Origin of the sequence: Pseudomonas kielensis, assembly GCF_014236655.1 — a bacterium.
Lineage (GTDB): Bacteria > Pseudomonadota > Gammaproteobacteria > Pseudomonadales > Pseudomonadaceae > Aquipseudomonas > Aquipseudomonas kielensis.
In genome coordinates this window covers 1-53,276 of record NZ_JACMYG010000031.1, presented here as the reverse complement: position 1 = coordinate 53,276, position 53,276 = coordinate 1, and the positions used below count along the sequence as shown (strand labels likewise).

Below are 53,276 nucleotides of genomic sequence, written 5' to 3'. Positions count from 1 at the left end.
AAAAATCGGCCTACCACGTCTGCTGTCCAATCCCCGTTCGTTGCTGACCGTTGAAGCGAAGCAGCGACGCGAGACCCAGGCCCGGCACCAGCGGGCCGCCTGATCAACCAACTCTACCCGGGCCACCCTTCGGCCCAAAAACCTCTGAGGGTTTTCCATGTCCACTTCCTCCCGTGATGCCGAAAAATTCGTGGTCCGTTTGCCTGATGGCATGCGTGGCAAGATCAATGAAGTCGCTCGCACAAATCATCGAAGCATGAATTCTGAAATTATCGAACGCCTGGACCGCACGTTGATCGAGGATGCTACGGGCATCCTGAACGTGGACCTGATGGCCCAATTGAGCATTCGCTGCAAAGAGCTCGAGGCCCGGTTGGAAGAGTTGCAAGACCAGCCTACTGTTAACTTGCTCAAGCGGGCGCTTGAACAAGTCACTCGGCGCTGTGAAGAGCTTGAAGCTCGTGCTCCAGGAGCTCAACTGAAAATTGCTGCTCGCGGCTAACAGTCATCAGGAGGCCGATATGGGCGTGCAACCTCAACCCGTAAGCGCCATTCATGTCAGCTCTCAGGCTGATCTTGGAATGGCCTATCTCGCAGCTGCGCAGCGGTACTTTTGGCTTCGTGACCAGGCACTACGCTCCGGTCGTGCCAATGTTCCCATGGTTAGATTGGGCATGGGCGACCCGCTGGGTGGATTCGAGCTCGATGTCGAAGTCGACGATGCAATGTCCAAATGGCCCCTGCTGGCAATCCCCTTTGACTACGTGCCGCCGGCGGCCGCCCTCGATTACGAGCTGACTTCTGTCGAGGCCACGTTTTTGCTCAAAGTAGTGCAAGCCCCAACCCATGAGCGAGAAGGGCTGCTGTCACGCTACGCCAATTCGGCGGGGCTCGGTGATGCAATCCGGCTGCTTTCCCAGGTGATCGGGTGCGCCAATGCCGTGATCGAAAATTGCCGAGTAGGCGCGGTCGGCCTGCTCATCACCGAGGGCGGTCTACACCCCCATGTCGCCGAGGATATCAACCTACCTACTCTGGCCGGTGCGATGTCGGGTGTGATGCTTGCAGCGGGGGTTGATCCGCGGGGCACCTGCTCTGGTTGCGTCTACCGGCACGGCACCCACGCCAATCAGTCGCCGGTGACCACCGAGGACGCCTTGTATAGCGCGTGCGGGAGCCAGAAGTTCATGTGTCACGAGAACCTGGATCAGCGCGGCAGCCCCACTCAAGTCTGCATTGGCCACGCCAAAGCCCTCAAGGAGGCGAATGAGGTGGAAATAGGCTTACTCCTCGACACAGCCCAGATTGCCCACGAAATACCGCCTGTGGTGGTGGGCAAGCACGTCTGGACCCGCTCGCTGCCTGATCGTCCCGGGCATTACTGGAACTGGGGTGGGCAACCGGGCGTGGAAGCTGATCTTGTCCAGGTTCGCCGGGATACGGTTGCGGGTTGTTTCAGTGTCACCGAAGGGCAATTGGGCCTGGCCAAACCTGTGACCTGTGCTCAGTGGGGCGGCTGGTGGGCACATGTCCAAAAGCCTGACGCGTATTCCGAGATCGCGGCGGCCAACTCGTTGCCTTTGCTGGCGAGCAAAGCCGGATAGGAGGGGGCGCCTTCCAGCTCGCTTCAGCGATCAAACCAAAATTAAATTTCCATCCGACCACTCCCTGATGTCGGAATGGCGTTCCTCTCTGGAGAAAAAACGATATGTGGTTCAAAAATCTGTTGGTATACCGACTGACCCAGGACATTCCATTCGATCCCGCGGCGTTAGAGTTGGCGCTTAAGAGCAAGCCTGCTCGGGCCTGCGCATCGCAGGAAGTGACCACCTACGGCTTTATTGCCCCATTCGGTAAAGGCGAAGATGCACCCTTGATCCATCTGAGCGGTGAGTTTCTTCTGCTGGCCACCCGCAAGGAGGAGCGAATTCTCCCGGGTTCAGTCGTCCGCGATGCCGTGAAGGAAAAGATCGAAGAAATCGAGACCGAACAGAGTCGCAAGGTCTACAAGAAAGAACGCGATCAGATCAAAGATGAAATCATCCAGGCGTTTCTCCCGCGGGCTTTTATCCGGCGCAGTTCAACCTTTGCCGCGATCGCACCCAAGCTCGGGTTGATCCTGGTGAACGGCGCGAGCCCGAAGCGAGCTGAAGACCTGTTGTCGACGCTGCGCGAGGTCATGGGGTCGCTGCCAATCCGACCGCTCACAGTAAAGGTCTCACCGAGCGCAACGATGACCGAATGGTTGAAAACGCAGAAGGCCGCCGAGGGCTTCTTCGTCCTGGACGAATGCGAACTGCGGGACACTCACGAAGATGGCGGTATCGTGCGTTGCAAGCGCCAGGACCTGACAACGGAAGAGATCGCGACCCACTTGGGCATTGGCAAGGTTGCAACGCAGCTGTCTTTGGCGTGGCAAGACAAGCTGTCGTTCGTACTCGACGACAAAATGATCATCAAGCGGCTGCGATTCGAAAGTCTCTTGGAGGATCAGGCGGCAGCTGATGGTGGGGAAGAGGCCCTTGGCCAACTGGACGCAAGCTTCACCCTGATGATGCTCACGCTCAAAGAGTTCCTGCCTCAACTCTTCTCAGCATTGGGTGGTGAAGACCAGCCGCAAGGAATTTGACGCGAGGATTTGCCAGCGGCGCTCGCCAGGTGAAGCCCCAATAGGGCCGGTAGACAGACCGTTCAGGCTTGAATCCACACCGCTGTGAAGCATCCCTCTCGTAATCAACGGTCCGTGTGGCCATTCAAATCCCCACCCTAAGCCACCATTAGGGTGGCGGTACGAGAGGTTCTCCATGTACGCATACTTTCCAAAATCGAACACTTACTGGGCTTACGATGAAAACCTCCAGCTACAAGCGATCGCCTACGTCGAACTCGATGAACTTCGATCCTGTTCGGTCTCAGATATCAACGCTCTCTTAGCTGAATCCTGCTGTGGCCTACAGAGCATTCCAAGCCTTCGTTATGAGGTTCTCGGCACGGACAATGGCCGTTGTCTGTGCATGGTCACCGGTGACATCTCGGACCTGCTGGATGAAGGCACAGCGCAGTCTTGTAGCTTCGAAATCAGTCGCAATGAAATTCTCATGTCTTTCGCCAGGTTGCTCGGCTGGAGCGACGCACAAACTGCTCATGCAGCCGATAACTTGTTGGCTGAGGTAGGCGACGAAAGCATCGTGGTGTTGAGCAACGGTAAATGCCTGCGCATGCCGGCGACCCCAAGCGCAGTCGAGTATGTACGTCTAACCCAACTGCAATTTGAACTTGGGCGTTGGTACGCGAGCGACTTCCGTACGACTGGACCAGAGCTATTGTTCCAGGTGCTCACAGCCGCCGGGGCGAGCCCTAATCTGATTTAACTTCTACATCGAGCCTCCGCATGTCGGAGGCTTTTTTTCGTCTGGCGAAAGTATCAGCTCCTGTTCGGCATACCCAGGCACGAAGCAAACCAAATTTCATTTCCCCGACTGGGCACAGGCCCCGTCAGGGGAGCTGTGTCGTCAAATAGGAGCAATACCATGACGACAATTATCAACGCGAAAATCGGCGAATCGAAAGGTCTACCGCGTGTCTGGATGGAAGGCCAAAAATTACACCATGGTGGTGTCCAGATCGGGAAGAAGTACTCAATCAAAGCTGATATTCCGGCCAAGCGGCTGGAGCTGATCGAAGTCCCTTTTGACTTCCAAGGTAAGCACGTCACCGTTTCAAAGCGGGAGCGCAACGGGGTAGTTCACCCGCTGATTGAAATACGTAGTGAGCAAATCCGTGAAGTGTTTGCAGAAGACGACAAGGTGCGGATTGCATTGCGCCGCGGCCGTATCGTCATTACGGCACTTCAGATCCAAACCAAGATTCGCGAACGCCTCAAACGTATCAAGGAAAAGCTCGATCGTGGCGAGAAGCTTGATGTTGTCAGCCTTTTTCACGGTGGCGGCGTGCTCGACCGTGCAATTCACTCAGGCATGCTGCGATCGGGCGTTGGCTCGTTCGTTCAAGTCGGTGTTGAGCTTGAAAGCGAATACCTCGATGCATCGCTCCGCAACAACCCCCAAATGTGGACAAGTGAATCAATTGCGATATGCTCAGATATACGAGATGTGCACTTAGGTGATGCAACACCGCACGCATCAATATTAATCGGAGGTATTCCATGTACGGGCGCCAGTAGAAGTGGTCGCTCTAAGAACTCACTTGAGTTTGCTGAAGATCATGATGAAGCAGGCGCTTTGTACATTGATTATCTCAATTGGCTTCGTGCAACTAACCCAGCAATTGCGATAATAGAAAATGTTGGCGAATATGCTAAAACGGCTTCAATGTCTGCGATTCGCAGCGTATTTAAGCATTTGGGCTACGACGTACACGAAACAGTCCTGGATGGATGGGACTTCGGGTCGCTCGAACGACGTAAGCGCATGGTGGTTGTCGCAATAACCCAGGGACTAGGCGACACCTTTTCGTTTGACAACCTCAAGGTTAACAAGGTCCGGGAATCGTGCATTAACGATATCCTTGATCCTGTAGCGCTCGATGATGAAAGTTGGAAATGCTACGACTATTTGGCCGTAAAGGAGGAGCGTGACAAGGCTGCGGGTAAAGGATTTGGTCGACAACTTTTGACCGGGTCTGAAGACGGATGCGGTGTACTTGGAAAGGGCTACAAAAAGGGACGTTCAACTGAACCGTTCCTAATTCACCCAATTGACCCGACACTAAGCAGGCTCTTCACTAAAGCTGAACATGGCCGGATTAAAGGTATTCCACAGGTTATGCTTGAAGGCGTATCTGAAACGACGGGGCATGAAATTGCAGGACAATCTGTTTGCTACCATCAATTTGATTCTGTTGGTGAGGAAATCGGCAGTTTCTTGATGAGGTCCCGAAACAATATTCTGAAATTCCAAAAGCGCCGTGCTGCTCCTGAACAAGTGATTATTGTTGCAGCTCCTGAGCCCATTGTTGCTCAAACCGGGACTATGTCCCTTTTTAACTAACCTAACATACCGTTTTGACGGTTAAAGCTACACCCACCCGGTGCGCACTGCGCATCGGGTTTTTATTGACTTGGGAATCACTCTTGAGGGTTTTTCTTGCCGGTTGCGATTGAGTTTGCTATACATAAATTAGATTTTCGGTTTCAGGTAACAAAGGAGTTACTTAAATGAAAACCACCTTTTTTTCAGAATTTCTGAGCGCTGCGAAAGAAGCCCCACGGCTCTATTTTGCACCGCTGATTGGGGCGGCCAGAGCGATCAAGGCTGAATTTCTCCGAGTGGAGGAGGAGTCCGACGGTAAAGCGCCGTTGACTCCCACCGCGAAGCACTAAATTTTTTGCCCATACCTAGACCCGCCATCCGGCGGGTTTTTTTGTCTCTCTGCGCTCTACGCCAGATTACAAACCAAAGTCTTACATCACCTGAGGCAAGCACAACCTTCAGGAGAATGAACATGGCATTGGCCCTTAATGACCCAGCTGTGCAATCTGCTTTGATCCAAGCTGGTGCGGCCTTTTTCAGCACCATGCTGGCTGCGGTAAGCGCGGCGTTAATTGGAAAGCGATTCTCAGATCGCAAGAAGCTCGAGAGTAAACTTGAGATGAGCCAAAAAGACATTGAATTTCTGCTGAAAGTTGAAGCGGAGCATGTGGCGCTGCACAAGGAAAATGGCTCGACACCGAACAAGATCAAGGTGCGTGAACTTGTTCGAGAGAAGGGCTTCACCTTCTCTGGGCAATTCACCCCTGGACGAGTTCGTCACCCACGTCCGAAGTGATTCGGTTCGAAATGCAAATCAGCCAGGCTTCGGTCTGGCTTTTTTCTGCCTGAGATTACACGAGCACGTTAAGCATCCCCAATCGCTAGGACAACTCGCAAGTTTGCCCTATGCATTCACTTAACGACCGCTCAGGTCCTTTCAGGAGTAACAGATGTCAAAAACCGTAAAAAAACCTTGGTGGAGCCCCATCGCTCACTTTGCTGCACACTGCTTTGTCGGCTCCATCATCTTTATCATCATCGGTCTCCCGGCCGTAGGTCTCTCGTTTCTCGTGCATAAGTTAGAAGCGTTCGGTGTGAACTCCTTAACAATTGGAGTTCTCACTTTCCTTGAGACTGCTTTAACCATAACTGATGCATTCTTGTTCTTAACGTTTCTTAGTCTCGGTATCTATCGAGCTATGAAGGAGATGGCTGCAAATGAATAATACGTTTGGATCCGAGTTCGTAAATGCGGCAAAACAAGCACCTCGCTTATTTTTTGCCCCCTTGGTGGGTGCAATTAACGCCGTAAAAAGTGAGTTCCAACGCATACAGCATGGAGCAAGCCGAAACATCGAGCAGGTACAAACAAAATAAAAGCTCTACTTAAAAGAGCCGCTTATAGCTAACGCTACATCTGACCCACCATCACTTTCAGTGCTGGTGGGTTTTTTTGTTGGTAGACGACTCAGCAGCCCTGGGTGAGAGGGTAGGTGCACAGTGGTGTGTCACTGCGAAAACTGGTCGGTGACTGGTGGTATCCAAAAAAAACCCTGTTAAATATACCTACGTGTTATGTATTATTAAGCAGCACCGGCAAAGGGCCGGTATTTCCTTCTGGAGAAATTCATGAACATGACTGAGCTTGAAGTCGGGGCGGGGTACGAGGTGTCCAACCCACCGATCCTCGAAATGAAGCCTGGTGAACCTCATCACCAGCTCGGCCGATTCTTCACTGTGGTGGCCCTGGAGAATGGCGGCGCTCGGGTTTACGACGGCGCGTATGACAGTGGGGTATCCACCGTAGACATTCCGGCCGAAATTCTGTCCCAGTTGAGTATTCAAAAGCTCGAAAAGACTGCCGAAACGCGGTTCGCAGACCTGATGACCGCCCTGGCTTCCTCGACAGCAGCGGCAAATGAGCAGCGAGTGTTGGTAGCTGACCACAACAGCACTGATGATGCTGTCGATGCATCGCATCGTTTTTTTGCTCAATTCCTCTCGGGGCAAATTAAAGGGCTGGCGGCAAAGGGCGTAATCAACCCCAACCTGGCAGTCGTTATGACTGTCCTCGCGACGGGGGTGGAGCTTGGGTAGAGCCGGGTTCCCCCGTCTGTTGAATTCCCGTTTGATTGCGGGACTGGCCACATTGTCCGTCAGTGCATTGGCTGTTGGAGCAGGATTTCTATTACCGCTGCCCAAAGTTGCACCACAGTTCACAGGCCAAGATGTCAAAGTGGTCGGCCGCTATTGCTTGATCAAGCCCGGTGAGCGGAGACCACACTGCGAAGGGGAGGACGGAGCCCTGAGGGACCCCATGCTGTCGGCGATCAAGCAGATGAATGACTCGGTCAGCATCGACAAAATGGATCGATCGCCTCCGTAACTTGCGTATGCGTACGCGATATGCATCATAAAATCACTTTTTACACAAGGATTACGCTATGACACTTACCCCGGATATTGTTGCTCGCATCTTTGTTGTTGTCCTTGCCATCATCTTTTCGATCGCATACAAGCGCCGCAAGGCCCTTTTCACTGTGAAAAATACCTCGGGAGACTCCCAGGCCGCACTTCTCGATGGCTTCGTATCCCGTGAGATCCGGGACACCAACCTTCAGCTGTGGCTCTGTGGCGGGCTTGGTTCGTTCGCTTTGGCCTACTGCATTTACTCAATCATGGCTGCGGCCTGACACATTCCGCGCTGACCAGTTGGGCCCCCTAGCTGATGAGCTGGGGCTCTTTTCTAAAATCTTCTTTGTTACTGAGTGGTTTGAATCACGCCCCGACGAGCATTCTCTGCATACGTGTCGTGGATCGAATCACTGGAGGAATCGATAGTGAACCTATTTAATTGGGCGAACCGTACGTTGTGGCTGATCGGGCAGCCATCTGCCGGATTTGCTTTGGCTGCGTTTGTATTTGTGTGGTTGAAAATTGGCTACATCGGCCTGTTCGCTGCTGTGTCATGCATTGTGCTGCTGTTGGTGACGATCGTTTATTGCCAGGTGTTGAAGCACTTCCATCGGAAGGTCTCCAAGGCGAAACAGCCAGGCCGTGCTGGTTCTGGATTGAACTGAGGAGCCGGCATGGTGAAGCCCCAAGCGCTGCGCGGGTTCCTGCGCAGAGACCGAGATGAAAGCGGGTTCTTTAACGGCATACCATTGCTTCACGGCGCCGTTCAGTCAGTCTCTGTTGGTGAAGGGTTTATCGCTCGATTCTGCTTGTCAGAAGACGTTTTTTGCGGTGGTTCCGTCTGCGAAGGCCGAGCGCTTTCTGCGTTGCTCTGTAGGCCTGGCGATGCTGTCCCTGTCGCCGTTTTGGATGCCACAGTGCTCTCGAGAGGCACCGGTCGCGGTATGGGGATTTCTGACTCATGCGACCTCCTAAGTGAATCCCTTAATAAAATTGTTAGCGACTTGTCTAGTACGAGCGTGGATGATTTGTTTTGTGCCGTATATAACGGAGGAATACTTTTTCTGAACCGTTTGGAAGTCAGGTCAGACTGCAATCACCTCGGAATAAGCCACAGATTTTTTAATGCTCTCACTGAATCCGTTAGTCAGTGTGTAGACCTTTCACTCTACGCCCTTCAACCATTCCCTTTGCAGTATGGGTATTGCGAGCCAGATACGGAAAGCCCGGAATATGAAGCATTCTGGGAGTCGTACAGCTCTGATGTAGAAAAGTTATCGAATTTCTACTGTTACGAGTTTGGTTGCAAGAGCGCGTCACCTGGCACAGGGTTGCTCATCAATGCTTTTCCTGGCTGGAAACTCAATATTGATCGTTTTGGCTGGTCAGTCGTACGTTCGGAGTGAATATGCTTACAGGTCAAACACCGATTAAAGGTGTCAGATACAAGGTGCAGTTGCTCTTAAATGGCTGGGTATTGGCGGCTTTGTTGTGGTGTATTGGCGCTGGCATTAAATCTGTTGATGATAATATTTTAAATGGTTGGATATCCCGTGTTGGCACCTATTTTGTTTACGCTGGCTGGGCGTGCGGTCTGATTTCGCTAGTAATTTTTCTGGTGTTAATGGGAGTTCATATTCACGCACTGCGTACAGGGAGAATCCTGTGAGCCTGTTTCTATCAGGACTGGGTCTTACGGCTATCGCCCCTGTTCTGTGTCGTAAGTCATGTATGGCTCGCGGACCTCAGTGGGTATACACGTTGGGATGCATGGCGGCAGTCCTGGGGCCCTATTTCCTACTGTGTACCTTCGTCGATATGCACACAATCCTCCTTCTGTGCATAACAGTTGGAGCTCCCTTTTGGGTTGTCGAGCGTGTTCGAGCCGCCCGCGGCAAGATCCGGTTTACCCAGGGGGTTATCGCATTCGCGGTGGAGCTTGTGCCGATTGCCGTGCTGCTCTTTGTGGTTAGGTCATTCGTGGCAGAGGGCTATGTTGTGCCGTCCTCTTCAATGCGTCCTAATCTCGCCGTTGGAAACCTTGTTTTGGTCGACAAGATCACCTACGGACTACGATATCCGCTATCCAACAAGTTGTTTCTTGAAGTTTCCTCGCCGCAGCGGGCCGATGTTCTCGTATTCCGCTTTCCTCTGGATAGAAGTAAGCCGTACATTAAGCGAGTGATCGGGATTCCGGGTGACCTAATTGAATATAGAGAAGGGGAACTGTACGTCAATAGTGTGAGAATCCTTGAGGAGGACGTCGAACGGTACGAGTATGTCGATGAAACATCAGGGGCGCCAAAGTTAGTCATGTCAGCGACTGAAGAATTGGCAGGTAATCGATTTAAAATATTGCGTGACACCCATGCACGTGAGCTTGGACGCGGCACCGATTTTCCGAATATCCCGGGCTGTGAGCGGAATGAAGTGGGGTTGAAGTGCCTAGTTCCGAACGACTCCTTTTTTGTTCTCGGCGATAACCGTGGAAATAGCCTAGATAGTCGATATTGGGGGTTTGTTTCAGGACGCGACATAATTGGTAGAGCACTATATTCCGTATCACTCAACAAAATGAATTTCAAGTTTGTACGAATCTCTAACTGACAGCAGCGCATCAAGGAAGGTGGAGTGATGGAAAACGAAAAAATATATATTCATGTGGCTCATTACCCTGTTGCAAGGCTTACGCAAGAGTCTTGCATCCATCTTTCAGGAGAATGAATATGAGCTTTCATGAATTGGCATTGCTGTACGCACAAGCCGCATCCGCACCGGTTGACGCACGCGGCTGTTTGTTGAGCGGGGTCGGAGATTTTACGGCCGGTTCCGTGCGAGACGAGGTGTTGGTTACAATCGAAGAGATGAATCGCTCGGCTGTTATCACGGACCTCATTGTTGTCCAGGGCACGCCGCTGACCGCGTATGTTGTCGTCGGTCTTGAGGACGGTGCAGCAGGTACTGAGGTGATCGTGAAGGGTGTGTGTTTCGACGCGGTATCCGCGATGGCATTGGCTGAGTCCACTGCGGGTGAAATGTGCGACTCGATTAATCGTGATCTCAAGCGGGAAATGGGTCAGGATTTTCACCCAGTAGGATTAACGCACCTGAAGCAGCGCTCAATTGCCATCGCCAGCCCGGAAACCGGCTGTCTGGCATCAGTAGAAATTCAAACGACGACAAGCCTTACCAGCGAAAATGGCTCAGGCAGCTTCTTCATTGGAACTCAACTCGGGACTCAAGCCCGCCCAGCAATCCTGTAACTGCGACCACGGCCACCCTTGCATCGCGAGGGTGGTTTTTTTCGTTTGGCTTCCAGGGACTTTCTCGCGAAGCGTCCTTTCAGCCAACGCCAGCGATCCTAAACCGTACAAATCCTGTGGGCGGGCCGAAATGATAAAGATACTGGAAGGTTTGGTTTTTCCTCTGATTGGTTGGGTGTATATTGGTACACGTTACGAATCATAAAAGGGCTTATCCGATGGATAGCAATGCTACTCGCCGTTTGATCATGAAAGTTGTGACTGCCCTTGTGGTGCTTGTCGTGGCCCTCATCTCTCTGATGGCCACTCGCGCAGGACTACTCGATCTCTCTCCGAGAAACATTTTCATGGGGATGTTTGTGTTGATCGTCGGCGGTGCCTTGTTGAATATGTTGCAGGCCTTCATCTCGAGCGACAGTTCAGCCAAGCAGGACGAACCTATGGCGGCTGAACCAGACCGGGGGAATTGATATGTTTGGCGTTTCTGAAATCGCATCGGTTGCTGACGAGCCGGTTCGCAACCTTACCTCCAGGAGCAAGTTTTTCGCTACAGCCCCGGCCGGTTTAAGCAACGCCCAGTGGGCTGAGGTGATGGATTTGTTCCGCCTGGAACAGGGCTGGTCCGATACCCAATTGAGCAAGCGTATCGGTATCAGTATTTCCATGATTCGGCAGTGCCGAATCCTTATGCGTCCGTTACCCCCAGCTGCCAGAGTACGTATCCTTTCTGCAATGGGTGTTGAGATGAATCTCTCATCCCTCATCGCAGCGCTGCCATCCGCTGTCAAAGAGGCCGTCGTCGCAGCTGACGGCCAATCTTCCTTTGTTCGCAGAACGCTTATTTACGGCTTCTTTGATCGCCTCGATGCGGGTGAGACGACTGAAGTCCTTGCTGGGTTTTTTGATGGCCTGGCAGCGATTGCCGGCGTTGAACTGGCCGGGCTTGCAGAGCGTTTAGGGTTGTCACTGAGCGAACTGACTGATCTTCGCGAAGGGCAGAGGCCAATTCCATTTCTGGTGAAGGTGGCCATCACCGAATCGTTCACCGCACAAGACATGGGACCTTTGATTCTGTCCCTTCTCCCAACTGCTTGAATTCGCTTTGCCGATTGACTTCTTTCGATCATAGATTAAGTATACGTGTTATGAATCCTTGCGATGCAAGGCGCGTATCTAACCATGAGCACTCTGGTGCGAAAGGAGATCTTGATGAGCAACGCCCATATTTCTTCTATGACCAAAAGGCTGTGCGGTCACATCGACATGTACAGCTTTAGCAGCAAGGGCCGCAGTGGGCGCCGTAGTGACACCTTGTACGCAACCGCCACTGTTTGTGGTGAGTGTCGAGCAAGGCTTGGGCGATTGGTCGAGCATCCTGATACTGGCTTCTTCCCGGTAGCCCTTCCAGCACTCGCCGGGCGTGAAAACGCGGTTAGCTGGGCGAAGGACATCCGGCTCAAGACTTTGAGGAAATTAGGGCCAGTAATGGCTCAACTCAAGAAGAGTCAGGACCCGCTGGCGACGGCGGCTTTTGCGGCCTACGAAATGCTCTTCAAAATTCCAACCGCCCTTTTTTGGATTGAAAACCGCGAACTTCCGTTCGATTCCGCATGGGTTGTATTTGAAGTGGAGCACCTGATGCGGACTCGCCCGACGAGTACCGTGCGGCTGAGCGGCAGCTCCGCGTTTGTTTACTGGTCCCAGGCTGATTGCTCGGTTATTGCCGCCGCCAAGGTAGCGGCTAGCGCAGTAATAGGCATTGACGTCGTACCAGAAGCGCAAACTGTTTTTGAAACTCAGCCCCCCTCGCCGCCATCGACCTCTCAATCCATTTTTCTATAGCACTCTCCCTCACTCAGGAGGTTCACCATGCAGGTTGAGGCATCAACGATCCAAAAACTCGAGATTACAGGCGCGGATGCGCTCGATCCTGTGACGTGTATCTTGCAAGATTTAGGGCGGTACCGCGGTAGCCTTACAGTTACCTGCTTTGGGCGAAGCTGGAGCCATCAGTGGAACAACACCGGTGCCAACTCAATCGCTGAATTCGTTGCCTGGCAGAACGCTGAATATTTGGCATCAGCACTGGCACCGATGATGAGGCAGACGGTATACGACGAGTCTCTGCTTGTGGCCTATGCCAAACGTGTCGTCGTGGAGCGGCGTCTCGGCATCAGTCTCGATTACGATTCTCTCGAGAAGGATGAAGCTCGCCGGCTCTACAACGCTTGCGAAAGCTTACGTGGTTATATGGCTTTTGAATCGCTGCCCTCAATTCTCATGACTGATCTGTTCGGTGACGAGTGGTTTTACGCGGCGGGGCATGCGGAAGGACAGAATCCAGACTTCGTGTACCTCACGCGAATCAGTCAGGCCGTAATCGATGGATTAGCTCAAGTCCGCCCGGCCTGCGCGGGAAAGAATCGGTTTGGCCTCGATATGGATTACCTCAAGCGGAGGCTCAATCGTTTGATTCGTGATCTTGCCGACTTCCCACCAGATGAAGCAGCCCGCGAACTCGCCCGCATAGCACGGACGGCGGATGCCACTGTCCTGGCAGAAGATGAATTCAACCTGGGCGAGTCCGCGGCTCAAAATCACCCGTGCCGATATCACGACGGTGTGCGGCAATGCGACGGCAGTGGATTCCTTGCTGATCCGAAATTAACGTTGATATCCCCTGAACATGCGAAGCCATGCCCGTCCTGCAATACGATGTTGTGGTTGATGGATGCCAAAAATGAGGCAGGCTCCCTCGCGAAGGCCGGTACCGACGGCCTAGCGATCGAGCGCGTTTGGCTTGACGCACTGAGCACTGCATATCGAGCGAATCCAGAAGTGGTACCACGCGCCCTGAATGCGTTAGGCGCAGTCGACGTGTTGATTCCGGTGAAAGGTGAGGGGGATTCGCTTATTCGCCGTTATAACGCGCCCGAGGCCGCTGCTGAGTCCGAAAAGGACGAGGAAGCCATTAACGAGTTTTCGGTGCAGCTGAAGGTCAAGATGGCCAAGTCTCGCGCAAAGGGGCGTGATGGGTGGCACCGTAAGGATCAATGCTCAGCCATAACACTGAGCCGCATGCTGCGGGAGCACGTGGACAAGGGAGATCCGATCGATACCGGCATTTTTAGCATGATGCTTCAACAGCGCGGGGAGTGCATTGAGCTCGCCCCGGTTGCCTGTGAAGCCTAACTTCAATTGTAGAGATTTCATGATGATTAAACAGCTTCAGTGGTCGGCCATCCTATGCGGTTGCCTGTTCTGGGCGAACGCTCAAGCGGTTGAAATGACCTTGTCGTCGAACGCGACCGACATTCCCCAAGGCCAGATCAAGGACACGATCGTTTCAAACCTTCCTACGGCCGTTTCCCAGCTTGGGAGCGACTACCAGTTGTTCGCGATCGTCGAGACCGGCGACTACATGCCTGGCCAGCGGCTCTACAGCTACTCGGTGACCCTTCACCGGAAAGTGATTGAGTCAGGTACAGGAAAAACCTACTGGGTGCCTACTGGAGGGATTCGTGGCCACGGTGTCGCCCAGGAGAGCGAGACGGTGCTGACCAATTTGAAATCAGACGTTATCGCCGGTGCCAAGGCAGGGTCCTTCAAATTGGACCAGATGTAGTTATTGATCCGGATGAAATCTGATGGAAAGCTCTTGGGGAAGCTTATACCTGTGACTTCGAACGGATCTTGGCTGTGATACCCGGTGGCGATCGGGCCAGGTGCTTTTTCGAACTCGCAGAACGAAGGGGACGAATTAATAACTGACGGCATTGCCCCCCAGAGGTTTGCTGGCGAGGCAGACCCTGTTCTTCAGCGTCAGATTCTCTGGACTAAACCACGAGTGCATCGAGTTGAGTTCTTCTTTCAGCGTGACAAGAACGTCTTGAAAGGGTGTAATGCATTAGGCGTACGTTTACGCGTTATGTATCTTAAACATCATTCTAACAAGCAAGCTTGGCGTTGGAGCTCATATGTACAAACCAATGGTCTTGGCAGTGGTAACAGGGGTGCTGACGGGGCCCCTTTTGGTGTCGACATCCTACGGTTTTTCTCTGTTTCCGGAGAGCCCTCATTCAGGTACATCACCGGTGATTGCATCGGGCATGGCCATTGCCCTGGTTGCGGGGGGGTATTACTGGCTTCAACGCGTCCGCCGTTTCTCCAAAACTCAGGAACAGCGTGAACAGCGGCAGCTGAGGGCGATGGAAAAACTTGCAGTCCGCATAGAGGAGGCTGAACGCACGTTGTTCAAGAGCAACTACTTGACCCACGCGACCAGGACAGAACTTCGACATGCTCTGGACGCGATATCTACAGATACCGTTCGCGCCATCGGCAATCTTCGCCGGCATCAGGACCTCACAGACTCAGTTTTCCGAAAATTGATGTCCCGGTCTGATGAACTGTTCGACACCCTTGAAAGCTCAATGACAACCGTACTACCGGAGAGTGAGGAGGGGAGTGAGCCGTTACTGATGCCCCGGCGGTCCAATCCGTTGCCGCTCCCGAAACCTCAATCACGGCCACAGAACGCATTGAGCTCATTGGAGCCAATCCCTCTTCAAGCAGCAACCATCCCCATGCCGGCAAAGGTGCAGCCCAAAGGCGCAAATGCCGATGACGCATCGAAACTGACCTTGCCCGATATGGGCATGACTACCATGTTGCTGGGGGGCGGTAGGTTTTACGCAGCCGATGACCAGGTCAACGAGCTCGCGGGCAGTGCTGTTGATGGCAGTGCGGATTGATCGACCTTACTTGGACGATTTATGTCGACTGATATCCCGTTGAAAATAGGGCCTCGACCAAACCCGCTACCGGTACGAGCCGTACGTCGTCACTCCGATCCCGAGATGCAGGGAATCACCCGGGATCACCGGGTCGCCACTCCATCAGATGCTGGTTGGCGTGTTCGGTTGATGAAGGATGGCCAATTCGTCGCCGATCGCCATTTCCGCGACCAGGCTTACGGCGGTCCACAGCGTGCCAAGAAGGCTGCACGCTGCTACCGCGACGATATGGTCAAGGAGCACGGTATCGTCCTAACCGTCGCAAGCGAGGGCGATCTGGCAGTATTGCGCCGGGTTGCTGGTCTAACCCAGCGTGAACTTGCCCAAGTCCTACGGGTGTCCAGTGCCCAAGTTGCTAAATGGGAGCGTGGGGCTGTGCCTGCCGCCGTATTGTCGTTAACCGGCGCCTTGCTGTCGCGACAAGTCTCTTCCCCCTCAACCGACATTTCAGGGGATGATATTCGTCGTATTCGAACCCAGGTCCTGAAGTGGACTCAGCAACAACTGGCCGCAGAGCTTGATCGCGCTTACGCGGCCGTCGGGCATTGGGAGCGAGGAGGGCGGCAAGCACCAGGTTGGGTGCTGGTCTATCTACAGGCGGTCAACGATGGGTGGAACAGAGAGCACAGTACGGAGAGCAACAGTGCCTGACGAAGTGGTAATCAAGGCTGTAACGCAATGGTATTCAGAAAAACCCATGAAGATGCTGTTGCCCCTTTTCTTTGCCGATGGCACACGTCTCGATCAATTAGAAATCGATTGCGCCCAATGCGCCCGGGTTCTGCGTGCACAGCATCAACGAGGTATGGTCTGCATGGTCATGGCAGATACCTACAGGCTCAAAGGCCTGGCAGCGTGCGATCAGTGCCGCAGCTTCACTCGTTTTTCGTTTTTGTGTTCGGGTGCCGATGGAGTGGTCACTGTGGAATGGAAGAAGGGTGAAAGCGTAGTACGGACACAGGTCAGGGCTACCTGGTTGATGAGACTGGCTACCTGGCTTTCCAGGCGGACATGAAAAAGCCCCTACAGTGGATACTGTAGGGGCTGCAACAACACTTATACCTCTGCTTGCTTGAGGTTTAGCTCAGGTTCATCCGTAGGATTATCTGCGTTCAACTGGGCCTCAGCTTCTTCCGCTTTCTTGAATTGCTCCAAGATCGCTTCTAGTTTCTGTTGGTTCTCAGGGGACAGCTGGCTGAACGCCTTGTCTTTTTTGATATCGTCGATCGCCGCTTTCATCGCCGGCGCCGCAGCAGTAACAGCCTTCTTGATCACCTTCCCCGGAACAAAGCGTGGCATTAGCTTTGTCTTGCCGGCGGCTCTCGATCGTGCCAGCGATTGTTCGATGACTTCCAAGGCTTTAGGGCCGTGATCTTTCAGCAGTTCTATAGCGTGCGTGAAAGAAATAAGGTCGTCGCGAACATAGTTCGCGATTTCGGCCGGGCCGTTCATCAAAAGCAAACAATCACTCACTTGCGATGGCCAGAGTTCAAGCCTCAAACCAATCATGGCGTGATCGTCAGGGTGCCAGCGGCTCATACGCTTACACACGATGGCATTTTCGTATGAGGAGAGAGGATCCCCGCTATTTCCGGTTGCCAGATCTTCAGTCAGATCCTGCTCGGATATCGCGTCTTTTACGACTATACATGGAACAGTCTTGATCGGTTTTCCAGCAGCAATAACTGCTAGAACAGCTTCGAGGCGTCGGTGGCCACGTTTCAATTTGAACGAGGTTTTTCCATCACCTTCATCAGTAACGAAGACACTCAACGGGCTGTCTTTGGAAAACCCAAATTCCATCATGTTTTGTTTGAGAATCTCCACCTTCTCGGCGTACTTAGCGTTCTTAACCCGAACGTTGTAGCCGGGGATTACCTCTATGCACCGTGGGTCGATGTTCCAGAGGTCGCTGGAGCCGAATTTCAGTATCGGAACCTCTTCTGCCTCAACAACATCCCGATTTCCGTTGGCCATCGCTTTCTTGATACTGCCCGGGAAAATTTGCAGCCGGAAGTCCAGGTCCATCTGATGCTCAGCTTCAGTTTGTTGCACGGTGATAGCGTCCATCGGAATATCTCCAAAAGTCAAAAATCGTTGAACTTGCTTTCGGTGATGCTAGACAGGAGCATGTAAGCGGTGTCTTGCCCCCGGCCACGATGGTGGGCATAGAGCAGAAAGATTCAACGGCGCGCTGATCATAACAGAAGTATTGCTACGTGTTATGTATCCTTTAAATCGATTCTGGGATAATCGCTATGCGCCAAGCCGTTGGCCTCAAGACGGTGTCGCTCGTATCCAGCTCGAGGAGCTCGGTAGTTGGTAACAGTTGAACATCCAAGAAGCTGTTTACCGCCTGCTCAACGTCTGGCTCACTTGACCGGTTTGCATGCGGGCCGATGGCCACCCGGACGGTACCCGTCACCAGGATGAGCTGGGAACCACCGCCGCAATGGCCGCGATGAACTACCTTGAGGTCGGTGATCCGCCCATCGACGAGTGCCAAGTCTTGCAGACCAGCCATGAGCGCCGGCTCGACGAGTAGAGCGGTGATCTGTTCCGACCAGTCATCATTGGGGGACAAGGTGCTTTTCACGGATACAAATTTGATGAACCCGGCCTCGAATGTCCGCCACTGGAGTAACGGCGGTAGCGTACCTTGCTTCGACGACCATACCGGTCGATGACTCACCAAGATCTTGTGTGCTGCGCGTGGATTAGGCGCTACGGAGGACCAATGCTGATCTATCTCCGAACGTGTTTTGGCGATGATCCAATCCGAACGGAACGCCCACATTTCTAGGGTGGATGACTGCTCGATACCGAAAAGAGCGCAATTTTGTTGTGCATGCGCCAGCGCTGGCCCCTCGACGATATCCCCGGGCCATTCGAACCTCTCCAAATCCTTCAGCTTGCGCCCGCCATGCCAGAACGAAAGATCAATGACCACCTGTGGTAGCCAGGCTACGCCGCTCTCGCAAACACTGGGCTGCTGAGTGTCGAGGGTAGGAATGTGCTGCGGGCTGAGCATGGTCAACTCCTTGTCAGAATATCTCCGAATATTAACATGCGACAATACGCCATCAGTATCCGAAAAGACGAAAACAGTATGTTCGGTGCAAAAAAAAACCGCCTGCGGATGCAGGCGGCGGGTGGATGGTTAATGGGATTGCAGGGCTGGCACAGGGGCCGGCAGCAGTTCTTCGAGGCTGGAACCATTTAGGGCATCGCGCAGCATTGTTGCGATGGTTTCTTGCGTTGTGCCGGTGGAGGCGGCGGAAATGCAGGTTGAATAAGCGAAAAGCAATCGATCGGCCACAATGGCGATGTCTGCTTCCGTGGGCGTTTTAACAGCGTTGAAATTTCCGCTGCCATCCCCGAGTCCCGTTTCAAAGGCGGCGACGTTGGCGCAGTACATGGGATCACAGATTCCACGAACCTCGAAGCGTGTGCAGAAGGCTTCCGCAAAGGTGCGAAGGTGTTGCGGTATTACAGCATCGCGAAAGGCTTCCTCGAAGAAGCCTGGGCGTGTTTTTTGGGGGGATTGTGCTACGGAAGGGGTGTTCATTTGTCGATCTCCTGAGGGGTTACTTGCCACAGGAGAGGTCGCACAGCGGAATGTAATTGGTTAGAGCACCAGGGTAATCAAAACTATCGTCGAAATTCCGATGCCCAGGAGCACTTTGCGGTTGCGGTCGTCGATGTGGATCCCACGCTGCTTTAGAAAGTGCTCCGCAATGGTCCAACCATCCAGTGGAGGCAGGGGGATGATGTTCGTGACCGCCAGAAGAATCGAACCCTGTGCGGCAACCAGCGTCTGCCAGTTAGGAAACAAGTAATAAACGCCAAAAAACAGAATGCCGGTGAGGGCCGAGATAAGCGGGCCTCCGGCCGCAATGATCGCTCTCTGGCGAGAAGACGCCTTTTCGTAGTCCGTGCTTACCACGTAGGCCCAAAGCGGTATCAAGCCGACCTCGTGAATGATCCCTGACTTCCGGAATGAAAAGAGTTTCACCCCGCCGATGATCAATTTGTCGGGCTTGATTCCCATCTTCTGCATCGGTATCAAGTGACCTGATTCGTGTATGAGTAACAAGAAAACGAGCATCAGCCAGATAACAGCAAAGGCCGCGATGAACATCCCGATGGTCAGCAACATAGCTGTTTTGTCCCCGATATCAATAAGCCATGATTCTTTAGCATCGCTCTGCTTCCTACAAGGAAAACATGCTCCTAAAGAGTCACTATTTGCCCAAACGCCCGGGCTTCCGAAATTTCATTATGGCTGCCTGTTCAACATCACCCAAGTGTTAAGCAAACGCACTTGGAGCCCTCTATGAATACCTTATTTCAACTCGCTTTCTCTGCACGTGCTGATTGGGCGTTAGGTGTCCTCCTGTCTCGGGAAACCGATGGGAGAGCGCCAGCCGAAATGAAATTTCAGGAAGCTCGCGATCGTGCCTGGGCGTACGGGTGGGGCGCTTCTTCTGAGCCATCCCCTTTTTTCTCTGACGTTCCAGATCTGTTGGATGCCTTTCATGCCGGTGCACAAACACTAGCTCTCGATTGCAATCGCTGCTCACTCGAATCTACTAATTAACTGGTGAACAAAATGACTCAACAAGCTACCTCGACCCCAACCGCTGTTCAGCTGTACTACGTGACCCTTCGCTGGCCACAAGACGATAGTGGGTCGTTCTCCCAGCGTGTAAATGCGTCCGACGCCTGGGAAGCATGCATGCTTACCGCCAAATTGATGGCCGAGTCTCGTGAGGAGAAAACCGATGGGACTTATGAGGCCTTCGAGGACCAAGCTGATCGTGAGGCGTGGATTGCCGAGCGAGCTTCTGACTCTATGGAATGTTGCCTGGTAGCTGATTCACTGAAGTCGGATCTCGAAGCGTTGTTTGCTTCTGAGCTGTTTCCGGATGGCGATACGTTTGATATCGACATCGAGGCACTGCGCACGTTGGTAACCGCCAACCGTGAACTGCTTCGTGCAAAACCGTCCATTCCCAAACTGGCCCTGAAGTTCAAAATGGTCGACTCGGGTAATTGCCGCGTCTACTACACCGACCCGAATAAACGGTTGCTTTGCTTCCAACTCGCCAGTCGCAAGACGTTTGAACTGCTGTACTGCACACAGGAAGGTGAGCCTTCGCACACCATCGATCATCTCAACAAGGTCGTTCTCGACTTTCCGCAGAGTGAGCCAGGCATTGCAGCTGATTTCATCGAATGGTGGGAACTGGTGAACAAACCTGCGCCGACCGTAAACTAACGTTTCACCCAAGCCACTGCATGTCAGTGGCTTTTTTATGTCCGCAGTTTTTGAAATCTATTTTGGATGGATAAAAAAACGCCCCGCAATTGCGGAGCGTTTTGTCATCCAGCGAGGGTCAGAAGCCCACAGAGAATGACACTGTCGCTACATCGCTTGCCACAGCCTTATCACTGTTGAAGCGGTGCCCGTAGGACACACCAACACGTGACGCCTTCACCGGGCCCGCCAACTGCACGCCCAGCCCAACTTCGTCCCAGCGCTCAGTCGTGTCTTGCTTCAGGTCGAAGGTCGAAACGCCCAGCACTTCACCGCTCAGATCATCGTTCGAGTTGTTCAGGCGCTCGACGTGTTTGAGGTTGGCCGACAGGATTGCCTTGTTCCCCAGGTTCAGGCTACCGGTTACGCCAGCAGTACCGTAGACGTTGTTTTGAGTACGGCTGTCGAATTGGACCGGGTATGGGCCACTGGTTTCGGTATACCCGTCCAGCTTGGTGTCCAGGTAATCGAGACCGACATACGGCATTACCGCGATGTTGTCTTTAACGATGAACACATAGCCGGCCTGACCCGATACGGCGCGTTGGCTGATGTCGGATTTACCCTTCGATGCCGAGGTGCCAGCACCGGTCAGGTAGGAGCGTTTGATAGTTGCGTCTCCCTCGGAGATTGCGACGGCGCCTCGAGCGAAGACACCTTGCTTCAGACGGTTGCCGTATTCGACGAAGGCACCGACGGTATTGGTGTCACCTTCTACGCGGTCATCGTGGATTTTCAACGACGAACTCGGGCCTTGGTAGCCGATGCCCGCGACGAGATCCGGCGTAATGCGGTAGGCGATAGTGAGGCCGCCGTAAGTGTTGTCACCCTGTACGGTGCCATTGTGGTGGGTCATTTGGGCGCTGACATTGACGCAGATGCCTTTGGTGTCGAATGTCGTGCAGTTCAGTTGATCTTGAACGAAGCCCTGCAATTGGTTTTGCATGGCTTCGGCGTACAGGCTGGCATTGTTCAGCGAGTCGCCGAGGTCATACAGGCCGATGACGCCAGTCGGTGGTACTGGGTAAGCAGTGTCGGTGTCGCTACCGCCGGGTGTCGGGGTGCCAGAACCACCAGTGGTGCCACCGCCGGTGCCCGAAGTCGGTGGGGTGGAGCTGCCCGAACCAGATGTCGGTGGAGTGGTACCGCCGGAACCCGATGGCGGTGGAGTAACGACTGGTGGGGTAACAACAGGCGGAGTCACGACCGGAGCCGGTACTGAAATTGGACCGTAAGAGCGCGCCACGAAAGGTTGGTCGCGGCCGTTCAGGGTGCCCATGCCGAACACGGTATTGCCGTCAGCCGAAACTGCGGTGGCAGTGTCAAGGGAGTTACCGGGCAGCAGGGCATAGGACGGGTCATTGTCTTGCAGCCATTGCACCAGCGACTGCATGCCAGTTTCTGCTGTCCAGCGGAAACCGGTAAATACGCTGCCGGTGGTGTCTGCAACGCCAACTACCACTGCTCCATTTGAAGAAATGCCGTTGGCGGCAGAGAGGGTACCGTCGGTGAGCATCCCCAGCCCCTTTATGCCGGAAGCTTGGGACCAGATGAAAGCTTCGGTAGCAGAATCCGACGAATCGCCAAAGCCGACGATATAGGTGCCGTCTGCGCTTGCTGCTTTGGCGCGGGAGCTGATGCCGCCGACCAGAGTGCCCAAACTTTCGGCACTGGCACCATTAATCCAGCGGGTTGCCATGTCGCCGCCCATGTTGCCGTTTTCTGCATAACCGACGACCACATGACCGTCGGCGGAGACACCCAAGGCAAAGCTGTAGGTACCGTCGCTCAGATAGCCCAGGTTGGTGAGATTGCCGGCGGAGTTCCAGGTTACCGCGGTGAAGTTACCCGTCAGACCATCATTTGCATAACCGGCAATCACGCTGCCGTCTCCCGAAACCCCGAGGGCCTCAGAGGTGAAGCCGTTGTTGAGCAGTTCCATCGCATGAATGCCGGTGCTGTTCCAACTAACAGCAATATCTTTACCGCTCACGCTATCCAGCGAGCTGCCCACGATGACACTGCCATCATTCGACGCCGCATTGGCTGTCGCTTCGTTGCCGAGGCTTGCCAGGTATTGCTTGCCGCCCAGCAGCGTCCATTGGAAAGCACTGGTGATGCCGGTAGAGCTGTTGGTCTGGCCACCTACAAGCATCTCACCGTCGCCCGATCCACCCAAGCGGCTGTTGTAGCCATTGATCGAGGTACCCAGGGTAGGAGCGAAGACATCAATGCCATAGGACGCAGCTTGTGCGGAAGGGGTGCTCAGGCCCAAACCGATGGCGGCGACCAGCAGGGAGAGGCGAGGGTTGAAGCGATTGTTCTTGTCGTGCATGGAGTAATTCGTCCTGGGATTTTGGGGGCGTTCCGAAAAAAACTCGATAACATGAATTTATAATACTGGCAGATTTGATATCAAATCAATGGTATTTTTAAATTCGACCAGCCACAACCAAAAATCCCAATAAAATCAGGTAAATGAAACGGTTTTTAACGTGGGGTGACAGCCGCGGTTTTCGCTTTTTTACGCCTCGGTCTTCGAAGGACTGAAGATTCTGTCAGTATCGAATATGCAACCCTGTTCAGCATCACCAGGCTCAAGGCCACCGCAAGTGACCGCTACCCCCTGAGGAGAACAAACATGCTGAACGTCCCAAAAGCGCTGCTGGAAACTCGTGTCAAAAAAGAAACGCTGCATCGTTCTGGTAAGCGTCTGTTGTTGGAAATCGCCGGGGCTCTCAAGCTGTCGCCTGAGGCCTATGAGATTCGTTCCAACAAGGGCGGTAACGGGGTGATGGGCGAGGTGACACTTCATTCGGAACAGCTGTACTTGATGGTTCACGTCATGACCGGTGAGTTGCGGGTGATGTACCGAACCTGCAATGGCCGAAAAGACTACTGCGGGGGGATGAACCACTACGTGGGACTCCCCGAGCTGGCCAGCCCTACTGCCAGCGAACGCTTCATCGCAAAACTGAAGCAGATGACCAGTCTGGGCATCCGTGAAGCCGCTTGATCAAGGAGTTCGATATGTCGGAGAACCTGGTGCTGTTTCCAGAGGCTTTCGCGCAACGCATCAGCAAGATCATCGGCTACGAACCACCTACCGGCGGCAACAAAGCCAATGGCTGGTTTGGTGGCTATGGCTGTCGCTGGTGTGCGGCCTCTAAAGCGTGGTTCACGGTTGTGCCATTCGATCAGCCGCAAGTGGCTGAGAAAGTGGCCCAGATGTTTCGTGATGCCGCAGTGTCCGATGTGACAATCACCAACGAGGGTGGCATCTCTCAAGAAGATGATGGAAAGGGCCTGCAAGTATCAGCCTACGTTTGACCAACGCTGCACCAACCGCTCTTTCGAGGGCGGTTTTTTTCGCCTTCACTTTGCTCGCCCCTGTGAACCATCACCGTTAGCAATGACAACCTTCTAGGAGAATGACGACATGACGTACACAGACACGATTGCTGCCTATCGGGCTCTTCTGGCTGGGAAACCCGGGCAAGCTTTACTGATTGGCCAGGACATGGCTTGCAGGCTTCAAGATGGGCACCTTGTTGGCGTATACCTCGACAAATCTGGCCAGGTAGAGAACGGGAGCGAGTTTGACTTTGACGTCAGCGCGTTTGATACCTCTCGCGGCTGCTGGGATTGCGATGACTCGACTTCGGCGATGATGGCGTGGATCACGTCACCAAAATTCGTGGCGTGCAGCGCTTAGTGAGATCGAGGCGCCCCCGTGGGATGGTTGCGCTCAACTCAGTCCAAAACTGCAACTGATAAATGATGCACCCAGCCGTTCTCTTTCACAGAGGGCGGCTTTTTTTCTTGTGGGGCCGTGTTGACCATCTCCATTTTGAAATGACAACGAACTGGAGCTTCGCAATGCAAAACAACGATCAAACCTTGTCCTCAAACACTTCTGACGCCGCCAAAGAGCTGAACGCTACTCCAATGGTTCTGACGGATGCAGCGGGTGAACATGTGCCTGCACCTTACGATTCGGCATTGCTGGCTTTCATTCACGAAGGAACGGAAATCCGCAATCCTTACGTTTCGCCAGATGGCCACACGCTGGTAAACCCTGTCTCGGCTTATGGGTTCGTGGAATATCACACCGGTGGCGGGTGCATGGCCCTGATGCGTCCTCATACCGAAGGTCGCGTCTTGTACCTCACGCAGGATGGGATCTACATTGCTGATCCACAGGATTGGCGCGAGTGCGTGATCTCCGTATGCGATGCCGAAGGCAACGATCTCGCCTACTGCGACCTCGCAGCTGTCCCGTCGTCCAATGAAGCTGGCCACCAAAACGCGTGCGAAAACCCTTTCTGCCCTGAAGAGCTCAAACTCGAGTCTCCCGAGGCTTTGAAGGAACGGTACCGCGTGTGGGTGCAAGAGAACCTGGCAAATGATGAGCTGGAGTTTGACGAGAATGCTTCCGTATCTCTGTGCGAGAGCGGGGCATTTGTTCAAGCCAGGATCTGGGTGCCATTTAGCAGTTTGCCTACCCCACCAGACAACGCCGACGAAGGCGTTTAACCCCCCCCCAGCCGCCCTCATTCTTGAGGGCGGCTTTTTTCTGCCTGCTTGTAAACGCGCCAAGGTCGATTGCGGGCTCATGTGAACCATCACTGGCCATACGTTCAATCACTCAAGGGTGCGCTTCATGGCTAACAAGCTATCTCAAAATGTTCCGTCCTATGCGAAACCGCTAGTCGACGCGCTCGGTGATGGATGCCGGTACTCGCCAGCAGAAATGTTTCGTTATTTCCTCAGCGCGGTGATGGAGGTTTGGGGATTTCAGCCCTGGTACCCAACTCCCGTTGAGGCTAGAGAACGGGTGATCAACGCAATTGCTTGCTATGACGACATGGTGGCCAAGGAGGAGCCTTTCAAAGACATCCTTGGGGCGGTTTACGCCGAGCTCAGCAGCAAAGGTGGCAAACAGCTTTTGGGGCAGTTTTTCACGCCCTGGAACATTGCAGTAATGATGGCCAACTTTGATCCTGAGCCGGTATCAATGGCTCAAGGACGAAAGGTGCTTTCCGATCCTGCGTGTGGCAGTGGGGTAATGCTGCTGGCCAGGGCTAATCAAATTCTTGAAAACCATGGTCCAGAAGAGCTATTCCGGTGGAAGTTTTACGGCTGCGATCTGGACGCTATATGCGCACGGATGACAGCCATACAGCTCGCCGCCAACTGTGCAGTGCACAGAGTTGAAATAGGAGAAATCCTGATCGTTCAAGGCAACACCCTCGCAAGCTCCAAAAACAAACAGGTGATCCTGCACGCCAGTTCCCCCCGGCGTCTGGCTTTGGCTTCATAATTCCAACTCTGAAACGAGAGAACCTCATGAAAATCCGCAATGTATTGGTAGTGCTGATGGGGCTTTGTGGTTTTTTACCGCTGATTGGTCAGGCTTCTGAAGCCACCGATGCAGTGATGGAAGTAGCCGCTACCCGGATGTCAACGGTTGTACGTGTCAACGGGCAAAACGTTCCTGTGATTTACGTGGGGCAGGTTGATGGCTGTGATTCTGTTGCAATTGAACATGCTTCTGAGCGGTACGAGCATTTTCGGGTTTGCAACCACCAGGTCATTCCGCGCAATACTGTGTCGCCCAGTTGGTCTGAAGAAGACGGCGGCCGTGCTGTGCTCGCCGCGGTCGTTGGCAACTCGATCTTGTTCGGTGAAGCAAGTCAGACTGACTCTAACGGCTATCTCATCGCTGCCCGCACCCTGGGTAGCTTGAGTTCCAATTGCAGAAATGTAGAAGTGATCATCAGCTTCGACGGTGACCTGGTCGACAGGACACTGAGAAGCGTCTGTGACGATCGAAGATAACGCATCCCCAGCCCCACCACATCGGTGGGGTTTTTTTTTGAGTAATTTCAACTATGCGTTCGTGTGAAGCATTCCTTTGCACAAGGCCTGCTGCCGAATATCCAACCATTCATTGAAGGAAAACGGAATGTATCAGTTGATCACTGGTGACTGGCGTCACACTTTTGTATGGGAAAAAAACGAGCGTCTGACTCGTTTTGTTATTGATGCAGATTCACAATTTGTAGTGGCCATGCAGGTCCAGCGAAGCGAAGCTTCCGAATCATTCAGGGAAGCAACCCGGGAAGAGATGAAGGACTTGCAAAACTCACTCGTTAATGCAAAAGGCGAGATCTTCGAGCGACCAAGTGATTTTAGTCTCACCGAGTGCGAGGAGCTTCCTTCTTGGGCCCTCGTGTGAAGATCAAACACCATCAACGCTTCATCAAACCCGCCACCTGGCGGGTTTTTTTTTATGGGTCGAAATGCTCCCTACACATCCATGTGCGGCATCACCTCCTACCAGGCCTTCGCAACGTCTGGCCCAACTTTCAGGAGAGTCACGATGCAAACCGAAATCAAAACATTTGTAAGCCAACAAGAAGTGCAGGACGGTTTCGATCAGGCAAAGCTTCCGATTGATCGCGATTCCATTCGCTCTCGCCGGCTACTGCGCATGATTGAACTGGTCGAGGTCCTCAGAACACCTGATAACCAACGGACCATGTGGCAGCTGCTGCTGGACGCAGGGGCTAACCCGGACTACATCCTCATGCGCGACTGTGACGATGATGTTCAAAATGGCCGCCGTCCGGCGATTCAGGTTCGGGTCAATACCTGCAAACACCGCGGTTTTGTGGTGCTCGGTTACGATGCTGACGATCGTGGCTTCAAACTGCTTTTGCAGGATGAAGGTACGTCGATTGCTCGCGTTACCGTCGAAAAGGTCAATGTTCGCAAGTTGGCCGAAGTCCTCGAGGATCTCGTTGACGACGGTACTCGCCGTTTGCCTCAAGCCTCAACCAACAGCGCGGTGCCTTCCAACGCTGCCATTCAGGGCGACTATCTGCTTCGTCCTTAAAACGTTACACCTGAGCCCACTCATTGAGTGGGCTTTTTTTATCGGCGCGGTTACTCGACTTTAAACCCCGGCAAACCCTGAGCCGCACGCCATTCCTTGACTGTTTGGGTGATACCTTCGGCTGAATCATCCGCCTCATCTTCCGGGTAGAAGATCAGGTCAGAACCATCAGGGTGCTCGCTCACCTCTTCAAAGTGGAACACCAGCTTATCCACTTCTGGCTCCGTGCCGTCGTGGCTTTTGATGCGCTGAAGCAGGGCGACGAATTCGCTTTCTGTGTACTCACTGAATGTATTGTTCATAATTTCTGCCGGTCTTCCTTGTGAATTTCAGCGTGACGTTTTGGCGTGGCTACGGAGAGGTTATCAACATCGTAAACGGCGCCGCCATGTTGAATGTGCTCAATGTGGTGGATCTCGTAGCGACCATTCCCGCCGTTGCGTTCTGCTTTCGGCGCGAACGGAGAATTGCCTTTTGCTAGCCAGTCTTGGTTGGTGGGTTTGAACTGGCTGAGTAGTTCAGGATCGTTGCCTACGGCAGTCCAGAGTGCAGCCCGGAAATCGTCGAAGCTCTTAAACTTTTGCCCCCGCAACTGATCGGCAATCCTCGTTGGTATTGGTGCACCAAGTCCTGTGCCAGCGCCAGCAAGCCAGATGCCGGAAACGTCTTGACCCTGCCCCGTGACAGCGCCGGATTCATGACGGGCGCTGACAACAATGTACAACGGCTGCACGCCAGAGCCAGCTGGGAACACCAGGATATAGTCGTTATAGGCGTCCGGGTAAATCGGGCTGACAATGATGTTGTCAGCCTGTTCGGTGGGTGGATAAATCCAAATCTGAGGCGCTTGGGGTGCACCCTCTAACGGTGGAATCCCCGAGATGCTCGACGGGTCTACGGCCGGCGTCCATATAAGCGTTACGCCGTTGCCAAAGTCGGCCACTTGCTTGGAGCCTTGAGCAACGAACTGCACTACAGGAATCATTTCCCATTCGCTGCGCTTCTGGGTGTTATACCCGTAGCCCTTCAAGGTGCCATCGGCCTGCTGTTCAATGTGCAGGCGGACACGCGTTCGGGCTTGCTTGAGTGACTGGAGCTGTTCCTCCGTGTATAGGCTGCTATCGCCCAAGCTCGAAGACCACAGCAACATAGCCAATCCGCCTAGAGCTCCAGCAGCAACACCAGCAGTAACAACCCCAGCACTGCCCGCAGCGCTCGAACCCGTCCCAGCGGCAACAGCTGTTCCAGCGGTGCAGAGGCCACCACAGGACACACTAGCAGCAGTAGCAGTTCCGCCTAATAGAAGTGTTCCCAGTGCAGTCGGTACGGCGCTCCCACCGATCTTTTTGAGGGGAATATTCCCGTCTGCGTCTGTCTCACGACCACCAAGAATGGCGAACTCGCCGTAGTTGGCCACTTTCTCAACAGGGATAAACCCGACGGGTTTCTTGTAATCGATTACACCATCAGCGAGGTCACAGCTCTTTGCGAACACACAACCCACGGTGTTGGGCTTTGCATCTTCCTTCGATGGGAGGTCTTTGTATTCCGCCCAACGTTGGGCGTGGATATCAACAGGTTCAACGCCGCTATTGCGGTAGCCCTTCGGCGGGTTGGGTACGTATCCGCTCATTTGAGCTTCCTTTTCATCCTTGGGGAATCCAGCTTACAGCTGGGGCAGAATGACGTTACTTGGAAGCATTGGCGCAAGCTGTAGGACAAATCCTAAATCTCATGCTCCGCTTTCCTTTCCATGTCATAGCTGGGGCAGGATAACCGCTCTTTTGCCAAGTGTTGAATGGTGGCGATGGGCCGTTGGCCGGTGAGATTAGAAATCTCACAGCCAACCGATGCCCTAATTGCCGGCGAGAGGTGCAATTTGCGTAATTGCATGGACTTGATCACCCATTTGCATTGTCACTGACCAGTCAATTGCATTCGTGCTGACCAACCGTTTGCATTCGACTTGACCAGCACACGCGGTAGTGACGACCGGCAGAGAACGGCCACAAGCAGTCGGTGGACAGACTAACGGTAAGTAGGTAGCGTCGGGCTGCTGCGTTGAATCTTCAATTAGGCGTCAATCTGCGAAACGGCGCTGCCTCTGCCAGAGATCCAGCTCCATTAATCTATGAATGAATCAACTTGGAGAACATTGATGGAGTTCCTGTTTCTGATTATTTGGGGATTGCTTGCTTGGGGTGTTTCTGCTCTCGCCATTTCTCGCGGCCGAAGCGGAGTCGGTTTTTTTCTGTTGTCGTTTCTATTTTCTCCATTGCTTGGACTGGTTGTCGCCCTAGTCATGAGGGATCTTGTGGACGAAAACGCAAAAGCAAACGCACGGAACAGGCAGGAGGAAAGTCGCGAGCGACTTCGCAGGGAAGAGCATGAGCGGCAGCTAGAGTCAATCAAAGCGATTGCCGCACCGCAAAAAGCAGATATGTCGCGCCCACAAGCGTCGACCGCTACTTCCGCCTTGGTTGCAGATGAAATCCGCAAACTTGGAGCGCTACGTGCCGAGGGGCTCTTAACTGATGCTGAATTTCAAACGCAGAAGTCAGTCCTACTCGCATCACCAAGTTCGATACAAACCGGTGCCCCAGAAACTGCTGAGACCTCTGAAACAAAGGAGACAGCACCGCCACTCGATCAAAATGGCGTTTGCCCAAACTGCTTCTTGATGATTCCGCTTCTCAGTAAAGAATGCCCACGATGCAATGCCCGCCCCTTAACCAAGCGATAGGCCGACAGATGCAGTTCGGAATACTGGCTGGAAACGACTACATCAACAAGAGAATCTACAAGCTCCTCAGCGAGATTCATCCAGCCGACGTTGCGTCCTTTGTGCGCAAATTTCTATCAGAGTCTGATGAGCAATGCTTTCACACTTATCGAGAACTGATTTTAGGATCTCATCTTAGAAGCCAAGGCTCGAATTGGCGTTATGAGCAAAAAATCGGTAGACAGACACCCGACTGGGTCGTACGGGATTCCGATGATCAAGTTATCGAAATCGTGGACGTATATACGCTACATCAGCGCCGAGAAACCGACGTACAAATTTCCAAAGGGCTTTCATTTCGTGGCTCATGGGCGGGCTGGGTAACGATCCCACCAAACCATCTGTTCTCCAAGATTCAGCAGAAAGTGAATGCCTACACCAAGCTCATCGAGAAATTAGGCGTGCCTTATGTCGTCGCTGTTTTTGGTGAATTCACAGCTTCTGTTGAGCCCGAGGAAGTTCATCACGTTGTCAACGAGTTACACGGGGGCGTCTTCCATGAGACTCCCACCCTGGCCGGAGTCATTTTCTTTCGTGAACGCTCGGGAGACTACGAATTCTCATATTTTGCCAACCCAAGAGCCGCTCACTCATCTCAGCTGGCCCTACAAGGGTGAAAACAGTTGGATATCATCAGCGGCCTAACAAACGTTTCAAGGTCGTTCGCCTCGCTCACCCATGAGGGTTAAAGCCCGCCCCGAAGCTGATGATGCATTTGAATGGCTGCCTTGGGTCGGTTAGAACCCTTCGCGAGAGGCAAAAATCGGCCAGGAGCGGTCTCTCAAGAAAGCGCCACATCGCGGAGGCATAATGACCGAACCGAAAAAACACCACTTTTCGCCCGTCTTCTACTTGAAGGGTTGGTGCGACAGCACGACCGGCCAGTTGATCGCATATTCGCGTTCACACAAGAGCGTGATCGCCAAACCCGTCTATCCGAAGGCAACCGGGTATGAGCATTTCCTTTATACGATGGAGGGGCTCCCCGACGATCGGAAGCAAATTATCGAAAAGGATTATATGGCCTCGACGGTGGACGATCCTGCGGCGAAAGCGCTCAAGGTGCTGCTGGACACCGGTACTAGCGGGCTGACCGCGGAGCAGCGGGGAGACTGGACGCGATTCATGATTGCGAGTCTGCATCGCCGGCCGGCGGCGGTCGCCGAGATCGGCGAGACCTTCAAGAGCACGCTCCGAAAAGACCTACTTGCGGACTCGCAAAACGAGTCTGACAAGCAAGAGCTTCACCCGTACCTGATCGACGATGCCTCGAAGGTGATGGTCGTCAGGGTGATCGAGAACGACGGCATCGGCAACATCATCATCAACATGCAGTGGTCAGTGCTCGACATGTCGGCGAGTCAGCACGAGTTGCTGACCGGTGACATGCCGCATCTGCGGTACTACGGTCTGAAAGACCCCCGATGCACGATTCTGTTTCCGCTGACGCCGACAAAGTTGTTCATCGCGACGCATGATCGAAAAGCCGAACACAACATCAATAGCCGGAACAAGACCGAGGTAGTGAAGTCGGTCAATGATGAGGTGGCCAGGCTCGCCGAGCGCTTCGTTTTCGGGAGAACCGCGGTCCATCGTAAATTCGTTGACAACCGGCTAGGGCGGACATCGTCCCGTTGACGTGCGGGCCTAAGGCCGGCTCCGCGCCGGTTACCTCTACGTTCAGAACGACGGCTTTCAAAATCTGGCTACGGCAACTCAGGGTCGTGCGCGCCCGGTCGCCGAGGGGAGGATACAGGCCCTTGGCGTTTCGGGTCGGGGCTACGCCGGTCGGCATCCGTCGGGGTGCAGATTCCGCCGTGCTGGGCTACGAGCCGACAGACCAGTGGCAAATAGGTGATGTACTGCTAGCCTCTTTACCGTAATCGGGCTTGCCTGCACCCCAATCACGTTTCCCGTCGATAGATGGGTTAAGGGCTGACAGGACGACAAGGAACGTTATACGACAGTAATGTCGCCCAATAGGCGCTATGACATGCCCGGATTTAATGATCTGATTGAAGAGATAGAAAAGAAACATCCAAATGACTGGTGGATAAAGAGTAGGCGTGAAACAGAGTCTTTGTTTCCTGACTCCTTTCCTCAGGTGCATGTCTACGAAAATGCACTCCGCATACTGGATTCAGATTCTTGGTTGGTCCTTTCTGAAAAAGCACAGAAGGTATTCCCTGGGTCACGAGAACTTCGTGGAAAGCATCAGTTTTTTGATCTACTGAATGAAGCATTGGCATACGAGTACCTTGTTTCGCAGGAGCTATGCAATATTCGCTTGTTGCGAACCGTGAAAAATCAAAAGTCCCCGGATATTTCGTACGAAGCTAATGGTGTGCCGTGCTACTGCGAAGTGAAAACCATCAATGTGTCTCAGGATGAAATAGATAAAATGGTTGCCGGAGAGTCATTTGATTGCTCCATTTACTATGAATTAACCCCCCAGTTCCTTAATAAGTTTGACTTAACCATTCAGGCTGCGGTGGCGCAGATTAAGTCTCTTGCACCGTCTGGCTTGGTGTACGTAATAGTCCACTTTGATGATTTTACGCTGGACCACTACGAGACATATCAGCGCCAGATATCCGAATTGTTGGCGTGTAGCTTTCCAGCGCTTGAAGTAATTGTTCGCGTCGGTGTTCTAGGAACGCATTACATTCGGCATGGCGCCTGCTAAAACTTTACGGTCATGTCGGCAAAGGGTCGTGTGCTGCGCCGGCTATCCCCGCCTTGATTAGCAGGAACTCTTCGAGCCGTACTCCTTCAATACTCATCTCGATCCCCCACTGTGCAGTGTTCCTAGCTCGATGCTAGCCTCTCTGAGGGGCTTGAGCGAGTGCATCCCTAGTCTGTGTTGACAGAAGTCAGGCTGGACGCCAACCGCACTCATACTTTCCATGATCGTCTCTCGAACCAGCACGCGTGGTGACTCCCAGCGTGACAAGTCACCCTATTCACCACCAGCTCCACGAACAACGGAAAAAAGGATTAGGCCATGTCATTGTTTGGACGCTTTTTAAAGGGCAAGTCGGAATCGGGAGCCACGGCAGAGCAGCCACCGCAAGCGTCTAAGTCCAGCATCCCGGTGGTGAAGGGGGATTTCTCTCGGGTTACAGAGGCAGTCAAGGCTGACTTATGGCAAGCCATCGTCCAGACCGAGGACATCCCAGCCGAATCGGCAGAATTCGTTTATGAAGTTGCCCTGCGCACAGCAGTGAGTGGCAACCTTTATGAAATGGCTGAGGCGTTGAAGAGTTTGGGGATACAGAAGCAGCGGGCGACAGACCTTTGTAGGTGGTTGCCGAGAAGAGCCAAGTCACTGATATCTCGCGACGAGCGAATCAAGCTTGGGCTTACGGAAGCCATCTGGGTCTATTCAGGGGCGCCATGCATGGCTAACCCGAGTGACGGAGAGTCCAAAAGCCGAGATGAAGCCCATCGCCTTGCTAACGGACAGAAATTTAATATTGCTGATGGGCTCGCCCTGAACGGAAAGAACACCTGGCCAGGCTACGAACAGGACTGTAAATGCTCATCGAAGTCTGTGCTTCCTTTCTGAGTACGGAAAAATCATCTGTGCATTAACGTTCAATCTTAAGGTGAATAAATGAAGTACGTTGTAGCACTAGCCTTGATTACAGTGACGAATTTTGCAGGTGCAGCCTGTTCGTTGTCGGATATAACAATATCGTCGATGAACGCCAAGTTTATTAATAAATGCAGTAGCTCAGAGTGTTTCTACATGCAGGGGGTGGCGGTGTTGGAAAATAGTTGCGCCGAGCCCGTTGGTGTTCAAGTTCAAATTACTGCATACGACAAATCAGGTTCGCCAGTTGCCACCAGCGAGGCTTGGCCTGCAAGCACTCGAAATATTCCGCCAGGCAGATACACATTCTCCTTGGATCAATATCTCGATTATGAGCCTTCGATTACGCATTTTGACCTCAAGCCGATTGAGGTCAACCAATGGCGTTGAGGACTAGCTATCGGCCAATTTCTGCCCGCCACGACCGACCGGTTTGGGTCGTTGCAGTCCTTCAGTGCTTGGCTGACGCGCTCCCCCTGAGTGGCACCCGCTGACACCCATCAACTGCAAACAACTGGTCAGTGGCGATGCAATTAGGTGGTCAAGTGAGATGAAATTACGCTCAATTGGCAGGTCAAGTCGAATGCAATTACACATTACTGTCAGAGCAGAATAAATCTACATCGATGTGAGTCATCTCCTCGAGCAAGTACAACCTTTCAGGAGAGCCACATGACAAAGACTTACAAAGTACGATTGATTGAGACGAAGCTGCGATCGATGGTTATGGAGGTCGACGCTGATGATGAGGAAAGCGCCATCGCAGTAGCGTTGGCCGAATCCAAAAGCACCGGCGACGCTGAATGGGATCTACAGAACGAGCCCATCAATGTAGACGCTGCGGTGGTCGATTAGGACGAACCCTAAATGTGTCCAGGCGCATCACACTAGAAAACGAACACCAATGTTCGAAGGATCTGAACGCATTATCGGAACCCACTCATTCTTGAGTGGGTTTTTTTCTGGGCGAGTTTTGTGTCGCAGTCGATAGTTCACCCGGGGCGGATATCAACCATCAACCTGTCTGCGGGGTAGGGCTGCATAAAATCACTGGTACGCTCAACGCTCGAATTAAGCCAGTCTTTAATCAATCCGTTGGCGAGAATGACCACCATTCTTTTTTCATCGTTCGGTTTATGGAAGGCCTTCATGAACGGATGTGAATCGGCGTTTATCGTCAGCATGGTGTAAGAGTGAACAATTTGCCCATCTGGCGCTTTCCACTGGTCCCATAGGCCAGCGATCGCCATGACACCACCGTCGGTACGGGTGATCCTGGTAGGCATTGCTTTACCGCTCCTCCAGTCAGGTTCGTATATCGAAGAAGCAGGAACCACGCATCGCTGCCCCTTTTTCCAGGCTGACCGAAATGACGGCTTGGTACTGGCCGTTTCAGAGCGAGCGTTGTAGGTCTGCCGGCCCAGCTTTCGATCTTTAGCCCAAAATGGCAGCAACCCAAATTGTCCGGTGAGGGCTTCAAACTCAGGAAGATCGTCGTCGGCTGCCTCCTCAGGACGCAGGCGAATGAACGGCCCCATATGTGGGCCACAGGTCGATTGGCAATTGTGAGTCGGGTGCAACACCGAATCCGGCAAGCAAGCGATCGTTATCTGGTGCCTCATAGTGGGAGCACATTAGGGGGCCCTTTCGCGTGTCGTTCCAGCATAGACCGCATCACGCGATGTGTCGTTCGAGTGAATTGGGCAAAAAAAACCGCTGACCGAATGGCCAGCGGTGGGTGCAACATTGTTCAGCTATCGAGCGCAGTGCGTATGGAACGTAACCTCATCCATGCAAGCGAAGAGGGTGCCAACGCGTTCTTGGAACAGGTGCAAGGCGATCTGTTTGAAGCGTACCTCGGTATCAGATGAGGGGGCATCGTCGAAGGTGAAGCAGACTTTGCCACCGTACTTTCCTTGGTGGTACTGCGGATGGATGTCGACGGTGGCCAACAACTTACCCTTCTGCTTGATGTGCCGGCCTTGGAATTCGAAGGCACACGTTTTGATCAGTTCACGGGCCTTGGCCGCGGTGATCGATTTGATATCCGCATCGCCGTCAGGCAGCAAGGTAATTTCATATGCTTGCACTTTCTCGAACGAGTTGAGTGCGCATTCAACGAACTCGGTCGCTCGCGGATGCAGACCGATCGAGGCAAGGTGTGTACCGTTCTCTCGGAGGACCCAGACGTAGCGACCACCCACCGTGCCAGTGTTGGCCAGGTGATCGCGATCGAACTGATAGAAGTCCTGGCGGTAGCCGGTGAGGATGCACTGCTCGGATTCAACGATAGCGGTCATGCGATCAAAGGCGTTCTGAAACTTCATGGTTCTTCTCCTGAAAGGTTTGCGTTACCCATCGTGATGAAACACATGCGCGCACAAACCTGAGCGACGGCCGGGCTCCGTGTAATCGCCTGTTCGCCATTACCTGATTGCAAGTTCAATCAATCAGGAAGCTTCCCTAAAATGAACAATCCCAATGGCTACGTTTCAGTCATCCATCTTCAAGAACTGCTGTCGGCTCTCGTTGCGCACAATGACGAGCTCAATGAGGCTGAACGCCCCCCAGAAGGTGATGATTACAACGACATCTACAACATGTCCGTCGCAAAGCTGAGTGGGTTGATCAGCAGTGCAGGCGCGACTTCCCTGGAAGTGGCGGGCAGTGCAGAAACGAGCCCCATTACCCAGGTCAGCACCGATCCTCAAACCCCACCGACCTACCAGGTCGGCAAGGTCTTAATGGCAATCGTCTTGCGCATTCGCCTCGCTGATGCACGTGCACTTGTCACAGCCTACGAGCGGTGCTGGCAGGAGCAAGCTAACGGCAATGCCGGGAGCCAGAATCGAGTCAGCGATGACTTCGCCACGCTCACGCAGGAAATCGCCGGCAGGATGGTGGCGAGCGATCGTCAGTACGTTGAAAAGCTGTTGGCACCGCCACTGCACAAGCAAACTGCTTAACCCACCCAAGCCCGGCTACCCGCCGGGTTTTTTTATTTTCACCACCCGTGTTCGGCATCTCTCAATTACACAGATAACGGGGGATCCCACATGTCGCAAAAGAAAATTGATCGCCGCAGCAAAGAGTCGATGGTTCAGTTCCTGAACGACCACTTTCGCTACAACACCATGAACAGTTGGAACGGGTCTACCAGTTATGCGCACTGCATCAAACTGCATAATCTGGGGCTGTCGTCCGAGCAACTCGACAAGGCATTCAAGGTCATCCAGACGGATATCTGGGATGAACTCGACATGCAGATTCAAGACTTTGTAACCCAGATGCACGGGGCCTACACGATCGGGAGCAATGGCCGTTCAGGTGGTTACCTGGTACTGCTGAGCAGTGAATGGAAATCGACAGGCTATAAGTCCTATTGCCGTACGTGTTACCAGCGCAACTATAAAGCTTGTGGCAACACCGAAGGTGACAACACCTGTGGTTCCTGCCGTGCAACCGGCGACCAAGGACGAGTTAACTACGCAATGCCGCCCCGCCAACTTAGTGTCTCTCATGCCGGTATCGACGATGAGGGCGACTTCGAAGACTGGTCGATGGAGCAGTTGAGGGCTCGCGTCAATGTCGTCGAAGCGTTTGACAGTGCCTGTGATGACATTCTTGTGGCCTTCCTCGACATGCTGGAAATGGACGTCGTTGAAGAAACGATCATGGTTCCTGAGAAACGCTACGTCCTCCAGACGTCGCATGCACAATAACCCCCACGACCGCTGGCCTTTTGGCTGGCGGTTTTTTTTGCCTGCTTGCCCGTCATTCGAAAAGGAGGCTACTTACCGAGGGGCAACCCCAGCGCCGGCCAGAAAACGCTGCAATTTCGCCAGTGCGTCTGTCATGAGATAAGCCTCATCATCGTCTACCGCATTGGCACGGCACTCATTGAAACTGAGGCGCTTGACCAGTTGAGCTAAGGCCCAAATTTCTGAACGCTCAAATTCGGCAAAAACGGTCTGTTCCGTGCGCGGATTTTCCGCGGTCAGGATCAAGTGCGGGCTGTCGCTCATGCTCATTCCTCAATTGGGCGGGTATGAATCCAGCCCCAGGAGCGCCGATCGCGACGTCATGAGGCAGCGAGTGCATCAGACTTTATTGCCGGGTCAGCAAAAATTCAGCGTGGGCTGGCAAAGGAGATTGGTCTGGATCTGCACGGAAGGTCTCTTCCCACGCCATACAGATTTTATGGATGAACATCAGTAGGTCGATGGTGTTGCCGGTACTCAACACAATATGGAAACTGTCTCGATACCTCTCCGAGCCAGGTATTGCGCCGTTAGGTCCTAACGCGACCAACTGCTCGGTGTTCGTCGCCACTGAAGCTTTTAAGACCAACAAATGCTTTGCCGCATTCGCAATATCGGCACACACCCCAAAAAGTCCGTCGGCTTTACCCCGCCAGTCTTGATGAAACGCGTTATCGCCTTTTACACCTTTCGACTGCAACAACCAGTCTCGCAGTGAAGAACTGGTCACACAAAAATTGAAAAGATGGTCCCCCATGGATTCGAGGTCCGTGGCATTCCAGGTCCGGCCGGCTTCGCGGAAAAGCTTGAGTGCAATGTCTCGCGGTGCTTGAAAGACGGGTATCGGCGCTTTTTCTACCATTAGGTCCTACTTTTATTGTCGATGCAGACGTAGCGCAATCTCTCCGCGCTCGCGTGCGATCCAGGTTGTTCGTACCGGCGCATTCTGAAGCGGCCACGGGGAAAAACAAAGCCAGCGCTAAGGGCTGGCTTTGTCTGTCTTTCGCATCGGTCGGTGGACTAGGGGCTGATCTTTGCCGGAATACCTCCCGCGCTCCCATATTTTAAAGCTGTGAGGCTCAAGTCCACATCCTGACAGCCCGAGACGGCACGTTTTTACCCGTCACGCTTTAGTCGCGTTTTGAGCGTAGGCAAATCCGCCTAAGCCTTCCAGTCCATTCGTCGAGGAAAAGCGCTGTCACCTACCACGGAAGCCCATTCTTTGCTCAAAGTCGGAAGTGGGGAACCTAACTGGAAGAGCCTGGAGTGTGTACCACGTGCACGCTTCCGATCACTTTCTCCATCCAAAGGCGCCATTCGTTTCCCAGCCCAGCTCAAGTAAATGAGCACGATCACGAGGAGAAATACCACCGAATTCCTCCTCTTGAGTTTCAAGGGTTTTCCTGGCGCGGCCACTGCCATAAGTTGCCATGGAAGGTTTGTATCTCTTGAGAATTTCGAGACCTGTAATCAGGTTATCTACTTCGTGCTTGCTCATTTTTTCCAATCTCTGCGCGTGTTTCAGCGATCGATTCGTTCCTTTTCCCCGAATCCGCTTGGCCCGACCGGACCGGAACGGAACGGTGATCTGCGACTTACCCCTGGCGACGCATATATTCTGCAAACAGTGGAACGGTAAAGTTCAGATAACCGTGATCTGTGCTGTAGATCATCCCTTTAAAAATTATGTTGGCCCGAGTGGGGCCCAGCGATGATTGAGAACGTCCCATCGCCTTCGCAATATCAGCCATGGCATAGGGACCATCTCCGAGCTCCGACATGGTCTTCACGAACTGGACCTCAGAACGCGTAAGTCGGTCAATACGAACCCTGAAGAAGCCGGCATCGAGAGAAGCTAATGTCTCGCTGTAGGAATGGTTCACATCATCAACCGTGATTTCTGGCCCCTCAGCGTTGTTCCAAGCGGTTGACGCCCACTCTTGAAGGAAAAAAGGATAGCCTCGGGTACGCTCAACAATGCTGCCCAATGCCCCGGCCTCAATTGAGGCTTCCTCTTCCACTATCGGCTTTTGAACTGCTTGAATAGCAGAAATTTGATCAAGCGCATCCACTGCTGGGTAGAGAAAAAGTCGCTCAGCATACGACTTTGCCTCACCCGCCAAGCGAGCTACTTGCGGAAGCCCTGCACCGACGAGCAGCACGGGAAGGCCTTCTTGAGACATGCGGTGAATAGCCACAATGAGTGCGGATAGATCCGCTTCTGTGAGGTACTGGACTTCATCAATGAGAAGAATCCAACCTTTACCAGCAGCTTGTGCTGCTTCACCTATAACTGCAAAAAGGTCTGGAAGATCGTATTGAAGGTCCCCGCTATCGGCGAGTCCAGGCTCAGGCTCAACACCGACCTCAACTCCTCCAATATCAATCTTGAAGATAGATGCAAAACCGCGGAGGCCTTTAAGTCCTCGGCTAGCAATTTGCTTAGCCGCCTCAACACCGGAAAGTGAACGCATCACCTTCCGCATTTCTGGATAGAGGAGTCGTGCAAGGCTTTCGCGCTCTGGCGACTCGACCTTGGAAACGAGAAGACCTTCCTCCTTCGCAATTTTTCCAATTTCATTTAACAGCACCGTCTTGCCTGTACCTCGTAATCCGAGGAGCATGATCGATCGGGCGCTCCGCCCGTTAACTGCTCGCCCACAAGATATTCTTGCAGCTTCAAGGATGGCATCGCGTCCTGCCAATTCTGGGGGCCTGCTTCCTGCGCCGGGCGCAAACGGGTTACGGTAGGGATCCATATCAGCCTCACAAGAATTGTAATTTCTATAAAGATATAGCGAAGTCTAGCTCCGCCAGTTAGATATCGCTATACATCGCTAGAAAATACTAGATGTCGAAATTACAAACCAAAAAAGCCCCGACCGAAGTCAGGGCTGGTGTAGCGGTTAAGGAATCTGCACAGCTTACGCCGCCACAGGTTTAGTGATCTGTTCCAGAATGTCCTCGAGCGGCATGCTCGACAGGGTTTTCAGATCATCGTTGTCGTCGAGCAACCGGGCACGCAAGGTGTCCAGGTAAGCGTCGAGTTGGCTGCGGGTATGCAGCTTGATGGAAATCATCAGCAGTCTGAAGACCAGTTCAGCTTCGTTTTCCAGGTTGTCGGTGCGGTTAACGTAGTCCTTGAGGAAATCCAGGATCTCCCCAGTCCACGGAATCAAACCGAGATCTTCATCTGCTGCATCGTCGCCAATCGACAGTTGTGCGCCGTAGCCAGCGTTCAAACCCTCGCTGACGGCGTTGAGTGCCGGCGTCAAGGTTTCCCAGTCATAGCCTTCATCTTCGTCGGACTGCTGATTCAATTTATGCAGCGTTCGCAGAGCGTTGTGCTGCGCCGGAAACAAGAAGTGCATTAACGCTTTTGGACCTTGCGCGACGGCTGCCGAGAGGCTGGCCACCACCGCTTTTTCCTCGATCAGGTCCGGGTTGCCAGCAGCCAGTGCGAACACCTGCTGAAGGGCCGATTCGATCACCGCCGACGGTGCGTCTTCCGGCGTGAGGACTTTCATCTGGATGAACTGGAGTGTCACCGATTCGCCCCAGCTGTTGTTGCAGTGAAACAAGTCGCCAACCCAGTTGCCTTCGGCGATGCCTTTTTCCGTGATGATGGTATGACAGCGGCCTTGGTTGCCCCAGATCAATTGCAGCACCAGGTCATCAACCAGAGGTTCCGCGGCATCCAGCTGCACTGAGCAGCACTCAGTGTGCCCCGATTTCAATGTCAGACGTACGTGACAAGCCGCGGCGGCGATGCGGATGAAGCTGTTGCGCTTATTCGAGTGAGTCATGTGTATTCCCTGAAAGAAAGTTGAACGTGCACCTTAGGGATGCATTACAGGGGCGTGTAGCGGGGAGGAGTCCCCCTTTCTGTTCGGTGCCTTGGCTTTTGCTGTGGCACCAGGTGCGACTTGGCCACGTCGCTGGTCAGCGCCACACACCGCAGCATTGCTCACATTTTCCAGTGGCAAAACAGGCATGCAGGGCGCCAAAACCTCCGCTAGAATCCCATTTCAACCACATGCAATTAACAGTCAGGCGTTCACCAACCTGACCAAGGCCTGGACCTGCGGAGTGAACCATGAGTGCGCACGACGACCTGTTCAAAACCGACTCAACCGCCTGGGATACCGATCCCAAGACCACGTTTGAGCAGTGGTTGAGCCAGCAGCCAGGCCGCGGCACCTCACGCGCTCACATCAGAATCTCATCCGCCGAGGTCTATCGGGCTCAATGGGGTCGCTTTGTCGCCTGGATTGAGCAAAAGAGCATTAAATTAAGCGAAGTAGATTCAATAGCGATCAGTGCGTTCCTGGAAAGCCTCGACAACAATCGCCCCCAGCGCGACCGGTACCGCAAGCTGATCCAGCGGGTGCTGGCGGATCTAATCAAGAACACTTCCGAAGTCGGCTTCATGAACCCGGCCGCACAGGCGATGCGCGAGGAAGGAGCAAAATGGAAGGAAGCGGATGGAAACCTGCCTACGAGCTTTCTCAAGCGAGTTGAACGGGATGTATTGTCCACTCACCTGATTTCGCCGATCTGCGCGGAGAAAGAGCGTGATCAGTGGCGTGAAGCCCGGGATCGGGCGATCGTTGGATCGTGTGTGGGGGCTGGGCTCAAGGTAGCGGAGATCGTGGCTTTGACTGTTAATTGCATCGACTTGCGGGGCGACCATTGGATCACGCTTCGCGACAAACGATCGCAGTTTTCCCACCGCACTCGGCCGTTTGACTATGCCGCGCAGGCGCTGACCACCTGGTTGCATCATCGGGAGCGGATGGCCACCGAAGGCAATTTGCTGTTTCCCTCGGACATCAAGACCATCATCAAAAATGGCAAGCCTGTCACCAGCATCCACCCATCCACGATCGTGCGTATCACTGAGTCGGTGATCGAGGAATCAGGGGTCAAAGCGTTACGAGGAGATGAGCATCGCGCCAGCCCGCAAACGTTGCGCAACTCGTACGCGGCGGAGCTGTTTGAACAGGGAGAGTCGCCGGCAATGGTCGCCGATCGGATGGGATTTGCTCAGATCGTTTCGGCTGAACGGTTGTTCGCTTCTTGGGAGATGTGGCGCAACAACTGAAGAGCACAGTACAGAGGAAAAGCAGTATGCCGCAGCCCAAAATCGGGTGAAGGGGGCGATCGGCGCCCCCAACGGCCCATCCCTCAAGCCAGCTTATCCCCGAAGACTAAGACCGCCCGGCCGTGCCGGTGACTGGCAGATCACCCAGCAAGTTGAGCCCGGTGGTTTTTACGAAAGTGGCGTAGTCCATCGGACGCTCGACGCGGGTTTCTGCATTGGGCAGTACATACGCCCAGGCACGTTTCGACGACGCGTCGTACACCAGCTTGAACAGCCGCGTCGGTACCCAGACCTTGTTGTCACCAATAGTAGTGTACCCGGGGTCAAAGATCGGGCCGGTAAACACATACACACTGCCGCCAGCACGCTGGGCAAACTTTCGGACGTCGGATTCTAACTTCGACCAGGCCGTTCTGTTATTGCTGGAATTCTGCGGGACCATATTCGACAGGGCAAAACTCTGGGCCATTGTGCGTCTATCCGGACTATCACCTGCTGGAAACTGATGCCCGCGGTCCAGTCCTGTCCCCTTGAAGTCGCTCAACTCCGCCCGGCCGCTTTTAGGGATACGGGGGTCAGGATAGAACTGATTTGTCCGCTCCTCCCCCTTGGCATCTCGCAGCTTGGCGGCATCGAGCCGCTCGACCACTACCAGAGGCGTTTTACTCGACAAGCTATAGAGCACCGCGAAGTTATCGGAGCACAGGGCCATTGGTTTCATTGAAGCGGGCACGCTGGCAACGTTGATCGGCCTGGCGGCCGGGAAAAGATCGGCACAACCGTCGAATGAGGGCTGTTTCTGCTGACTGGAGTAGAGCGCGAGCGCCTCGCTCTGGCCGATCGTTCCCGAACGGTAGCTATTTTTTTCTTCCTGGGCAGTGGGCAGCTTGATGAAATCCATCAAACCGCGAGCTTCGACTGCGCCGGCCGACAACATCACAAGGGCCGAAAGCCCGACAGCACATTTGCTTAGCTTCATAGGTGAACTCTTAGAGGTTGATTTACGGAATATTGAACGCAGCGCCTGTGATCACCGGCGCCGAACAGTGGCAGCAGCTGATGTGCAAAACAGTTTGGGTAAGGCCGGGGAGGGTGGCTGCTATGGGCAGAACCAAGGTAAAGCGAAGCAGGTAAAGACATGTTCAACAACCGGCCGAGTCAGGCCAGAAGCATAACAGGTACGCATACCTAAATTCAGAGGATTGAAGCGGCTTTTCTCAAACACCAGAAACCACAAGGCCCACTACACGTAGCGGGCCTTGTGGTCGCAAGTTCAACCTTTCGGTTGATTTCCCAGCCTTTCAGGAGATTGGGTCGGTTGAGGCGTTTCCGCCTGCTTGTGGCTATTAAACACAGAATCTAAGGCTGATGCAACACGCACCTATAAAATATTTTCTGGCTCGATTTTCCAGTCCCTTCGCCCCGTGTACAGGCAATACGGCGTTTTTTTCATGTTTTCCGCCTCGGCACCCACCACCAAGCCGCTAACAAGGATCCTATAAAGTGTTAAATGGATTCTTCCAGTATTAATGAGGAAAAAGAAAAGGCAGAATCTGGGAATAACACGTACCAGTATCCCTAACCTGCCGCCTTTCTCCCATGAGGATCAGCACATGAAGCTTTTCTATTCCGACAAATTTTCCGAGCCCCAAGGGGGTTCACCCTATCTGGCCATGCTTGCCTTCGTGGTTCTCTACTACGTCGTTACTCTGGTGGTTGGCCTCTTGATTGGTGGGGCCGCGGGTCACGAAATTAGTAACGATTGGTGGATAGGTATCTTTTTTGGAATTTTGCCAACGTCAGGCAGGTATGGGATCAAAATCGGGAAGCTGAGAGCCATATTGTTGATGGCAACTGCGGCAGCATTTCTCTACTACGCCAAAACCATCACCGGGGTTCTGATCCCTTTCACATTCACGGAGCAAATGGGGACCATCAAGATTTTGGCCGCTGTCGGCGCCGAAATAGTCATCGGCTTGATCTGTGTGAAATTGGTTAGCCATTTCATCTGGAAAGGCTTCACTGGAAATCTTTTCTGACGGTGCTGGTGGGTGCATGTGTCAGTAGTGCGCGTGCACCGCCTTTCGCCAGCGCTCTTACGGATTATCACAGCATGCTTCCCATTACTGAGGACCAGGCCTTCGCAAGGCCTGCTCACCCTCAGGAGAAGCACCATGATCAACCAAAAAATTGTTCCAGCTCAAGTTATTCTGCTGGTCGAAAACCGCGGACAAGCAACGATCCTCGCTGCCCTTCGTCACTATCAACATGCGCTACTCAGCAACCAACCTGGCCTATCCGAATATATAGAGATCTCAACTGACAGCGGAGCTGTTCCACCGCTGTCCGCAGAGGAAATTGACGATCTCTGCGAGACCGTCAACTTCGGTACCGAGCTTGACCAGGTGCAGGACTTCATTGACTGGACGTTGCCTCACAAGGCGGCATTCACTCGATTGGTCGACCAAATGAACAACCAGGGCTGGCGCCCAACCCGCGTGCACAACGGGGAATACTGGACTGATCTTTCAGCCGGTATGACACCCGACGCGATTTACAAATATCACCTCGGTGAGCTGGATTTTCAGATTGAGTTCTCGCTCAAACTGGACCCCTCTAACACCGGGCAGTGGCAGATCGCTCCGAAGGACTCGGTCGGCCTTACCTGTTTCGGTGGCACCCCCTCGTTTCTGGACGCTACCCAGGCGGCAACCAGCACTGTTTTCGGTGAGTGAGGTGGCCGGTATGCATCCCATCATCGAAGCATCGCGACTGATGAACAACGCTCAAATCACAAGGAAGGCCGCCATTCATGCCAATGCGACGACGATCTTCCTGTGGGAGCTTTCCACCGGTGACACTCTCGAGCTCGTTCGGACCTGTTCAGGCTTCAGTTCCACCGAACTCAAACACCATCCCTTCAACGATCGAATCAACTACTACCAGGAACGCAGTAGCGCAAAAGTGACTGGCTGCTACCAGCAGCAAGCCTGACTTAAACCGATAAACCAGCCCGGCACAGCCCGGGCTTTTTTTCGCCCCGAAATTACAGACGCTTGATTTTCATTTCCGTATGCAAGTCAACGCGTTGTTCAGGCCATACCTGACGATGCACCAACAGCCTTTCAATCGGAAAGCCCACATGACGACCCAATACAGCCCTGAGCAAATGCGGAACAAGATCAGCACGCACCTGGACAAGGGGGCGGGCATTTATGCCACTCACCCAACTGCCCTTGGCGAGCGCTATTTCCAAGCCCGGGTGTCCGCCGGGATTCTCCAGGTTTTCAACGGCTTCAGTTGGTTTGAAGTACCCCGCGGAACCCAGTTCAACAACGGACATGGCTCAGCAGGAAACCTGTTCGTTTACTGACACCGACGTCTCAAGCAACCAGACACTTTCGCAAGAGTGTTTGCGTACCAACTTTCAGGAAAATTGACATGAAATCCAAGCGGACCCCTTACACCAAGCTGGGCAACACTATCAACGCCACTTCCGTTTCCTTCAGCGTCGGCCGTACAAAGCATGAGGTTCAAGTGCCGGCCGGCACTCGCTGCTGCCTCCTGGATGGTCCTAATCAGCGCTGGGTGGTCGATGACCTGAGCTTCATCGATCCCAAAAGCGCTGTCTTCACTGATGCCACCAACTACGGCATACCAATCGACCCTTTGAATCTCACGAACATTCGGCCGTCGACGTTTTAACGCTACTCACACCCCCGACACCAATACTGGTGCGGGGGTTTTCTTTTCGCCAGAGAAGTCACCATGCGCTGGTTTGCCTTCAGATACAAAGGTGTCAAAGGAGCTCTTTCGGGAGTCCATCCGGAAAGTGAGATAAGTGCAATGCAAGTTGCGCGGCCATACCGGAAATGAAGTCTTCAATAGGCGGCACCTTCTCGCCGATAAGCAGGATCGGACGCATGATCAAATTGTTGTTCTGGTCTTGCCAATCAACTACCGCGAAATGAAGTCCATCAACTTCATTGAGTGGTGGCATGAGGTGCCACGTGTGGGTGCTCCGGGCAAAAGCACCGAGCGCAATCACCAATGGTTGCAGTAATCCCTTACGCTCTTCTGCGTCAGTAGCCTCGTTCCACGCCAAAATCACACTTCCAAGCAACTCGTTAGGCTGGTGCTTAGCCTCGTCGATCGTCTTGAACAGGCCTGTCCCCGCCTGCATGTCTCGAAAAAACTCTGCTGTGGCCTGCGAGCCTGCACGTGGAACACGATGAGTTCGAGATCCTCCAACAGTAAGGCTTTGGCCTTTTGCTGCGGCCGCCCGTGCACCCGCTCAATGCCACGCAAGGTTTTGCGTACGGTGGCGCTGGCTGCCAGGTCAGGAAACCCCTGATAACAGTGCCATTGCGACAGCGCCATCAGGCGTAGGGCCACGGTGCGCGGATTCAGCTTTTGCGCGAAGGACAGCAGGTAGCGAATCACCACCGCCTCATCGCACGGCAGCGCGCCACCCCAGACCTGAAAGTGGCGGATGGCTGAGCGGTAGGTACGCCGGGTATTGTCGGCGGTCGCGGCCGCGAGAAAGCGCTGATTTTGCTCTGCCAACTGTGCGGGGGTGGTGAGCGTACCCGGGGTACGTATCAGTGCAATCGGGCGCAGCGGCGGCATCGGACCAATCATCTTGTCCACCGCGTGGGTGCTGTTCATCTACCTGGGGCTGGTGGTGCCGCTGGGTCTGGGCACAGCCCTGTTCCTGGTGGAGCAAGTACGGCCGGACAGCCGTATCAACCTGACGCTGCAATGGGCGTTGGATGGACTTGGCGCGATGCCGTCGGTGGTGGTCGGTCTGTTCGGCCACCGCTTGTTCGTGGTTGAACTGTGATGGGGCTACTCGTTGCTGGCGGGTGGCAGCACTCTTGCCTTTATGGTGTCGCCATTATTTATCCGCGGCTGCGAGCAGGCCTTGCGCGATTGTCCGCACAGCTACCGTCAGGCAGCCGCAGCTGGCGATCTCAAGGGTCGGTTACATACACCGTATCCTGTTGCCTTTCGCTGCGCCTGGAATTTCCGGCGCGCTTGTGCTGAGTGCCGGTCGCGCCCTTGCGGAAACTGCCGTGCTGCTGTTTACCGCCGGCTACGTGATGCGTTGGCCGGAAAGTTTGTTCGACTCTGGTCGCACCCTAGCCGTGCATATCTACGATCTGCCATGAACGTCTCGGGCGGCAGCCCAGCTTAGGCAGCCACGGCCCTGGTACTGCTTGGGTTCGGTCTGATTATCCAAGGCTGTCTGGTGGATCGGCAGGCGGCCCTTAACCTTCGCGAGATAAGCCCATGAGCAAGCCTCCTGCACTTAGTATCCAGGACCTCAGCGTGCACTATGGCGAGCATGGTGCACTGCTTAACGCCTCCCTTGAGGTGGCGTCCGGCGAGCTGATGGCCGTGGTCGGCCCCTGTTGCAGTGGCAAGAGTAGCTTGCTTTCGGCAATCAACCGCATGAGCGACCTGGTGCCTGGAGCCCGACTCAGCGGCCGTGCGCTGATTGACTGTCAGGATGTGCTGGGTGGCAAGGTGGATGTCCAGCGGCTGCGCCGACAGGTCGGTATGGTGTTCCAGCAGCCCAATCCGTTCCCCCTGAGCATTGCCGAGAACATTCTGTTTGCCCTGCGCGAACACGGGGTGCGTGAAAAGGTTGAATTGCACAGGCGGATGGAACAGGCCCTACAGTCCACTGGGCTGTGGAGCGAGGTGCGTGGCCGACTGGACAAGCCCGCCTTGGGGTTGTCTGGGGGACAGCAGCAGCGCCTGTGCTTTTGCCCGGGCTCTGGCATTGGAGCCGCGCGTACTGCTGTTGGACGAGCCGTGCAGTGCTCTGTAACCTATTGCCAGCGCGACGGTTGAAGGACTTATTGAGGAACTGAAAGGTCGCTACACCTTCCTGATGGTGACCCACAACCTGGCTCAGGCGCGACGACTAGCCGATCACGTCGCGGTGTGCTGGGTGCGCGACGGATGCGGCTGTGTCCTGGACAGCGGTCCGGCCTGTGAACTCTTCACCAGGGCCAGCGATCCTCTCGCTCACCAATACCTGAATGGCATGCTGTGTTGAGGTCATGAGGTGATCCAGCCGTAAAGGGGAACATTGTTGTACTTCCGAGGCGTCTAATTTTCTTCCGTCATGGAGTATCGGTTTTCTACTTCACGGATGGATGAGAGATGCCGAGAAATTCACCGAGGAAATGATCGAGTGAAAGACGACCTGGTCCGATGGCGATCAGGGCAACAGCCATGGTCGCCCACGGCAGATGGAAGTTCGCCCACCCGTCCGGCACAATGAGTTGGATCACTGCCGTCATGCCGAGAAGCCCTAGGGCACTGAATCGCGTGGCAAGGCCGAGCACTAACAGAATGGGGAAAACAATCTCAGCAGTCCCGCTTGCAAAGGCGAGCGAGTCCGGGGCGGGAAGGTCATAAATCTGTCCGAAGACATGGAGCTTGAATTCTTCCTGGAACAGGAAACCCGCCATTGGGGACAGTGACAGGAAACCATCCCATTTGGTCAGCCCGGACTTGAAAAAAGGTAGCGCCAGTGCAACCCTAAGCAAGAGCGGTGCGACAATGAATGCTGCCTTTGACAGCCACTGGAGCACGGAATTAACCGCCTTTGGACCGCAATCCCATCGCGGCACCCTTCGCGTATCACTCATCATTACCCTCCTCACCGCTCAGATCGAAGCCGACAAAGGCACCCATCTGAATCAATTCCTGCAGGTTTTCGGACAGATCGAAATGAGCGTCTGCGGTGAAGGCGTTCGCCATGGCTTGCGATAACGTCAGGCCACTCTCGAGCGCGACCAAGAACTCATAACTCCCAGGGGACATGCTGCGAACGTCCACTTCTGCATCGGAGCGCAGAACCAGCGTGTCCTGACTCTCCGAAAGGTCAACCGGCCCTGGTGTTCCACCCGCAGTATTCATTCGCCAGATCGTGAACGCCGGAAACTCTGAGCGCATTATCCGAAGCGAGGGATGAAGTCTGAGCCGCAAAGATGGCGACTTGTTGTGTGGTATGACCGCCAGCGCTGCGGGAGCCAAGGGGATTTCGTCGCGGGCGTGGTAGGCCTCGGTCGCAGCGCGCTCAATGCGCGCGACATCGGCGAGATAGGGCACGGATGCAGCGGGATTGAAAGACTCAATAAAACTAGGAAACTCGGCCCCGTAGTGGAGCAGAATCGGCGAGGTAGGAGGCTTTATGGCCACAAAGACGCGTGCCATCGCTGCAAAAAACTCGTCGCCCACAAGCCTTGCAACACAGGGAAAGCTTGCCCGCAGCGCTTCGCTCAGCCCCACGACGACATTGTTCCTGTAAACGGAGAAGCGTCTGGCGCTCGGCTTTCCGTCGGGGCCAACCAGACCATCGGGCACTGCACGAGTGGGATCTAGCAGCGCCGAGCCGAAGTCATCGAGCCTAGCAGACAGCGATGGCATGGTGCTCCTCCTGCAAATAAACGTCGTACATGATCGTCTCGGCTCGCTCGGCCTCGGCGCGGAGCTGAGGCCAGTCGGGCACGTTTGCATCCCATTCGATCAGCGTCGGCACCGGCGCCAGGCGATCAATTGCGTGCCGGTACAGGCCCCAGACGATCGCGTCCACACTACGGTCGTGGGTATCGATCAGCAGGGGCCGCCCCTTCTCGTCAACCTCCTGTGCATGACCAGCAAGGTGGATTTCCTGAACGTGAGCGAGGGGGTAGGACTCGATGTACGCGAGCGGGTCCCACTGTTGATTGGTCGCCGCGACATGAACATTGTTGACGTCGAGGAGGAGACCGCAGCCCGTGCGGCGCACCACCTCACCGATAAAATCGACCTCCGACCAGGTGCTTTCAGCGAAGGCGAGATAGGTCGAGGGATTCTCCAGTAGCATTTGCCGACCAAGCGACGTTTGCACGTCATCTATGTGTTCGCAAACACGGGTCAGCGCTTCATTTGTGTAAGGCACCGGCAGGAGATCGCCGAGGTAGCTGGTTCCATGCGTGGACCATGCGAGATGTTCGGAAAAAAGGCCGGGGTCGTACCGTCCGATAAGCGCTTTGAGGCGTTTCAGATGCTCCCGGTCGAGTGGTCTATCCGCACCGATCGACAGCCCCACCCCATGCAACGACAGCGGGTAGTGTTCGCGGATCGCCGTCAGATAGCGATGAGGTGGACCACCGGCCCCCATGTAGTTTTCCGCATGGACTTCAAAGAAGCCAATATTGGGCCGAGTCTCAATGATGACGCGATAGTGATCGGCCTTGAGGCCGACGCCCGCACGTGCTGGGATTCCCCGCCCGGTGGAATCTGCAGGATGGTGAACACTCATGTTTGATCCTCTCTCTCTCGGGCAGATGGGTGGGGCGAGATGGCCACCACCCACCAACTCGGAAGCCGGTGTCAGGAAGTCTTGGCCGTGAGGCTGCCGTTGCCTGCAGGCGTTGAGATCGTCGTGCAGGTGCCCTTGGCGACGAGCTTCCAGGCATTACCCTGGTAATCGACGTTGCTGGTGCCTGCGCAGCTCGTTCCAGCACCGGCGAAGCAATCGTTGTGACCCTTTTGGGCGACTCCGTAGCACTTCTCGTACTTACCAGTCTTCATCATTGCCATGCTCTTGGCCTGGTTCTCCTGCATCATCTTTTCCATGTCAGCTTTGCTCATGTCGGCAGCAAAACCTGGGGTGGCGAAGGCGCCAATAGCGGCGACGAAAGCCGTGGCTACAGCGACAGACAACATACGGTTCGACATTTCATTTCTCCGGATATAAGAGAGCAGCCGGGTGGGCTGCCGACATTGAGCCAGCATCCGCTAGCTTCAGTTACTAGGAGGGGGCGACTAGGCAAAACGGTTCGCGAAGTACAAAAAAATTTCATGCTGGAAATCCGCGATTATCCAAAAACACTCTCAGGGACATATCAAGGCAACCATCTTGGTCTACATCCCCTGTTAGGCATCAGGTCGAGTATAGGTGCTTAAGGATTTTCCGCTAACACCAGACGGAGAAGCGACTCGCAATCCCAAGGACGGGACAACCACCTCGTTAGGAATAGTCCATTAGTTTGCGCCAGACCTCATTACGGCTATGGCCAACTCTGCATTTTCGCTTGAATAACTGGCCTTACAGAGCATAGTCCACACGACATGGACGCTGACACCGTCCGTCGTCGTGAGCCCAGAACTGGTGCAACCGTCCATCGCATTCTCCTTCGAGCTAACCCGCGCAGCATGACAGTTGTTTCACGTCCTTGCGGAAGGTCTGCGCGGCGAGCTTCAGACTTTCGACCATCGTCAGATAGGGGGACAACTGATCCGCGAGCTCCTCCACGGTCATGCGGGCGCCGATCGCCAATGCCGCTGCCTGGATCAACTCGCCGGCCTCCGGGGCCACGGCCTGCACGCCGATCAACCGACGGGATTCCGCTTCAATCACCAGTTTGATGAAGCCGCGCGTATCGAAATTTGCGAGCGCACGCGGCACGTTACCCAGCGTGAGCACGCGGTTATCGGTTTCGATGCCATTCGCGTGCGCATCCGCTTCGGACAGTCCAACGGTGGCGACATGCGGATCGGTGAACACCACCGACGGCATGGTAGAGAGGTTCAGTGTTGCGTCACCCCGGTCATGTTGACCGCCGCGCGGGTGCCGGCCGCCGCCGCGACATAGACGAATTGCAGCTGGTCGGTTCAGTCGCCGGCGGCATAAATGTGCGGACGACTGGTGCGCATGCCTTGATCAATAATGATGGCTCTTTGCTCATTGGTCGCGACACCCGCCGCATCCAGAACCAAGGTACGCGTATTCGGACTCCGGCCAGTGGCGACCAGCAGCTTGTCCGTGCGCGTTTCGCCGTGATTGGTAATCAGCACGAACTCGCCGTTTGTATGTGTGACCTGGCTGGCCAGGGTGTGTTCCATGACCTCGATGCCTTCCGCGCTGAACACCTTCGTGAGGGTTGCGCCAATGGCCGGATCTTCGCGGAAGAAGAGTGAGTTGCGCGCCAGAATCGTGACCCGGCTGCCCAGCTGGGCGAAGGCTTGGGCCAGTTCCACAGCCACTACCGATGAGCCGATAACGGCCAGGCGCTCCGGTATCGCATCGCTTACTAGCGCTTCAGTCGTGGTCCAGTAGGGGATGTCCTTCAGCCGGGAATCAGCGGGATCGCTGCGCTGGCGCCACTGGCGATCAAACAGCGGTCAAATAGGAGTTTGGGGAGCAATGGAACCGTGCGACCTGAGGTCGTCTGAATTTCTGTTTTACTGGAGAGTTTTCTCCTGATGAAACCGGTTGTTCCATCAACCGATTCCTACCTGGACATGCGGGGCCGGTAACAGCTCGGTGTGAAGCTCCGGGGAC

The 53,276-nt window shown here is 54.1% G+C and carries 69 protein-coding genes and 3 pseudogenes (1 of these 72 running past the window's edge); 49 read left to right on the top strand and 23 right to left on the bottom strand.

Translation table 11 applies throughout. From position 1 onward, the window contains the following. From H7995_RS23175 to H7995_RS23055, 25 genes and pseudogenes are all read left to right on the top strand, one after another. Positions 1-103 carry the 3' portion of a TraR/DksA family transcriptional regulator gene (locus H7995_RS23175; protein ID WP_185818969.1) on the top strand. The gene continues 302 nt to the left of window position 1, outside the view, so 103 of the gene's 405 nt are visible here — the last part of the coding sequence; its start codon lies beyond the left edge, outside the window; it ends in the stop codon at positions 101-103. Positions 104-157: 54 nt separating this feature from the next. Next, positions 158-299, top strand: a pseudogene (locus tag H7995_RS28550) (Arc family DNA-binding protein); the annotation flags it as partial. A gap of 222 nt (positions 300-521) precedes the next feature. Then, on the top strand, positions 522-1,604 hold the full coding sequence (locus H7995_RS23165) for a hypothetical protein (RefSeq protein ID WP_185818967.1): 1,083 nt from the start codon (positions 522-524) through the stop codon (positions 1,602-1,604). Positions 1,605-1,708: 104 nt separating this feature from the next. After that, positions 1,709-2,629: a recombination-associated protein RdgC gene (rdgC, locus tag H7995_RS23160; RefSeq protein WP_185818966.1), complete on the top strand. Its 921-nt coding sequence runs from the start codon at positions 1,709-1,711 to the stop codon at positions 2,627-2,629. Positions 2,630-2,804: 175 nt separating this feature from the next. Next, entirely contained in the window at positions 2,805-3,371 is a 567-nt protein-coding gene (locus H7995_RS23155) for a hypothetical protein (protein WP_185818965.1), read from the top strand. Positions 3,372-3,530: 159 nt separating this feature from the next. Beyond that, a complete protein-coding gene (locus tag H7995_RS23150) occupies positions 3,531-5,009 on the top strand; it encodes a DNA cytosine methyltransferase (RefSeq protein WP_185818964.1) in 1,479 nt (492 codons plus the stop codon). A gap of 167 nt (positions 5,010-5,176) precedes the next feature. Continuing rightward, positions 5,177-5,341, top strand: a complete 165-nt coding sequence (locus H7995_RS23145; protein WP_185818963.1) for a hypothetical protein — start codon at positions 5,177-5,179, stop codon at positions 5,339-5,341. Positions 5,342-5,463: 122 nt separating this feature from the next. Beyond that, a complete protein-coding gene (locus tag H7995_RS23140; RefSeq protein ID WP_185818962.1) occupies positions 5,464-5,787 on the top strand; it encodes a hypothetical protein in 324 nt (107 codons plus the stop codon). A gap of 154 nt (positions 5,788-5,941) precedes the next feature. Next, positions 5,942-6,217 carry a hypothetical protein gene (locus H7995_RS23135; RefSeq protein ID WP_185818961.1) on the top strand — a complete coding sequence of 92 codons (276 nt, stop codon included), beginning with the start codon at positions 5,942-5,944 and terminating at the stop codon, positions 6,215-6,217. Continuing rightward, a complete protein-coding gene (locus tag H7995_RS23130; RefSeq protein ID WP_185818960.1) occupies positions 6,210-6,368 on the top strand; it encodes a hypothetical protein in 159 nt (52 codons plus the stop codon). The genes H7995_RS23135 and H7995_RS23130 overlap by 8 nt, the downstream gene beginning before the upstream one ends. A 252-nt stretch (positions 6,369-6,620) precedes the next feature. After that, positions 6,621-7,088: a hypothetical protein gene (locus H7995_RS23125; protein ID WP_185818959.1), complete on the top strand. Its 468-nt coding sequence runs from the start codon at positions 6,621-6,623 to the stop codon at positions 7,086-7,088. Between the two features lie 347 nt (positions 7,089-7,435). Beyond that, positions 7,436-7,684, top strand: a complete 249-nt coding sequence (locus H7995_RS23120; RefSeq protein ID WP_185818958.1) for a hypothetical protein — start codon at positions 7,436-7,438, stop codon at positions 7,682-7,684. Between the two features lie 147 nt (positions 7,685-7,831). Further along, a complete protein-coding gene (locus H7995_RS23115) occupies positions 7,832-8,071 on the top strand; it encodes a hypothetical protein (protein ID WP_185818957.1) in 240 nt (79 codons plus the stop codon). A 9-nt stretch (positions 8,072-8,080) separates the two neighbouring features. After that, entirely contained in the window at positions 8,081-8,812 is a 732-nt protein-coding gene (locus H7995_RS23110; protein WP_185818956.1) for a hypothetical protein, read from the top strand. A 2-nt stretch (positions 8,813-8,814) separates the two neighbouring features. Further along, positions 8,815-9,075 carry a hypothetical protein gene (locus H7995_RS23105; RefSeq protein ID WP_185818955.1) on the top strand — a complete coding sequence of 87 codons (261 nt, stop codon included), beginning with the start codon at positions 8,815-8,817 and terminating at the stop codon, positions 9,073-9,075. A gap of 101 nt (positions 9,076-9,176) precedes the next feature. Further along, complete coding sequence (gene lepB, locus H7995_RS23100; RefSeq protein ID WP_185818954.1) at positions 9,177-10,013, top strand: signal peptidase I; 837 nt, start codon at positions 9,177-9,179, stop codon at positions 10,011-10,013. Between the two features lie 119 nt (positions 10,014-10,132). After that, positions 10,133-10,669: a hypothetical protein gene (locus tag H7995_RS23095; protein WP_185818953.1), complete on the top strand. Its 537-nt coding sequence runs from the start codon at positions 10,133-10,135 to the stop codon at positions 10,667-10,669. A gap of 218 nt (positions 10,670-10,887) precedes the next feature. Then, a complete protein-coding gene (locus tag H7995_RS23090; RefSeq protein WP_185818952.1) occupies positions 10,888-11,139 on the top strand; it encodes a hypothetical protein in 252 nt (83 codons plus the stop codon). Between the two features lies 1 nt (position 11,140). Continuing rightward, the gene (locus tag H7995_RS23085) at positions 11,141-11,764 is read left to right on the top strand and encodes a hypothetical protein (protein WP_185818951.1); all 624 of its coding nucleotides are present in this window, start codon (positions 11,141-11,143) and stop codon (positions 11,762-11,764) included. Positions 11,765-11,878: 114 nt separating this feature from the next. Then, positions 11,879-12,511: a hypothetical protein gene (locus H7995_RS23080; protein ID WP_185818950.1), complete on the top strand. Its 633-nt coding sequence runs from the start codon at positions 11,879-11,881 to the stop codon at positions 12,509-12,511. Positions 12,512-12,538: 27 nt separating this feature from the next. Further along, positions 12,539-13,861: a phiTE_072 family protein gene (locus tag H7995_RS28325; protein WP_206684720.1), complete on the top strand. Its 1,323-nt coding sequence runs from the start codon at positions 12,539-12,541 to the stop codon at positions 13,859-13,861. A 19-nt stretch (positions 13,862-13,880) separates the two neighbouring features. After that, positions 13,881-14,294 carry a hypothetical protein gene (locus H7995_RS23070; protein ID WP_185818949.1) on the top strand — a complete coding sequence of 138 codons (414 nt, stop codon included), beginning with the start codon at positions 13,881-13,883 and terminating at the stop codon, positions 14,292-14,294. Between the two features lie 352 nt (positions 14,295-14,646). Continuing rightward, positions 14,647-15,423 carry a hypothetical protein gene (locus tag H7995_RS23065; protein ID WP_185818948.1) on the top strand — a complete coding sequence of 259 codons (777 nt, stop codon included), beginning with the start codon at positions 14,647-14,649 and terminating at the stop codon, positions 15,421-15,423. Positions 15,424-15,444: 21 nt separating this feature from the next. Next, entirely contained in the window at positions 15,445-16,116 is a 672-nt protein-coding gene (locus tag H7995_RS23060) for a helix-turn-helix domain-containing protein (protein ID WP_244647810.1), read from the top strand. Then, positions 16,109-16,480 (top strand): hypothetical protein, encoded by a 372-nt coding sequence (locus tag H7995_RS23055; protein WP_185818947.1) that lies wholly within the window; start codon positions 16,109-16,111, stop codon positions 16,478-16,480. Before H7995_RS23060 ends, H7995_RS23055 begins: the two co-directional genes overlap by 8 nt. Before the next feature lie 41 nt (positions 16,481-16,521). Here the strand turns inward: H7995_RS23055 and H7995_RS23050 are convergent, their stop codons facing one another. From H7995_RS23050 to H7995_RS23035, 4 genes are all read right to left on the bottom strand, one after another. Continuing rightward, positions 16,522-17,535, bottom strand: a complete 1,014-nt coding sequence (locus H7995_RS23050) for a ParB/RepB/Spo0J family partition protein (protein WP_185818946.1) — start codon at positions 17,533-17,535, stop codon at positions 16,522-16,524. 163 nt (positions 17,536-17,698) lie between these two features. Continuing rightward, complete coding sequence (locus H7995_RS23045) at positions 17,699-18,496, bottom strand: hypothetical protein (protein ID WP_185818945.1); 798 nt, start codon at positions 18,494-18,496, stop codon at positions 17,699-17,701. A 129-nt stretch (positions 18,497-18,625) separates the two neighbouring features. Further along, positions 18,626-19,033, bottom strand: a complete 408-nt coding sequence (locus H7995_RS23040) for a hypothetical protein (protein WP_185818944.1) — start codon at positions 19,031-19,033, stop codon at positions 18,626-18,628. A 60-nt stretch (positions 19,034-19,093) separates the two neighbouring features. After that, positions 19,094-19,624: a site-2 protease family protein gene (locus tag H7995_RS23035; RefSeq protein ID WP_185818943.1), complete on the bottom strand. Its 531-nt coding sequence runs from the start codon at positions 19,622-19,624 to the stop codon at positions 19,094-19,096. 453 nt (positions 19,625-20,077) lie between these two features. Between H7995_RS23035 and H7995_RS23030 the strand changes: the two genes are divergently transcribed. Then, on the top strand, positions 20,078-20,746 hold the full coding sequence (locus tag H7995_RS23030; protein ID WP_185818942.1) for a hypothetical protein: 669 nt from the start codon (positions 20,078-20,080) through the stop codon (positions 20,744-20,746). A 118-nt stretch (positions 20,747-20,864) separates the two neighbouring features. Here the strand turns inward: H7995_RS23030 and H7995_RS23025 are convergent, their stop codons facing one another. Beyond that, entirely contained in the window at positions 20,865-23,120 is a 2,256-nt protein-coding gene (locus tag H7995_RS23025) for an autotransporter domain-containing protein (RefSeq protein ID WP_185818941.1), read from the bottom strand. Between the two features lie 306 nt (positions 23,121-23,426). Here H7995_RS23025 and H7995_RS23020 point away from each other — a divergent pair, with 306 nt between their 5' ends. From H7995_RS23020 to H7995_RS22990, 7 genes are all read left to right on the top strand, one after another. After that, positions 23,427-23,801 carry a hypothetical protein gene (locus H7995_RS23020; protein WP_185818940.1) on the top strand — a complete coding sequence of 125 codons (375 nt, stop codon included), beginning with the start codon at positions 23,427-23,429 and terminating at the stop codon, positions 23,799-23,801. Positions 23,802-23,815: 14 nt separating this feature from the next. Beyond that, positions 23,816-24,115, top strand: a complete 300-nt coding sequence (locus tag H7995_RS23015; protein ID WP_185818939.1) for a hypothetical protein — start codon at positions 23,816-23,818, stop codon at positions 24,113-24,115. Positions 24,116-24,664: 549 nt separating this feature from the next. Next, positions 24,665-25,321: a hypothetical protein gene (locus tag H7995_RS23010; RefSeq protein WP_185818938.1), complete on the top strand. Its 657-nt coding sequence runs from the start codon at positions 24,665-24,667 to the stop codon at positions 25,319-25,321. Between the two features lie 127 nt (positions 25,322-25,448). Next, on the top strand, positions 25,449-26,108 hold the full coding sequence (locus tag H7995_RS23005) for an N-6 DNA methylase (protein ID WP_185818937.1): 660 nt from the start codon (positions 25,449-25,451) through the stop codon (positions 26,106-26,108). Between the two features lie 26 nt (positions 26,109-26,134). Further along, the gene (locus H7995_RS23000) at positions 26,135-26,626 is read left to right on the top strand and encodes a hypothetical protein (protein ID WP_206684719.1); all 492 of its coding nucleotides are present in this window, start codon (positions 26,135-26,137) and stop codon (positions 26,624-26,626) included. A gap of 127 nt (positions 26,627-26,753) precedes the next feature. Further along, positions 26,754-27,026: a hypothetical protein gene (locus tag H7995_RS22995; RefSeq protein WP_185818936.1), complete on the top strand. Its 273-nt coding sequence runs from the start codon at positions 26,754-26,756 to the stop codon at positions 27,024-27,026. Positions 27,027-27,170: 144 nt separating this feature from the next. Beyond that, a complete protein-coding gene (locus tag H7995_RS22990; RefSeq protein ID WP_185818935.1) occupies positions 27,171-27,686 on the top strand; it encodes a hypothetical protein in 516 nt (171 codons plus the stop codon). A 50-nt stretch (positions 27,687-27,736) separates the two neighbouring features. Here H7995_RS22990 and H7995_RS22985 read toward each other — a convergent pair whose 3' ends face one another. Next, positions 27,737-27,988 carry a bacteriocin immunity protein gene (locus H7995_RS22985; protein WP_185818934.1) on the bottom strand — a complete coding sequence of 84 codons (252 nt, stop codon included), beginning with the start codon at positions 27,986-27,988 and terminating at the stop codon, positions 27,737-27,739. Beyond that, positions 27,985-29,319, bottom strand: a complete 1,335-nt coding sequence (locus H7995_RS22980; RefSeq protein ID WP_185818933.1) for an S-type pyocin domain-containing protein — start codon at positions 29,317-29,319, stop codon at positions 27,985-27,987. The genes H7995_RS22985 and H7995_RS22980 overlap by 4 nt, the downstream gene beginning before the upstream one ends. A gap of 525 nt (positions 29,320-29,844) precedes the next feature. Here H7995_RS22980 and H7995_RS22975 point away from each other — a divergent pair. From H7995_RS22975 to H7995_RS22945, 7 genes are all read left to right on the top strand, one after another. Then, on the top strand, positions 29,845-30,429 hold the full coding sequence (locus tag H7995_RS22975; protein WP_185818932.1) for an SHOCT domain-containing protein: 585 nt from the start codon (positions 29,845-29,847) through the stop codon (positions 30,427-30,429). 8 nt (positions 30,430-30,437) lie between these two features. Beyond that, the gene (locus H7995_RS22970) at positions 30,438-31,085 is read left to right on the top strand and encodes a hypothetical protein (protein ID WP_185818931.1); all 648 of its coding nucleotides are present in this window, start codon (positions 30,438-30,440) and stop codon (positions 31,083-31,085) included. A 193-nt stretch (positions 31,086-31,278) separates the two neighbouring features. Further along, positions 31,279-32,106: a DUF4238 domain-containing protein gene (locus tag H7995_RS22965; RefSeq protein ID WP_185818930.1), complete on the top strand. Its 828-nt coding sequence runs from the start codon at positions 31,279-31,281 to the stop codon at positions 32,104-32,106. Positions 32,107-32,461: 355 nt separating this feature from the next. Beyond that, a complete protein-coding gene (locus H7995_RS22960) occupies positions 32,462-33,154 on the top strand; it encodes a hypothetical protein (protein ID WP_185818929.1) in 693 nt (230 codons plus the stop codon). Between the two features lie 318 nt (positions 33,155-33,472). After that, positions 33,473-34,036, top strand: coding sequence for a hypothetical protein (locus tag H7995_RS22955; RefSeq protein WP_185818928.1), 564 nt, complete (start codon positions 33,473-33,475; stop codon positions 34,034-34,036). A 48-nt stretch (positions 34,037-34,084) separates the two neighbouring features. Next, a complete protein-coding gene (locus tag H7995_RS22950) occupies positions 34,085-34,453 on the top strand; it encodes a hypothetical protein (RefSeq protein ID WP_185818927.1) in 369 nt (122 codons plus the stop codon). 282 nt (positions 34,454-34,735) lie between these two features. Beyond that, entirely contained in the window at positions 34,736-34,918 is a 183-nt protein-coding gene (locus H7995_RS22945) for a hypothetical protein (RefSeq protein ID WP_185818926.1), read from the top strand. 137 nt (positions 34,919-35,055) lie between these two features. On the opposite strand, the pseudogene H7995_RS22940 reads toward H7995_RS22945, so the two are convergent. Together H7995_RS22940 and H7995_RS22935 are read right to left on the bottom strand one after the other, a co-directional pair. Next, positions 35,056-35,698, bottom strand: a pseudogene (locus H7995_RS22940) (SOS response-associated peptidase). A gap of 119 nt (positions 35,699-35,817) precedes the next feature. Continuing rightward, the gene (locus H7995_RS22935) at positions 35,818-36,390 is read right to left on the bottom strand and encodes a hypothetical protein (RefSeq protein ID WP_185818925.1); all 573 of its coding nucleotides are present in this window, start codon (positions 36,388-36,390) and stop codon (positions 35,818-35,820) included. Positions 36,391-36,531: 141 nt separating this feature from the next. Here H7995_RS22935 and H7995_RS22930 point away from each other — a divergent pair, with 141 nt between their 5' ends. Continuing rightward, entirely contained in the window at positions 36,532-37,029 is a 498-nt protein-coding gene (locus H7995_RS22930; protein WP_185818924.1) for a hypothetical protein, read from the top strand. Positions 37,030-37,119: 90 nt separating this feature from the next. After that, positions 37,120-37,785: a cysteine protease gene (locus tag H7995_RS22925; RefSeq protein WP_185818923.1), complete on the top strand. Its 666-nt coding sequence runs from the start codon at positions 37,120-37,122 to the stop codon at positions 37,783-37,785. 72 nt (positions 37,786-37,857) lie between these two features. Here H7995_RS22925 and H7995_RS22920 read toward each other — a convergent pair whose 3' ends face one another. The 5 genes from H7995_RS22920 to H7995_RS22900 form a co-directional block, all read right to left on the bottom strand. After that, positions 37,858-38,088 carry a DUF7706 family protein gene (locus tag H7995_RS22920; protein WP_185818991.1) on the bottom strand — a complete coding sequence of 77 codons (231 nt, stop codon included), beginning with the start codon at positions 38,086-38,088 and terminating at the stop codon, positions 37,858-37,860. Between the two features lie 82 nt (positions 38,089-38,170). Then, positions 38,171-38,686: a hypothetical protein gene (locus tag H7995_RS22915; RefSeq protein ID WP_185818922.1), complete on the bottom strand. Its 516-nt coding sequence runs from the start codon at positions 38,684-38,686 to the stop codon at positions 38,171-38,173. Between the two features lie 429 nt (positions 38,687-39,115). Further along, on the bottom strand, positions 39,116-39,322 hold the full coding sequence (locus H7995_RS22910) for a hypothetical protein (RefSeq protein WP_185818921.1): 207 nt from the start codon (positions 39,320-39,322) through the stop codon (positions 39,116-39,118). A gap of 97 nt (positions 39,323-39,419) precedes the next feature. Beyond that, entirely contained in the window at positions 39,420-40,583 is a 1,164-nt protein-coding gene (locus tag H7995_RS22905; protein ID WP_185818920.1) for an ATP-binding protein, read from the bottom strand. A 165-nt stretch (positions 40,584-40,748) separates the two neighbouring features. Beyond that, the gene (locus H7995_RS22900) at positions 40,749-41,630 is read right to left on the bottom strand and encodes a hypothetical protein (protein ID WP_185818919.1); all 882 of its coding nucleotides are present in this window, start codon (positions 41,628-41,630) and stop codon (positions 40,749-40,751) included. A gap of 290 nt (positions 41,631-41,920) precedes the next feature. Between H7995_RS22900 and H7995_RS22895 the strand changes: the two genes are divergently transcribed. Then, positions 41,921-42,928 (top strand): tyrosine-type recombinase/integrase, encoded by a 1,008-nt coding sequence (locus tag H7995_RS22895; protein WP_185818918.1) that lies wholly within the window; start codon positions 41,921-41,923, stop codon positions 42,926-42,928. 106 nt (positions 42,929-43,034) lie between these two features. Here the strand turns inward: H7995_RS22895 and H7995_RS22890 are convergent, their stop codons facing one another. Continuing rightward, the gene (locus H7995_RS22890; RefSeq protein ID WP_185818917.1) at positions 43,035-43,907 is read right to left on the bottom strand and encodes a DNA/RNA non-specific endonuclease; all 873 of its coding nucleotides are present in this window, start codon (positions 43,905-43,907) and stop codon (positions 43,035-43,037) included. A gap of 634 nt (positions 43,908-44,541) precedes the next feature. On the opposite strand from H7995_RS22890, the gene H7995_RS22885 reads away from it, so the two are divergent. The 3 genes from H7995_RS22885 to H7995_RS22875 all read left to right on the top strand — a co-directional run bounded on the left by H7995_RS22885 (position 44,542) and on the right by H7995_RS22875 (position 45,922). Beyond that, positions 44,542-44,967 (top strand): hypothetical protein, encoded by a 426-nt coding sequence (locus H7995_RS22885; protein WP_185818916.1) that lies wholly within the window; start codon positions 44,542-44,544, stop codon positions 44,965-44,967. 135 nt (positions 44,968-45,102) lie between these two features. Continuing rightward, positions 45,103-45,663: a hypothetical protein gene (locus tag H7995_RS22880; RefSeq protein WP_185818915.1), complete on the top strand. Its 561-nt coding sequence runs from the start codon at positions 45,103-45,105 to the stop codon at positions 45,661-45,663. Between the two features lie 10 nt (positions 45,664-45,673). Next, a complete protein-coding gene (locus H7995_RS22875) occupies positions 45,674-45,922 on the top strand; it encodes a hypothetical protein (RefSeq protein ID WP_185818914.1) in 249 nt (82 codons plus the stop codon). Between the two features lie 52 nt (positions 45,923-45,974). On the opposite strand, the gene H7995_RS22870 is transcribed toward H7995_RS22875, so the two are convergent. Further along, a complete protein-coding gene (locus tag H7995_RS22870; RefSeq protein ID WP_185818913.1) occupies positions 45,975-46,271 on the bottom strand; it encodes a hypothetical protein in 297 nt (98 codons plus the stop codon). Positions 46,272-46,369: 98 nt separating this feature from the next. On the opposite strand from H7995_RS22870, the gene H7995_RS22865 reads away from it, so the two are divergent. Beyond that, positions 46,370-46,633, top strand: a complete 264-nt coding sequence (locus H7995_RS22865) for a hypothetical protein (protein WP_185818912.1) — start codon at positions 46,370-46,372, stop codon at positions 46,631-46,633. A 94-nt stretch (positions 46,634-46,727) separates the two neighbouring features. On the opposite strand, the gene H7995_RS22860 is transcribed toward H7995_RS22865, so the two are convergent. Both H7995_RS22860 and H7995_RS28320 read right to left on the bottom strand, forming a co-directional pair. Then, complete coding sequence (locus tag H7995_RS22860; protein WP_185818911.1) at positions 46,728-47,039, bottom strand: hypothetical protein; 312 nt, start codon at positions 47,037-47,039, stop codon at positions 46,728-46,730. Next, the gene (locus H7995_RS28320; RefSeq protein ID WP_206684718.1) at positions 47,036-47,578 is read right to left on the bottom strand and encodes a hypothetical protein; all 543 of its coding nucleotides are present in this window, start codon (positions 47,576-47,578) and stop codon (positions 47,036-47,038) included. Before H7995_RS28320 ends, H7995_RS22860 begins: the two co-directional genes overlap by 4 nt. Between H7995_RS28320 and H7995_RS22850 the strand changes: the two genes are divergently transcribed. Together H7995_RS22850 and H7995_RS22845 are read left to right on the top strand one after the other, a co-directional pair. Next, a complete protein-coding gene (locus tag H7995_RS22850) occupies positions 47,571-47,771 on the top strand; it encodes an ABC transporter permease family protein (protein WP_185818910.1) in 201 nt (66 codons plus the stop codon). The two genes, H7995_RS28320 and H7995_RS22850, sit on opposite strands and share 8 nt — an antisense overlap. A 449-nt stretch (positions 47,772-48,220) precedes the next feature. Further along, positions 48,221-48,787 carry a phosphate ABC transporter ATP-binding protein gene (locus H7995_RS22845; protein WP_206684717.1) on the top strand — a complete coding sequence of 189 codons (567 nt, stop codon included), beginning with the start codon at positions 48,221-48,223 and terminating at the stop codon, positions 48,785-48,787. Between the two features lie 293 nt (positions 48,788-49,080). Here the strand turns inward: H7995_RS22845 and H7995_RS22840 are convergent, their stop codons facing one another. The 5 genes and pseudogenes from H7995_RS22840 to H7995_RS28545 form a co-directional block, all read right to left on the bottom strand. Beyond that, complete coding sequence (locus tag H7995_RS22840; protein WP_185818909.1) at positions 49,081-49,593, bottom strand: DoxX family protein; 513 nt, start codon at positions 49,591-49,593, stop codon at positions 49,081-49,083. Then, a complete protein-coding gene (locus H7995_RS22835; protein ID WP_185818908.1) occupies positions 49,586-50,374 on the bottom strand; it encodes an HvfC/BufC N-terminal domain-containing protein in 789 nt (262 codons plus the stop codon). Before H7995_RS22835 ends, H7995_RS22840 begins: the two co-directional genes overlap by 8 nt. Further along, complete coding sequence (bufB, locus tag H7995_RS22830) at positions 50,355-51,251, bottom strand: MNIO family bufferin maturase (protein WP_185818907.1); 897 nt, start codon at positions 51,249-51,251, stop codon at positions 50,355-50,357. The genes H7995_RS22835 and bufB overlap by 20 nt, the downstream gene beginning before the upstream one ends. Before the next feature lie 71 nt (positions 51,252-51,322). Then, entirely contained in the window at positions 51,323-51,559 is a 237-nt protein-coding gene (locus tag H7995_RS22825) for a BufA1 family periplasmic bufferin-type metallophore (RefSeq protein WP_238347429.1), read from the bottom strand. Between the two features lie 574 nt (positions 51,560-52,133). Next, positions 52,134-53,127: pseudogene (locus H7995_RS28545) on the bottom strand (mercury(II) reductase); the annotation flags it as partial. Positions 53,128-53,276 lie beyond the last annotated feature (149 nt).

Excerpts from the sequence above, each read along its gene's own strand:
- H7995_RS23005 (WP_185818937.1), top strand. The coding sequence starts at position 25,449 with ATGGCTAACAAGCTATCTCAAAATGTTCCGTCCTATGCGAAACCGCTA.
- H7995_RS23080 (WP_185818950.1), top strand. The coding sequence starts at position 11,879 with ATGAGCAACGCCCATATTTCTTCTATGACCAAAAGGCTGTGCGGTCAC.
- H7995_RS22925 (WP_185818923.1), top strand. The coding sequence starts at position 37,120 with ATGTCGCAAAAGAAAATTGATCGCCGCAGCAAAGAGTCGATGGTTCAG.
- H7995_RS22880 (WP_185818915.1), top strand. The coding sequence starts at position 45,103 with ATGATCAACCAAAAAATTGTTCCAGCTCAAGTTATTCTGCTGGTCGAA.
- H7995_RS22990 (WP_185818935.1), top strand. The coding sequence starts at position 27,171 with ATGCAAACCGAAATCAAAACATTTGTAAGCCAACAAGAAGTGCAGGAC.
- H7995_RS22995 (WP_185818936.1), top strand. The coding sequence starts at position 26,754 with ATGTATCAGTTGATCACTGGTGACTGGCGTCACACTTTTGTATGGGAA.
- H7995_RS22980 (WP_185818933.1), bottom strand. The coding sequence starts at position 29,319 with ATGAGCGGATACGTACCCAACCCGCCGAAGGGCTACCGCAATAGCGGC.
- H7995_RS22875 (WP_185818914.1), top strand. The coding sequence starts at position 45,674 with ATGCATCCCATCATCGAAGCATCGCGACTGATGAACAACGCTCAAATC.
- H7995_RS23135 (WP_185818961.1), top strand. The coding sequence starts at position 5,942 with ATGTCAAAAACCGTAAAAAAACCTTGGTGGAGCCCCATCGCTCACTTT.
- lepB (WP_185818954.1), top strand. The coding sequence starts at position 9,177 with ATGGCGGCAGTCCTGGGGCCCTATTTCCTACTGTGTACCTTCGTCGAT.
- H7995_RS23165 (WP_185818967.1), top strand. The coding sequence starts at position 522 with ATGGGCGTGCAACCTCAACCCGTAAGCGCCATTCATGTCAGCTCTCAG.
- H7995_RS22910 (WP_185818921.1), bottom strand. The coding sequence starts at position 39,322 with ATGAGCAAGCACGAAGTAGATAACCTGATTACAGGTCTCGAAATTCTC.
- H7995_RS23090 (WP_185818952.1), top strand. The coding sequence starts at position 10,888 with ATGGATAGCAATGCTACTCGCCGTTTGATCATGAAAGTTGTGACTGCC.
- H7995_RS22915 (WP_185818922.1), bottom strand. The coding sequence starts at position 38,686 with ATGGTAGAAAAAGCGCCGATACCCGTCTTTCAAGCACCGCGAGACATT.
- H7995_RS22985 (WP_185818934.1), bottom strand. The coding sequence starts at position 27,988 with ATGAACAATACATTCAGTGAGTACACAGAAAGCGAATTCGTCGCCCTG.
- H7995_RS22970 (WP_185818931.1), top strand. The coding sequence starts at position 30,438 with ATGCAGTTCGGAATACTGGCTGGAAACGACTACATCAACAAGAGAATC.
- H7995_RS23025 (WP_185818941.1), bottom strand. The coding sequence starts at position 23,120 with ATGCACGACAAGAACAATCGCTTCAACCCTCGCCTCTCCCTGCTGGTC.
- H7995_RS23130 (WP_185818960.1), top strand. The coding sequence starts at position 6,210 with ATGAATAATACGTTTGGATCCGAGTTCGTAAATGCGGCAAAACAAGCA.
- H7995_RS22960 (WP_185818929.1), top strand. The coding sequence starts at position 32,462 with ATGCCCGGATTTAATGATCTGATTGAAGAGATAGAAAAGAAACATCCA.
- H7995_RS22930 (WP_185818924.1), top strand. The coding sequence starts at position 36,532 with ATGAACAATCCCAATGGCTACGTTTCAGTCATCCATCTTCAAGAACTG.
- H7995_RS23060 (WP_244647810.1), top strand. The coding sequence starts at position 15,445 with ATGTCGACTGATATCCCGTTGAAAATAGGGCCTCGACCAAACCCGCTA.
- H7995_RS22975 (WP_185818932.1), top strand. The coding sequence starts at position 29,845 with ATGGAGTTCCTGTTTCTGATTATTTGGGGATTGCTTGCTTGGGGTGTT.
- H7995_RS23030 (WP_185818942.1), top strand. The coding sequence starts at position 20,078 with ATGACTCAACAAGCTACCTCGACCCCAACCGCTGTTCAGCTGTACTAC.
- H7995_RS22950 (WP_185818927.1), top strand. The coding sequence starts at position 34,085 with ATGAAGTACGTTGTAGCACTAGCCTTGATTACAGTGACGAATTTTGCA.
- H7995_RS22825 (WP_238347429.1), bottom strand. The coding sequence starts at position 51,559 with ATGATGCAGGAGAACCAGGCCAAGAGCATGGCAATGATGAAGACTGGT.
- H7995_RS23095 (WP_185818953.1), top strand. The coding sequence starts at position 10,133 with ATGAGCTTTCATGAATTGGCATTGCTGTACGCACAAGCCGCATCCGCA.
- H7995_RS23120 (WP_185818958.1), top strand. The coding sequence starts at position 7,436 with ATGACACTTACCCCGGATATTGTTGCTCGCATCTTTGTTGTTGTCCTT.
- H7995_RS23050 (WP_185818946.1), bottom strand. The coding sequence starts at position 17,535 with ATGGACGCTATCACCGTGCAACAAACTGAAGCTGAGCATCAGATGGAC.
- bufB (WP_185818907.1), bottom strand. The coding sequence starts at position 51,251 with ATGAGTGTTCACCATCCTGCAGATTCCACCGGGCGGGGAATCCCAGCA.
- rdgC (WP_185818966.1), top strand. The coding sequence starts at position 1,709 with ATGTGGTTCAAAAATCTGTTGGTATACCGACTGACCCAGGACATTCCA.
- H7995_RS22955 (WP_185818928.1), top strand. The coding sequence starts at position 33,473 with ATGTCATTGTTTGGACGCTTTTTAAAGGGCAAGTCGGAATCGGGAGCC.
- H7995_RS23000 (WP_206684719.1), top strand. The coding sequence starts at position 26,135 with ATGAAAATCCGCAATGTATTGGTAGTGCTGATGGGGCTTTGTGGTTTT.
- H7995_RS22865 (WP_185818912.1), top strand. The coding sequence starts at position 46,370 with ATGAAATCCAAGCGGACCCCTTACACCAAGCTGGGCAACACTATCAAC.
- H7995_RS23150 (WP_185818964.1), top strand. The coding sequence starts at position 3,531 with ATGACGACAATTATCAACGCGAAAATCGGCGAATCGAAAGGTCTACCG.
- H7995_RS28325 (WP_206684720.1), top strand. The coding sequence starts at position 12,539 with ATGCAGGTTGAGGCATCAACGATCCAAAAACTCGAGATTACAGGCGCG.
- H7995_RS23015 (WP_185818939.1), top strand. The coding sequence starts at position 23,816 with ATGTCGGAGAACCTGGTGCTGTTTCCAGAGGCTTTCGCGCAACGCATC.
- H7995_RS22935 (WP_185818925.1), bottom strand. The coding sequence starts at position 36,390 with ATGAAGTTTCAGAACGCCTTTGATCGCATGACCGCTATCGTTGAATCC.
- H7995_RS23065 (WP_185818948.1), top strand. The coding sequence starts at position 14,647 with ATGTACAAACCAATGGTCTTGGCAGTGGTAACAGGGGTGCTGACGGGG.
- H7995_RS22890 (WP_185818917.1), bottom strand. The coding sequence starts at position 43,907 with ATGAAGCTAAGCAAATGTGCTGTCGGGCTTTCGGCCCTTGTGATGTTG.
- H7995_RS23105 (WP_185818955.1), top strand. The coding sequence starts at position 8,815 with ATGCTTACAGGTCAAACACCGATTAAAGGTGTCAGATACAAGGTGCAG.
- H7995_RS22905 (WP_185818920.1), bottom strand. The coding sequence starts at position 40,583 with ATGGATCCCTACCGTAACCCGTTTGCGCCCGGCGCAGGAAGCAGGCCC.
- H7995_RS23070 (WP_185818949.1), top strand. The coding sequence starts at position 13,881 with ATGATGATTAAACAGCTTCAGTGGTCGGCCATCCTATGCGGTTGCCTG.
- H7995_RS22945 (WP_185818926.1), top strand. The coding sequence starts at position 34,736 with ATGACAAAGACTTACAAAGTACGATTGATTGAGACGAAGCTGCGATCG.
- H7995_RS23020 (WP_185818940.1), top strand. The coding sequence starts at position 23,427 with ATGCTGAACGTCCCAAAAGCGCTGCTGGAAACTCGTGTCAAAAAAGAA.
- H7995_RS22920 (WP_185818991.1), bottom strand. The coding sequence starts at position 38,088 with ATGAGCGACAGCCCGCACTTGATCCTGACCGCGGAAAATCCGCGCACG.
- H7995_RS22835 (WP_185818908.1), bottom strand. The coding sequence starts at position 50,374 with ATGCCATCGCTGTCTGCTAGGCTCGATGACTTCGGCTCGGCGCTGCTA.
- H7995_RS23040 (WP_185818944.1), bottom strand. The coding sequence starts at position 19,033 with ATGAACACCCCTTCCGTAGCACAATCCCCCCAAAAAACACGCCCAGGC.
- H7995_RS23125 (WP_185818959.1), top strand. The coding sequence starts at position 6,621 with ATGAACATGACTGAGCTTGAAGTCGGGGCGGGGTACGAGGTGTCCAAC.
- H7995_RS23145 (WP_185818963.1), top strand. The coding sequence starts at position 5,177 with ATGAAAACCACCTTTTTTTCAGAATTTCTGAGCGCTGCGAAAGAAGCC.
- H7995_RS22870 (WP_185818913.1), bottom strand. The coding sequence starts at position 46,271 with ATGTCCGTTGTTGAACTGGGTTCCGCGGGGTACTTCAAACCAACTGAA.
- H7995_RS23110 (WP_185818956.1), top strand. The coding sequence starts at position 8,081 with ATGGTGAAGCCCCAAGCGCTGCGCGGGTTCCTGCGCAGAGACCGAGAT.
- H7995_RS22845 (WP_206684717.1), top strand. The coding sequence starts at position 48,221 with ATGAGCAAGCCTCCTGCACTTAGTATCCAGGACCTCAGCGTGCACTAT.
- H7995_RS23085 (WP_185818951.1), top strand. The coding sequence starts at position 11,141 with ATGTTTGGCGTTTCTGAAATCGCATCGGTTGCTGACGAGCCGGTTCGC.
- H7995_RS23035 (WP_185818943.1), bottom strand. The coding sequence starts at position 19,624 with ATGTTGCTGACCATCGGGATGTTCATCGCGGCCTTTGCTGTTATCTGG.
- H7995_RS22895 (WP_185818918.1), top strand. The coding sequence starts at position 41,921 with ATGAGTGCGCACGACGACCTGTTCAAAACCGACTCAACCGCCTGGGAT.
- H7995_RS22840 (WP_185818909.1), bottom strand. The coding sequence starts at position 49,593 with ATGAGTGATACGCGAAGGGTGCCGCGATGGGATTGCGGTCCAAAGGCG.
- H7995_RS23010 (WP_185818938.1), top strand. The coding sequence starts at position 24,665 with ATGCAAAACAACGATCAAACCTTGTCCTCAAACACTTCTGACGCCGCC.
- H7995_RS22900 (WP_185818919.1), bottom strand. The coding sequence starts at position 41,630 with ATGACTCACTCGAATAAGCGCAACAGCTTCATCCGCATCGCCGCCGCG.
- H7995_RS23155 (WP_185818965.1), top strand. The coding sequence starts at position 2,805 with ATGTACGCATACTTTCCAAAATCGAACACTTACTGGGCTTACGATGAA.
- H7995_RS22885 (WP_185818916.1), top strand. The coding sequence starts at position 44,542 with ATGAAGCTTTTCTATTCCGACAAATTTTCCGAGCCCCAAGGGGGTTCA.
- H7995_RS23045 (WP_185818945.1), bottom strand. The coding sequence starts at position 18,496 with ATGCTCAGCCCGCAGCACATTCCTACCCTCGACACTCAGCAGCCCAGT.
- H7995_RS22965 (WP_185818930.1), top strand. The coding sequence starts at position 31,279 with ATGACCGAACCGAAAAAACACCACTTTTCGCCCGTCTTCTACTTGAAG.
- H7995_RS23140 (WP_185818962.1), top strand. The coding sequence starts at position 5,464 with ATGGCATTGGCCCTTAATGACCCAGCTGTGCAATCTGCTTTGATCCAA.